Source organism: Blastococcus sp. SYSU DS1021, from assembly GCF_054050995.1.
The window spans coordinates 111420-169090 of sequence record NZ_JBJHAL010000008.1 but is presented as its reverse complement, the minus strand read 5'-3'; the positions used below and the strand labels follow the sequence as shown (position 1 = coordinate 169090).

The window sequence follows — 57671 nt, the reverse complement described above, 5'->3', positions numbered from 1 at the left end:
GCAGACCGACATCTTCAAGGAGTACATCGCGCAGAAGGAGTGGCTCTTCCCGCCGGAGCCGCACCTGCGCCTGATCGGCGACCTGATGGAGTACTGCGCCGAGAAGATCCCGGCGTACAAGCCGATCAGCGTCTCGGGCTACCACATCCGCGAGGCCGGCTCGACCGCCGCGCAGGAGCTGGCCTACACGCTGGCCGACGGCTTCGCCTACGTGGAGCTGGGCCTGTCCCGCGGCCTGGACATCGAGCAGTTCGCGCCCGGCCTCTCGTTCTTCTTCGACGCGCACATCGACTTCTTCGAGGAGATCGCGAAGTTCCGCGCCGCGCGCCGCATCTGGGCCCGCTGGCTGCGCGACGTCTACGGAGCGACGACGGAGAAGGCCCAGCAGCTGCGGTTCCACACCCAGACCGCCGGCGTCTCCCTGACCGCCCAGCAGCCGGACAACAACATCGTCCGGACGGCGGTCGAGGCGCTGTCGGCCGTGCTCGGCGGCACGCAGAGCCTGCACACCAACGCGCTCGACGAGGTGCTCGCCCTGCCCAGCGCCAAGGCAGCGCAGATCGCGCTGCGCACGCAGCAGGTCATCGCCGAGGAGACCGGCGTCATGAACGTCGCCGACCCGCTCGGCGGCTCCTGGTACGTCGAGGCGCTCACCGACGAGATCGAGCGGCAGGCCGAGGAGATCTTCGCCCGCATCCGCGACATGGGCACCGACGGCACGATGACCTCGGGCATCCTGCGGGGCATCGAGGACGGCTGGTTCACCGGGGAGATCGCCGAGGCGGCGTTCGTCTACCAGCGGGCGCTGGAGAAGGGCGACAAGAAGGTGGTCGGGGTCAACACCCTGGTCGGCTCGGTCGACGCCCACGACAAGCTGGAGATCCTCCGGGTCAGCCACGAGGTGGAGCGGGACCAGAAGGCCGAGCTCGCCGAGCGCCGGCGGCAGCGGGACGACGACGCCGCGCGGGCGGCCGTCGCCCGCATGGTGGAGGTGGCCCGGACCGAGCAGAACATGGTGCCGGCCATGCTCGACGCGGTCCGCGCCGAGGCCACCCTCGGCGAGATCTGCGACGCGCTCCGCACCGAGTGGGGCGGCTACACCGAGCCCGCGCGGTTCTGACGTACCCGCCCGGCACGATGCCGGGCATGACCGACCACGTGCACCACGCCATCGACTACGTCGAGCTGACCGTCACCGACCTGGAGCGGGCGAAGCGCTTCTACGCCGAGGCGTTCGGCTGGGACTTCACCGACTACGGGCCGGCCTACGCCGGGATCCGCGGCGCGGGCGGCCCGGAGGCCGGCGGCCTGCGGGTCGACGAGCAGCCGCCTCGGCCCGGCGGCCCGCTCGTCCTGCTCTTCTCGGCCGACCTCGACCGCACGGTCGCCGCCGTGGCGGCCGCCGGCGGTCGGGTGACCGAGGGCCCCTACCCGTTCCCCGGCGGTCGGCGGTTCCACTTCGCGGACCCGGACGGCAACGAGCTGGGTGTCTGGTCGGAGGCCTGACCGGGGCCGCTCGATGCGCCACGGGGGGCGCGGGTGGCACGAGCAGGGGCGGCCGGTAGGACCGGCGTGCGCGGGGTGGGATGATCGAGGTCATGCAGCCGACCCGTCCCGGACGCCCCGACCCGCGCGCGCAGGCACAGCAGGCCCAGATGGCCGCCGCCATGGCCGGCGCCGTCGACCTCGCCGCCGTCAAGGCCCGCTCGGAGGCCGCAGCACGCGCCCAGACCGCCCCGCCGCCCAGCGCCTCCGCGCCGGCGGGCGCGGCGGGCGGCGCCGTCGTCGACGTCACCGAGGCCACGTTCCAGGCCGAGGTGCTGGACCGTTCGTTCCAGGTGCCGGTGGTGCTCGACCTGTGGGCCGAGTGGTGCGGTCCGTGCAAGCAGCTCTCCCCGGTGCTCGAGCGGCTGGCCGTCGAGGGCGGCGGCTCCTGGGTGCTGGCGAAGGTCGACGTCGAGGCCAACCCGGCGCTGGCCCAGGGGCTGCGCGTCCAGGGCATCCCCGCCGTCAAGGCGGTGTGGCAGGGGCAGCTGGTCGCCGAGTTCACCGGGGCCATCCCCGAGGAGCAGGCCCGCCAGTTCGTCACCGAGCTGGTGCAGGCCACCACCGGCGGCGCGGTCCCCGGCGCCCAGCCCCAGGAGGTGGAGGATCCGCGGCTGGACGCCGCCGAGGCCGCGCTCGAGCGTGGTGACCTCGCCGCGGCCGAGGCCGCCTACGAGGCGATCCTCGCCGAGGAGCCCGACCACCCCGACGCGAGCATCGCCCTGCGCCAGGTGCGGCTGTTCCGCCGGGCGGAGGAGGCGGGGCCGGAGGCGCTGGCCGCCGCGGACGCCGCGCCCGACGACGTCGCCGCGCAGACACGGGCCGCGGACTTCCTGCTGGGCACCGGCGACATCGAGGCCGCCTTCGACCGGCTGCTCGACGTCGTCCGCCGCACCGGGGGCGAGGACCGCGACCAGGCGCGCAAGCACCTGGTGGAGCTCTTCTCGGTCGTCGGCGACCAGGACCCGCGCGTCGCCGCGGCCCGCCGTCAGCTCACCGCCGCGCTGTTCTGAGCCGGCCCCGCTCCTCTTCCCGCGCGCATGCGAGCGGGGAGAGGAGCGGGCCTTCACCGGATGTCGCAGGCCTCGCCGCCGTCGAGGAAGCCGCTGCGGAAGGCGCCGACCAGCTCGAAGCCCGAGGCGTCGGTGTCGGGGAACACCTGCTCGTCGACGCCGTAGCGCAGCAGGAACTGCACGGCCTCGTCGAGGTCGCCCGGGCTGATCTCGGCCTCGACCACGTCGACGAACTCGGCGTTGTACCACTGCGCCTGGTACCAGCCGGTGAGGCAGACCGCCGACCGGGTCGCCTCGCCGTCGTCCACCGACAGGCCGGCCTGGTCGCGCACCGCGAGCGCGTAGGGGAGGGCCATGGCCGTGGCCAGCGCGAAGTCGCCGATCTCGTCGTAGGCCGGTACCGCGAGGTCGGTCTCGTCGATGTAGACGGTCAGCTCGTCGGGGCAGTAGCCCAGGTCCCGGCCGTCGAGCCCGTCGCAGGCCGGGGCGCTGCCGTCGAACCCGGCGATCTCGGGTTCCTCGAACCGACCGCCGAAGGCGGCGGGGAAGACGTCGCCCCAGAAGGCGGGCAGGGTGGCGCCCACCCAGTCGACGATGTCGGCGAAGTAGGCGTTCCCCTGGTTGAGGTCGGTCGGAGTGAACTCCGCGGCGGTGAACAGCCGGTCCTCGCCGAACGCGTCGCGGCAGGTGCTCAGACCGCTCTCGAAGCCGTCGTAGAAGGCCGAGACGCGGTCGAAGTAGGAGCCGTGCGCCTCGACGTCGTCCGGGTCGCTGCCCACGTCGTCACGGAGCAGGAGGAACCCTCGGACGACGTCGTCGAGCTCCGGCTCGCGCAAGGACACGTGCGCGGCCTCCCCGTCGGCGACCCAGCGGGTCCAGGCGCCGGCGAGGCAGTCGGCCTGGGTCTCGTCCTGGATGCTGCGCCCGGACTCGGCGAAGCCGAACCGGCCCTGCATGGCGTGCCCGAACTCGTGCGCCATGATCACCGGCACGAGGAAGCGTCCGTAGTCGTCGGAGAGCTCCTCCAGCAGCGCCCGGTCGTAGGCGATGACGTCGCAGGCCGGGTCGTAGAACGCGTTGCCGGCCACGTCCTCCGGCGCGGTGGGGGAGCCCGCGCAGCCGATCCCGGTCTCGGGGTAGGCGTTCCCGTCCAGGTCCTCGGAGTCCACGGAGAAGTAGCCCTCCAGCGGGGTGTACTCCTCCCCGAAGTACTCGGGGTAGGCCTGTGTCCAGAAGGTCTCGAGGTCGGCCAGGGCGTTGCGGGCGAACTGGTCGATCGGCTCGTCGCTCACGCCGGTGATCGGGAACTGCTCGGCCGGCACATCGGTCGGCGCCCCGTCGGGGGGAGTGGCCTCCCCACGGACCGTGCCGGTGGCGCAGCCGGAGAGCACCAGTCCCGCGGCCACCAGGGGGGCCACCCGGCGCAGCAGCTCTCTCATCCGGTGGCTCCTCCAGGCGGTGCGGGGCGCGCGTCCGGGAGGTCGCGCGCCGCACAGCATGCCCGGTGGGGCAGGACCCGGCCACCACCCGGCAGCGCTGGAGCGGCGCGGCCGGGTGGTGGAACGCTGGATCAGCCCTCGTGCAGGAACCAGACGGTGCCCAGCGGCGGTGCCGAGATCGTCGCCGAGTACGGCTGGCCGTGCCAGGGCTCCGCCTCGGCCTCGATCCCGCCGTAGTTGCCGACGCCGGAGCCGCCGTAGCCCTCGGCGTCGGTGTTGAGCACCTCGCGCCAGTGCCCGGGGCGGGGCAGCCCGATGCGGTACTCGTGGTGCGGGGCGCCGGAGAAGTTGACGACGCAGGCCAGCGCGGAGCCCGCGACCGTCTCCTCGGCGGTGCCCTCTCCGGTGCCCTCTTCGCTGCCCTCCGCGGGGTCCGCGGCGGCTCCGGCTCCCTGCGGGGCCGCCCCGTAGCGCAGGAAGGACAGCACGTTGCCCGAGGCGTCGTTGGCGTCGATCCACTGGAAGCCGGCCGGGTCGACGTCCAACGACCAGAGGGCGTCGAGCTCCTTGTACCGGCCGTTGAGGTCGGTGACCAGCTGGAGGATGCCGCGGTGCGCGGGGTCGTCGAGGTGCCACCAGTCCAGCGAGCGGCTCTCCGCCCACTCGGAGTCCTGGGCGAACTCCGACCCCATGAACAGCAGCTGCTTGCCGGGGTGGGCCCACATGTAGGCCAGGTAGGCGCGCAGGTTGGCCAGCTGCTGCCACCGGTCCCCCGGCATCTTCCGCAGCATGGAGCCCTTGCCGTACACGACCTCGTCGTGGCTGATCGGCAGCACGTAGTTCTCGCTGTACGCGTAGTGCATCGAGAACGTCAGCTGGCCGTGGTGGTAGCTGCGGTAGACCGGCTCCCGCTCGACGTAGGCGAGCGAGTCGTGCATCCAGCCCATGTTCCACTTGAAGCCGAAACCCAGCCCGCCCAGGTGGGTCGGCCGGGTGACGCCGGGCCAGGCGGTCGACTCCTCGGCGATCGTCATGACGCCGGGGACCTCGCGGTAGACGGTCGCGTTGAACTCCTGGAGGAAGGCCACCGCCTCCAGGTTCTCCCGGCCGCCGTACTTGTTGGGCTCCCACTCGCTGCGGGAGTAGTCCAGGTAGAGCATCGAGGCGACCGCATCGACGCGGATGCCGTCGATGTGGAATTCCTTGCACCAGTACAGCGCGTTCGCGACGAGGAAGTTGCGGACCTCCGACCGGCCGAAGTCGAAGACGTAGGTGCCCCAGTCCAGCTGCTCGCCCCGGCGCGGGTCACCGTGCTCGTAGAGCGGCGTCCCGTCGAAGCGGGCCAGCGCCCACTCGTCCTTGGGGAAGTGGGCGGGCACCCAGTCGACGATGATCCCGATGCCGGCCTGGTGTGCCCGGTCGATCAGGTACCGCAGGTCGTCCGGGGTGCCGAAACGGGAGGTGGGCGCGTAGTAGGAGGTGACCTGGTAGCCCCAGGAGCCGCCGAAGGGGTGCTCGGCCAGCGGCATGAACTCGATGTGGGTGAAGCCGGCCTCCCGGACGTAGTCGACCAGTTCGTCGGCCATCTCGCGGTAGGACAGCCCCTCGCGCCACGAGCCGGCGTGGACCTCGTAGACGCTCATCGGGCGCTGGTGCCACCCGGCCTCGGCGCGCTCGGTCAGCCAGGCGTCGTCGCCCCACTCGTAGGTGGACTCCGTCACCACGGAGGCGTTCAGGGGCGGCACCTCGGTGGCGAACGCGAGCGGGTCGGACTTCTCGCGCCAGGTCCCGTCGGCACCCAGGACGTGGTAGCGGTAGCGGGTGCCGACCTGCACCCCGGGGATGAAGATCTCCCAGACACCGGAGGACCCGAGCACCCGCATCGGGTAGGCGCGGGCCTCCCAGTAGTCGAAGTCGCCGGTGACCTTCACGCCGCGCGCGCTGGGCGCCCAGACGGCGAAGGAGACGCCCTCGACCGTGCCGCGCGGCGTCTCGTACCGCCGGACGTGCGCGCCGAGCACCTCCCACAGCCGCTCGTGGCGCCCCTCGCGGATCAGGTGCTCGTCGACCGGTCCGAGCGTGGGCAGCCAGCGGAAGGGGTCGTCGACCGTGTGCGTGGTCGTGCCGCCCTGCCCGTCCCCGTAGACCACCTCGATCCGGTAGTCCCCGGGCTGGCGGGGGAGGCGCGCCTCGTGGATGCCCCCGTCGTGCAGGCGCTCGGCCTCGTACCGGCTGCCGTCCTCGTCGAGGACGGCGACGCTGACCGCATCGGGCCGCAACGTGCGCACGGCCCAGCCCTCGGCCGTGCGGTGCGCGCCGAGGATGCGGTGCGGGTCGTGCGACCAGCCTTCGACGATCGCCCGGAGTTCCTCCTCGCCGAACTCCTCGATCCCGCTGTCCTCGGCGGCGCCGGCGGTCGTACCGCCGGCGGGGGACGGAGCGCCGGCCGGCAGGACCGGCGCAGCCGGCTCCGCCGAGCCCCCGGTGGTCGCCCGGTCCTCGGTCGGCGCCTGCGGGGTGTCGGGCTGGGCCGGGTCGGGGTCGGGGGCTTCCGGCTGCCCGGCCGGGGCGCCGCTGGGGGAGCCGGGCTCGGCGACGGGGGCGGGGGCCACCACCGGGTTGGCGGTGATCTCGGTGTCCTCGCTGCCGGGCTCCGGCGTGGCCTCGGTGGCCGTGGGCGCGGCGGCGACCTTCTTCGCCGTCGCCCGCTTCGCTGCCGTCGCCTTCGTGGTGGGCGCCGCCGCGTCGGCGGCGGCCGCCTTCTTGGCCGGGGTCGCCTTCTTGGCCGGCGCCGCCTTCTTCGCGGCCGGGGCCTTCTTCGCGGGCGCCTTCTCGGCGGGCGTGGCCTTCTCGGCGGGCGCCTTCTTCGCCGCGGCGCGGCGGGTCGTCTTCTTCGCCGGTTCGGCGTTCACGACCGGGCCGCCGGCAGCTGCCTCGGCCTCGGCCACCTTCCGGTCCACGGCGCGCTGCAGATCGTCCTTGTCGGCCACGTGGCTCTCGCCTCGGTCGTCGGTCGTCATCGTCTCGCCGTCCTCGTCCGTTCTCGGTGCTCTGGTCCGTCGGTTCGGGAGCTCAGTCGCGGCCGGCGAGCCGGGCGATCGACTGGAGCGGGATCATCAGCCAGTGCGGACGGTTCCTCGCCTCGTAGACGCATTCGTAAACCGCCTTGTCTGCCTCGAACGCCCGAAGGAGTGGTGACTCCCCGCACGGGTCCAGGCCGCTGGCCTCGGAGTAGCCGGCGCAGAAGGCGGCCCGGTTCCGTGCCGCCCACTCCTGGGCGCGGTACTCGCGCTGCGGGTCCTCCGGCTGCTCGACGAGCAGGTGCCGGGCCGCGTAGTCGAAGCTGCGCAGCATGCCGGCGACGTCGCGCAGCGGGCTGTCGAGCTCCCGGCGGGACACGAGCGGGCGGGCCGGCTCACCCTCGAAGTCGAGGATGATCCAGCCGGTGGCGGTGCGCAGCACCTGGCCCAGGTGGAGGTCGCCGTGCACCCGCTGGCGGACGACCTGCTCGCCGCTCTCGGCGACGGCGGCGTAGACCTGGCGCAGCGCGTCCGCGTGCTCCTGCAGCTGCGGCACGATCTCGATCGCGGCGTCGAGCCGCTCGGACATCTGCCGGGCCACGGTCGGGTACCAGTCCGGCGCGGCCTCCTCCGTGGGGAGGACCGCAGCCATGTCGGCGTGCACCGAGGCGGTCGCCGCACCCAGCCGCTCGCTGTCGGCCGCGAAGTCCCCACCCACCTCGTCGGCGTGCAGGTCACCCTCGGCGTACAGGTCGCGGACGCTCGCGGTCGCCAGCCGCCAGCCGTCGCTGGCGTTGGGCACGAACGTCTGGAGCATGGCCACGGTGGCCGGTTCGCCGCCCGCCGGGTCGTCGATCTCCACGTGACCCAGCAGCGGGGCGATGTGCTCGTTGTCGGTCCGGCGCAGGGCGCCGTGGATCTCGACGTCGGGGTTGAGCCCGGGCTCCAGCCGCCGGAAGAGCTTGAGGATCGCCTCCTGGCCGTACACCAGCGAGGTGTTGCTCTGCTCGGTCGAGACGATGTCGCCCGGCAGGCCAGCGGGGATGTCGCCCTCGCCGGCGGGGGCAAAGTGCATCGGGCCCACCGAGGAGCCGTTGGCCAGGTGGATCAGCCACGGCGCGGTGGCCTCCCGATCGCGCATCGCGTCGTAGGCGTAGGTCTCCTGCCCCTCGCCCACGACCGCGCCGATGTAGGCCGCTCCCAGCTCCTCGGCCTGCTGGTCGCGCCAGGAGATCGGCACCAGGTAGGTGTCGCGGGCGCCGTCGGTGTACTCGATCCGCACCCGGTGCACCGACAGCACCGGGTTGCCGCGGTCGAGGAAGAAGCCGTCCTCGGTGACCCCGGCCCACTCGCGGCCCTTGCCGCCGAACCACCGCTGCTGCGGGATCCACTCGCGGAACAGGTCGATCAGTGCGCTCATCGGGCATCTCCGGACTCGTCGGACGGCTCGTCGGCGGCGCTCACCACGCCCGCGGCCAGCAGGGAGTCGGCCACGGCGCTGGAGGTGGCGCTGGCCCAGTCCTCGTGCTCGTCGGCGGCGGGCTCGGTCGGCTTGGAGAGCTCGAACCAGTAGAAGCCGTGGCCGGCGAGGGTGAGCATGTACGGCAGGACGCCGATCTGCGGGAACTCCACCCGCCCGGTGAGCTCGATCGGCGTGTAGCCCTCGAAGCGGCGCAGGTCCAGCTCGACCGGCTGCGGGAAGCGCGACAGGTTGTTGACGCAGAGCACGACGTCGTCGCCGAACTCGCGCACGAACGAGAGCACCGTGGGGTTGCGCGAGCCGATCTCGGCGTAGCTGCCCAGCCCGAAGGTGGGGTGCTGACCGCGGACCTGGATCATCCGCCGGACCCACTGCAGCAGCGAGTTGGTGTTGCGCAGCTGGGCCTCGACGTTGGTGACCTGGTAGCCGTACACCGGGTCGGCGTTGAGCGGCAGGTACATGCGCTGGGGGTCGGCGGTGGAGAACCCGCCGTTGCGGTCCGGGGTCCACTGCATCGGCGTCCGGACGCCGTCGCGGTCACCGAGCCAGATGTTGTCGCCCATGCCGATCTCGTCCCCGTAGTAGAGGACCGGGGAGCCCGGCAGGCTCAGCAGGAGCGCGTTGAACAGCTCGAGGGTGTTGATGTCGTTGTCCAGCAGCGGGGCCAGCCGCCGGCGGATGCCGATGTTGGCCTTCATGCGGGGGTCCTTGGCGTACTCGTCCCACATGTAGTCGCGTTCCTCGTCGGTGACCATCTCGAGGGTCAGCTCGTCGTGGTTGCGGAGGAAGACGCCCCACTGGCAGTTGTCCGGGATGTCCGGCGTCTGCGCCATGATCTCCGAGATGGGGAAGCGCTGCTCCCGGCGCACCGCCATGAACAGGCGCGGCATGACGGGGAAGTGGAACGCCATCTGGCACTCGTCGCCGTTCTCGCCGAAGTACTCGACGACGTCGGCCGGCCACTGGTTGGCCTCGCACAGCAGCACCGTGTCCGGGTAGTTGGCGTCGACGACCTTGCGCACCTCCTTGAGGAACTCGTGGGTGCGCGGGAGGTTCTCGCAGTTGGTGCCCTCCTCTTCGAAGAGGTAGGGCACGGCGTCGAGCCGGAAGCCGTCGATGCCGAGGTCCAGCCAGAAGCGCAGGGCGTCGATGATCGCCTCCTGCACCTTCGGGTTCTCGAAGTTCAGGTCGGGCTGGTGGGAGAAGAACCGGTGCCAGAAGTACTGCTTGCGCACCGGGTCGAACGTCCAGTTGGAGCTCTCGGTGTCGACGAAGATGATCCGGGCGTCGGAGTAGCCGGTGTCGTCGTCGGCCCAGACGTAGAAGTCGCCGTACGGGCCGTCGGGGTCGCTGCGGCTGGCCTGGAACCACGGGTGCTGGTCCGAGGTGTGGTTCATGACGAAGTCGATGATCACGCGCATGCCCCGGGCGTGGGCCTCGTCGAGGAACTCCTTGAAGTCCTCGATGGTGCCGAACTCGGGCAGCACCGCCGTGTAGTCGCTGACGTCGTAGCCGCCGTCGCGCAGCGGGGAGGCGAAGAACGGTGGCAGCCACAGGCAGTCGACGCCGAGCCACTGCAGGTAGTCCAGCTTGTCCTTCATGCCGCGCAGGTCGCCGACGCCGTCGGCGTTGCTGTCGGCGAAGCCGCGGACGAGCACCTCGTAGAAGACCGCGCGCTTGTACCACTCGGGGTCGGTGCCCGGCGGCGGGAGCGCGGACCGGTGCGAGGGGGAGTCGGGGACGGGAACGTTCATCGGGAGCGGGTGCCCCTCTCCTGTCGTGCCTGGGGTGGAAGTGCGCGGCCCGCCTGCCGGGGCCCGCCGCGAGCGCGCGAGCGGTGGGGGTGGGGGGCAGGCGGGTCCTCTTTCAGTCGACCGGCGGGGGGAACTGCACGGGCCGCGGGAAGGTGACCGCGAAGACGTGGGCGGGCTCCCGGTAGGGGTCGAGCTCCACGTAGTTGAACTGGCCCCAGTCGTAGCGGGCGCCGGTCAGCTCGTCGGTGACCCCGAATCGCTCGTGCCAGTCCAGGCCCAGCGCCGGCAGGTCCAGCGCCGTCGTCCCGATCTGGGTGTCGCGGCTGGACAGGTTCACGACGACGATGACGGCGTCGTCCGAGCCCGGGTCGGTCTTGGAGAAGCAGAGCAGGCTGGGGTTGTCGACCTGGTGGAAGCGCAGCGTGCGCAGCTGCTGCAGCGCCGGGTGGGCGCGCCGGACCTCGTTGAGCCGTCGCAGGTACGGGGCGAGGCTCCGGCCGGACGCCTCCGCGCCGGCCCAGTCGCGCGGGCGCAGCCGGTACTTCTCGCTGTCCAGGTACTCCTCGCTGCCCGGCTTCACCGCCACGTGCTCGAAGAGCTCGAACCCGGAGTAGACGCCCCAGGTGGGGCTCATCATCGCCGCGAGCACGGCGCGGATCTTGAACATCGGCGGGCCACCGAACTGCAGCGACTCGTGGAGGATGTCCGGGGTGTTCACGAAGAAGTTGGGCCGCATGTAGTGGCTGTTCGCGGCCAGCTCCCGGCCGTACTCCTCCAGCTCCTCGCGCCCGGTGCGCCACGTGAAGTACGTGTAGGACTGCGTGAAGCCGATGCGCGCCAGCTGGTGCATCATCGCCGGCCGGGTGAACGCCTCGGCGAGGAAGAGCACGTCGGGGTGGCTCTGCTTGACGTCCCAGATCAGCCAGTGCCAGAAGTTCAGCGGCTTCGTGTGCGGGTTGTCGACGCGGAAGATCGTCACCCCGGCGTCGATCCACACCTGGATCACCCGGCGGCACTCCGCGTAGATGCCCTCGGGGTCGTTGTCGAAGTTGATCGGGTAGATGTCCTGGTACTTCTTCGGTGGGTTCTCCGCGTAGGCGATCGTGCCGTCGGGCTTGGTCGTGAACCACTCCGGATGGGTCTCGACCCACGGGTGGTCCGGCGCGGCCTGCAGCGCGAAGTCGAGCGCGACCTCCATGCCCAGCTCCCGGGTGCGGGCGACGAAGGCCTTGAAGTCGTCCATGGTGCCCAGCTGCGGGTGGACGGCGTCGTGCCCGCCCTCGTCGCTGCCGATGGCCCACGGGGAGCCCACGTCGTCGGGGCCCACGTCGTGCGGGTTGCCGCCGGGGAACTGGCTGGAGTTCGGGCCCTTGCGGTTGACCTTGCCGATCGGGTGGATCGGGGGCAGGTAGACGACGTCGAAGCCCATGTCCGCGATCGCCGGCAGCCGGTCGGCGGCGGTGGTGAAGGTGCCGTGCGTCGGGACGCCGCCGACGACGGGCCCCTCCGACCGCGGGAAGAACTCGTACCAGGAGCCGTAGAGGGCCTCGCGACGGTCGACCCACACCTCGTACCGGGGGGAGCGGGTGACCAGCTCGCGCACCGGGTGCTCGTAGAGGTAGCGCTGGAGCCCGGCGGCCAGCGCCGGGGCGATGCGCACGGTCAGCTCCTGCGAGGTGTCGCGGAGCGCGGCGGCGGCGGCCTCCACCCGGCCGCGCCAGTCCTCCTCGGCGTCCGCGGCCACCCGGTCGAGCAGCCGGGCGCCCTCCTCCAGGTCGTTGGCCAGCTCGTCGGCGCCCTGGCCGGCCTCGACCTTGACCTCGACGGCGTGCCGCCAGGTGGCCAGGGGGTCGCTCCAGGCCTCGATGCGGAAGGACCAGGAGCCCTCGCGGTCGGGGACCACGGTGGTGAGCCAGCGGTCGGGCTCCTGCCCGTGCTTCGCCAGGCGGCGCAGCGGGCCGGGGTCGTCCTCGGCGCCGGGTGGGATCCACACGACGTTGGCCGCGACGGCGTCGTGGCCCTCGCGGAAGACGGTGGCGGTGATCGGCAGGTGTTCACCGACCACCGCGCGGGCCGAGAAGGACCCGCAGGACACGACGGGGGCGACATCGGTGATGCCGAGGCGGAGATCAGCGCGGCCAGTCATCGGCGACCACGCTACTGAGCTGCCGCCTCACCAGCATCTCGGCCGCTCGTCCGCAGCTCCCACCTCACCCGTCCGGGGTCGGTGGCCTGCTCCGGCGGGCTCCGCGGGGCACCGCGCGACGGACGCGACGGAGGGCCCGCGACTCGTTAGGCTCGCCGGGTGCGAGCTCTTCGTCGGTTCACCGTCCGCGCGGCTCTGCCGGAGCCGCTCCTGCCGCTCTCCCAGCTGGTGACGAACCTGCGCTGGTCCTGGCACGTCGAGACCCGCGATCTGTTCGAGGCCCTCGACCCCGATCTGTGGGGCCGCTGCGGCGGCGACCCGGTGCGCGTGCTGGGGGAGGTGTCGGCCGAACGCCTGGCCACCCTGGCCAAGGACCGGCGGTTCGTCCGCCGGCTGACCGACGCCGTCGACGACCTGGAGGAGTACCTCGCCACCCCGCGCTGGTACCAGTCGCTGGGCGACGAGGCGCCGCGGAGCATCGCCTACTTCTCCGCCGAGTTCGGCATCAGCGAGGTGCTCCCGCAGTACTCCGGCGGCCTGGGCATCCTCGCCGGCGACCACCTGAAGGCCGCCTCCGACCTCGGCGTACCGCTGATCGGCGTGGGCCTGCTGTACCGGGCCGGCTACTTCAGCCAGGGGCTGTCCGCCGACGGGTGGCAGCTCGAGCACTACCCCTCGCTGGACCCGCACGGCCTGCCGATCAAGCTGCTCCGCCAGGCCGACGGCTCGGCCGTGGTCATCACCGTGCCGCTGCCGGAGGGGCGGACCCTGCACGCGCACGTCTGGCGCGCGCAGGTCGGGCGGGTCTCGCTGCTGCTGCTGGACAGCGACATCGAGGAGAACGCCCCGGGCGAGCGGCTGGTCACCGACCGGCTCTACGGCGGCGACGAGGACCACCGCCTCCGGCAGGAGATGCTGCTGGGCATCGGCGGGGTGCGGGCGCTGCGCGCCTACTGCTCGCTGACCGGCACCCCGCAGCCGGAGGTGTTCCACGCCAACGAGGGCCACGCCGGCTTCCAGGGCGTCGAGCGCATCCGGGAGCTCACCGAGGCGCACGGTCTCACCTTCGCCGAGGCGCTCCAGGCCGTGCGCGCGGGCACCGTCTTCACCACCCACACCCCCGTGCCGGCCGGCATCGACCGGTTCCCGAAGGCGCTCATCGAGCGTTACTTCACCGGCTTCGGCGTGCCGATGGACCAGCTGCTCCCGCTGGGCGCCGAGGACGACCCGACGAAGTTCAACATGGCGCACATGGGCCTGCGCCTGGGCCAGCGGGCCAACGGGGTGAGCGCGCTGCACGGGCACGTCAGCCGGGGGATGTTCAACGACCTGTGGCCGGGCTTCGACGAGAGTGACGTGCCCATCAGCTCCATCACCAACGGCGTGCACGCCCCCACCTGGACCGCGCGCGAGCTGGTGGAGATGGGCACCCAGACCTCCAGCCAGGGTGATCCGGTCACGGTCGACGGGCCGGTGCACTTCGACGGCGTCGACAAGATCCCCGCCGACGTCCTGTGGGGCGTCCGCCGGGCGCTGCGGGGCCGCCTCGTCGAGGAGGTGCGCCGGCGGATCCGGGAGACCGCGCTGTCCCGCGGTGCCACCGAGACGGAGGTCGGGTGGACCGACACCGCCTTCGACCCCGACGTGCTCACCATCGGCTTCGCCCGCCGGGTGCCCTCGTACAAGCGGCTGACGCTGATGCTGCGCGACCCGGAGCGGCTCAAGGCCCTCCTCCTGGACCCCGAGCGACCCCTGCAGCTGGTCATCGCCGGGAAGAGCCACCCCGCGGACGACGGCGGCAAGCGGCTCATCCAGCAGATGGTGGAGTTCGCCGACGACCCGGAGATCCGCCACCGGATCGCGTTCCTGCCCGGCTACGACATCGGGATGGCGCGCTACCTCTACTGGGGCTGCGACGTCTGGCTGAACAACCCGCTGCGCCCGCTCGAGGCCTGTGGCACCTCGGGCATGAAGGCCGCGCTCAACGGCGGCCTGAACCTCTCCATCCGCGACGGCTGGTGGGACGAGTGGTTCGACGGGCAGAACGGCTGGGCGATCCCCACCGCCGACGGCGTCGCCGATTCCGACCGCCGCGACGAGGTGGAGGCCCGGGCGATCTACGACCTGCTGAGCACCCAGGTGCTGCCGCGCTTCTACGAGCGGGACAGCGACGGCGTGCCGGGCCGCTGGGTGGAGATGGTGCGGCACACCCTGCGCGAGACCGGCCCCAAGGTCCTGGCCACCCGGATGGTCCGCGACTACGTCCGCGGGCTGTACGTGCCGGCGGCCGGCTCGGCCCGTGCGATGGCCGCCGACGGCTACGCACCGGCGCGCACCGAGGCCTCGTGGCGGGCGCACCTGCTGTCCCAGTGGCACGACGTGCGCGTCGCCCACGTCGAGGCGACCGGCGCCGGCGACACCCCGGAGATCGGCTCGACCCTCGCGCTGCGGGCCGAGGTCGAGCTGCCGGGGCTGCAGCCCGGCGACGTCCAGGTGCAGGCCGCCTACGGCCGGGTCGACGACGCCGACGGGCTGCACGAGGTGACCACCGTGCCCATGGCCCACGAGCACGCGGACGGGACGCGCCACTGGTTCACCGCCACCGTGCCGCTGGAGCGGACGGGCGCCTTCGGCTACACGGTGCGCGTCCTCCCGCACTCGGAGCACCTCGCCGATCCGGCGGAGCTCGGCGTGGTGAGCACGGCGTAGCCGGGCTCAGCCGGCTCATCCACCACGTCGGCCCCAGCGACACCGTGTGACGTCGTGACGCCCCGGCGTGGCGTCGGCCCGCGCCCAGCCAGACCGCTCGCGGATCACTAGGCTGGACGCCATGCCCGACCGCTGTGAAGTCCTCCCCGGAGATGCCGTCGTCGCCCGCCGTGGCGGCGGCCTGCTGTGGGTCGACGCTCCCGGCTCGCCCGCCCTCGTGTCGGCCCTGCACGCCTGCTTGGGCGTGACGGGTCCCGGGGCCGACCGCGTCCTCGCCGCCGTCGCCGGTCAGCTGAGCTCCCTCGCCTCCGGCAGCGTGTCCTTCGCCCTCGTCGTCACCGCCGACGCCGGAACCGGTGTCGCGCTGTGGGCGGGCAAGGGGCAGCCGGCCGTCGACGGCGTCCCGGTCTCCGGGTCGTCGGTCGAGGGCGGCACGCTCGCGGCCGGCTTCTCGCTGGGGCAGTCGCTCTACGTGGGCCCGGGGCAGTCGGCGCCGCGCACCCCGCCGGGGGTGAGCTACGACCTGGTCGAGGGCACCGTGCCCGGCGGTGGCGCCACGCTGCACCTGGCCGGTGCGGCGCCGGTCGCCGCCGCGGCACCGGTGGCGGCGGCGCAGTCGTCGTTCTCTGCGGGCACGGACGCGGGCTTCGGCGCCGGCCGGGGCTCCTCGGCGGCGTCGGCCCGCCCCGACTCGGGCGAGCAGACCGCCTTCTGGCGGCCGGACCCCGCCGAGGCCACCCCGATCCTGCGGTTCGACGACGGCATGGTGGTCACCATCGACGAGGACCTCGTGCTCGGCCGGCGTCCCGACAACCACGAGATGGTCTCCAGCGGCTCGGCGCGTGCGGTGCCGATAGCCGACACCCAGAACGTGCTCTCCTCCGCCCACGCCGCGCTGACCCGCAACGGCCGCGAGGTCTCGCTGGTCGACCTCGGCTCGCTCAACGGCACCCACGTCGCCGGCCCCGAGGCCACCGAGTGGACCCAGCTGGAGCCGGGTGTGGCCCACCCGCTCTCCGACGGCGACCGCCTGCTGCTGGGCTGGACCGTCATCACCTTCGAGCAGCCGCAGGAGTAACTGCAGCGCGAACCACCGAGAGCCCCCGGCCACCAGGACCGGGGGCTCTCGTGCGTCGTGGGGGCCGCCCGACTGCGCAGTTGATGCAGCTCAGGACGGCGTGCCGCCGCGTGTCGGCGGCAACAACTGCGCAGTCGACGTCTCAGGGGCGGCGTTCGACGCGGAGCAGCCAGACGCAGCGGCCGGGCATCACCAGCGGCCCCGGGGCCACGAAGGTCGGCTCCGGCGGGGTGCCGCGGGCGTACTCGGTGGAGAGCACCAGCTCGTAGCCGTCGGCCCACGGCGGGCCGGGGAGCTCGACGGTCACCGGGTCGGGCCCGGCGTGCACCTGCACCAGGTAGGAGTCGTCGACCACCGGGTGGCCGTGCTCGTCGCGGTGCCGGATGCCGCGGCCGTCGAGGTACATGCCTACCGTCTGCAGCCCGGTGTCGAACCAGTGCCCGGTGGTGAGCTGACCTCCACCCGGGGCGAACCACGCCAGGTCGCGGGTGCCGCCGGTGCCGGCCAGCTCGTGCCCCTCGAAGAACGCCTCCTGCCGCAGCACCGGGGCGCCGCGCCGGAGCCGGACCAGCCGGGTGACGAAGGCGAGCAGGTCCTCGTCGGCGTTGTCCCAGTCCAGCCAGGAGATCTCGTTGTCCTGGCAGTAGGCGTTGTTGTTGCCCCCCTGGGTGCGGCCCAGCTCGTCACCGGCGGTGAGCATCGGCACCCCGGTGGACAGCAGCAGCGTGGCCAGGAGGTTGCGCACCTGGCGCGCGCGCAGGGCGAGCACCTCCGGGTCGTCGGTGGGCCCCTCGACGCCGCAGTTCCAGTTCCGGTTGTGGCTCTCGCCGTCCCGGTTCTCCTCGCCGTTGGCCTCGTTGCGCTTGTGCTCGTAGCTCACCAGGTCGGCGAGGGGGAAGCCGTCGTGCGCGGTGACGAAGTTGATGCTGGCGAACGGACGGCGGCCGTCGGAGCGGTAGAGGTCCGAGGAGCCGGTCAGCCGGTAGGCGAGGTCCCGCACTCCGACGTGGGCGCCCGCCCACACGTCCCGCACGGTGTCGCGGTACTTGCCGTTCCACTCCGTCCACGGGGGCGGGAAGTTGCCGACCTGGTAGCCGCCGGGGCCGATGTCCCACGGCTCGGCGATCAGCTTGACCTGGCTGACCACGGGGTCCTGGTGCACGACGTCGAAGAACGCCGACAGCCGGTCGACGTCGTGCATGGAGCGCGCAAGCGCGGAGGCGAGGTCGAAGCGGAAGCCGTCGACGTGCATCTCGGTCACCCAGTAGCGCAGCGAGTCCATGAGCAGCCCCAGGACCGCCGGCCGGCGCACGTCGAGGGTGTTCCCGCAGCCGGTGTAGTCGGTGTAACGGGCCGGGTTGCCGCCGTCGAGCCGGTAGTAGCCGGGGTTGTCGATGCCCTTGAACGACAGGGTCGGCCCGGTGTGGTCACCCTCGGCGGTGTGGTTGTAGACCACGTCGAGGATCACCTCGATACCGGCGGCGTGGAGCTCCTTCACCATCGTCTTGAACTCGGTCACCTGCCCGCCGCCGCTGCCGGAGGAGCTGTAGGCGGCGTGCGGTGCGAAGTAGCCGAGCGTGTTGTAACCCCAGTAGTTGGTCAGCCCGCGGCGCAGCAGGTGCGGCTCGCTGACGAACTGGTGCACCGGCAGCAGCTCCACCGCCGTCACGCCGAGGGCCAGCAGGTGCTCGACGAACGCCGGGTGGGCGAGCCCGGCGTACGTGCCGCGCAGGTGCGGCGGGACCCCGGGATGACGGGCGGTCGCGCCCTTGACGTGCACCTCGTAGATGACCGTGTCGGACCACGAGCGCCGCAGCGGGCGGTCCCCGTCCCAGGGGAACGGGTCGTGCACGACGACGCCGCGCGGCACGTACGGCGCGGAGTCCTGGTCGTCGGGGACGGCGGAGTCGGGGGCGCCGAACGGGTGGCCGAAGAGCGCGGTGTGCAGCCGGAGCTCGCCGTCGACGGCCCGCGCGTAGGGGTCGAGCAGCAGCTTGGCCGGGTTGAACCGCTGCCCCGAGAACGGGTCGTAGCCGCCGTGCACGCGGTAGCCGTAGCGCTGCCCGGGGCCGATGCCCGGGAGCCGGCCGTGCCAGACCTGGTGGGTGGTCTCCTCGAGGCGGTGCCGGTGCTCGGCGCCGTCGGGGTCGAACAGGCACAGGTCGACGGCGGAGGCGCCGGCCGACCACAGCGCGAAGTTCGTCCCGCGGCCGTCCCACACCGCGCCCAGGGGGGCGGGCGCGCCGGGCAGCACGTCGAGGAGCGGGTGGCCGGCGGCCGGGAGATCGGTCACCGGGCGATCGTGCCAAGTCCTCACCCGGAGCGGGCGCACCGACCGCCGCGCCGCTTGGTTGGATGGGGGCGTGGCGAACCCTGACGCCCCCGAGGGGGCGGTCGTACGGATGACCGGGGTCGACGTCGTCCGGGGCCAGAACCACCTGCTCCGCGGCATCGACTGGGTGGTGGAGGAGGACCAGCGCTGGGTGGTGCTCGGCCCCAACGGGGCGGGGAAGACGACGCTCCTGCAGCTGGCGGCCGCGCAGCTGCACCCGACCCGCGGAGAGGTGCGGCTGCTGGGCGAGACGCTCGGGGCCGTCGACGTGTTCGAGCTGCGGCCCCGCATCGGGCTGACCAGCGCCTCGCTCGCCCAGCGGATCGCCCCGTCGGAGAGGACCGGCGACATCGTCGTGTCGGCCGGCTACGCCGTCGTCGGCCGCTGGCGGGAGCGCTACGACGTCCACGACCTGACCCGGGCCGGGATGCTCATGCAGCAGTGGGGGGTGGCCCAGTACGCCCACCGGCCCTTCGGCACGCTCAGCGAAGGTGAGCGCAAGCGGACCCAGATCGCCCGCGCGCTGATGCCCGACCCCGAGCTGCTGCTGCTGGACGAGCCCGGCGCCGGCCTCGACCTCGGCGGGCGCGAGGACCTGGTGGCCCGGCTGACGGACCTCGCGAAGTACCACTACGCGCCCGCGCAGGTGCTGGTCACGCACCACGTCGAGGAGATCCCGCCGGGCTACACCCACGCGCTGCTGCTGCGGGAGGGCGAGGTGGTGGCCTCCGGTGCGGCCGACGACGTCCTCACCGCCGGGCACCTGTCGGACACCTTCGGGCTCCCGCTCGAGCTGACCCGCACCGGCGGCCGCTTCACCGCCCGCCGGGCTCGCTAGCAGAAGGACCCCCTCCTTCCCACCCCTCGCACGCTCGGGGCGGTCCCCTGGAGGGGCCACGGATAGGCTCCCCGCATGCCCGAATTCGTGACCCTGCAGGTGGCCGACGGTGTCGGCACGATTCGGCTCGACCGGCCGAAGATGAACGCGATCGACGAGCAGCTGCACCTGGAGGTGCGGGCCGCGGCGCTGGAGGCCGGGCAGCGCGACGACGTGCGTGCCGTGGTCATCTACGGCGGGGAGCGGGTCTTCGCCGCCGGCGCCGACATCAAGGCGATGTCGCAGCTCGACGCCACCGGCATGACCGCGTGGGGCAAGGAGCTGCAGGACTCGTTCCGCGCGGTGGCGCGGATCCCGCGCCCCGTCATCGCCGCCGTCACCGGCTACGCGCTCGGCGGCGGCTACGAGCTGGCGCTGTGCGCCGACTTCCGCGTGCTGGGGGCGGGGGCGAAGATCGGCCAGCCCGAGATCCTGCTCGGCGTCATCCCGGGCGCCGGCGGCACCCAGCGCCTGGCCCGGCTGGTCGGCCCGGCGCGGGCCAAGGACCTGGTGTTCACCGGCCGCCACGTCGGTGCGGAGGAGGCCCTGGAGATGGGGCTCGCCGACGCCGTCGTCCCCGACGCCGAGGTGTACGACACCGCACTCGCCATGGCCCGCAAGCTCGCCGCCGGCCCGCCGCTGGCCCTGGCGGCGGCCAAGCGGGCGATCGACGAGGGCCTCGAGCTGCCGATCGAGCAGGGGCTGGACCTGGAGAGCCGGCTGTTCGCCGAGCTGTTCGACACCGAGGACCAGAAGTCCGGGATGCGCTCCTTCCTGGAGAACGGTCCGGGCAAGGCCGAATTCACCGGCCGCTGACCCCCGTGGACGCCGTCGTCGACCGGTCCGACCCAGGCGGCCGGGCGTGGGTCGACCGCGCCGTCTCGGCCGTCGAGGCCGACGCGCGGCGCAGCGCGGACACCCACCTGCTGGTCTACCCGCTGCCGCCCGAGTGGGGGGTCGACCTCTACCTCAAGGACGAGTCCACCCACCCGACCGGCAGCCTCAAGCACCGGCTGGCCCGGTCGCTGTTCCTCTACGGGCTGTGCTCGGGGCAGATCACCGAGGGCAGCACGGTGGTGGAGGCCTCCAGCGGGTCGACGGCGGTGAGCGAGGCCTACTTCGCCCGGATGCTCGGCCTGCCCTTCATCGCGGTGATGCCGCGGTCCACCAGCCCGGAGAAGGTGGCGCTCATCGAGTTTCACGGAGGGCGGTGCCACTTCGTCGACCGGGCCCCGGAGATGTACGACGAGGCCCGCCGGCTCGCCGACGAGTGCGGGGGGCACTACCTCGACCAGTTCACCTACGCCGAACGCGCCACCGACTGGCGCGGCAACAACAACATCGCCGAGTCGATCTTCGAGCAGCTCGCCGCCGAGCGGCACCCGGTGCCGGAGTGGGTCGTGGTCGGGGCCGGCACCGGCGGGACCAGCGCCACCATCGGCCGGTACCTCCGGTTCCGGCGGCACCCGACCCGGCTGGCCGTGGTCGACCCGGAGAACTCCGCCTTCTTCCCCGGGTACGCGGCCGGCGAGCCGGGCTGGACGACGGGGACGCCGTCGCGCATCGAGGGCATCGGGCGGCCGCGCGTGGAGCCCTCGTTCGTGCCGACCATCGTCGACCGGATGATCGCGGTGCCCGACGCGGCGTCGCTGGCCGCGATGCGGCACCTGGAGCAGGTCACCGGACGCCGGGCGGGGGGTTCGACGGGCACCAACCTGTGGGGCGCCTTCGGGCTGGTCGCCGAGATGGTCGCCGCCGGGCGGCAGGGGAGCGTGGTGACCCTGCTGTGCGACGGCGGGGAGCGGTACGCGCGCACCTACTACTCCGACGACTGGGTCGCGGCGCAGGGGCTGGACCTCGCCCCGTACACCGAGATCCTCCGGCGGTTCGCCACGACGGGGGAGTGGCCACCGGCCTGAGCCGCTCGGTCGCGGAACGCTCGGGGCCCACGCACCGTTGGTCGGTCGCGGAGGCGTCGCCCGCCCCCACCGGCCCACGAAGAGAGACATGAGTACGAGTCACAGACGCCCGGCCGCGCCCCCCGGATCCGACGAGGGGGTTCGCGGCCGGTGACCGAGGTCCTCACCCTCCTGACCGGCGTGCTCGTCGTCTTCGGCATCACCGTCGTCACGGGGTACTTCGTGGCGCAGGAATTCGCCTACATGGCGGTCGACCGGTCGGAGCTCACCGCCCTGGCGGCGGACGGTGACTCCGCCGCCGAGCAGGCGCTGACCGTGACCCGTCGCACCTCCTTCATGCTCTCGGGCGCCCAGCTGGGCATCACCGTGACCGGGCTCCTCGTCGGCTACGTCGCCGAGCCCCTGATCGGGCGGTCCCTCGGCACGCTGCTCGGCGGCATCGGCATCCCCGCCGCGGTGTCGGTGGGCATCGGCGCGGTGCTCGCGCTGCTGTTCTCCACGGTCGTGCAGATGCTGTTCGGCGAGCTCTTCCCGAAGAACCTCGCCATCGCCCGGCCCCAGCCCGTCGCCCGGTGGCTGGCCCGGTCGACCGTCCTCTACCTGACCGTCTTCGGCTGGCTGATCCGGGTCTTCGACGCCGCATCGAACCTGCTGCTGAAGGCGCTGCGCATCGAGCCGGTGCACGACGTCGAGCAGGCCGCGACCGCGCGCGACCTCGAGCACATCGTGGAGGACTCACGGGAGAGCGGGGACCTGCCGGCGGAGCTGTCGATGATGCTCGACCGCATCCTCGACTTCCCCGGCCGGGACGCCGGGCACGCGATGACCCCCCGCCCGCGGGTGGACACGGTGACCGATGCCGACACCATCGGCCAGTTGCGCACGCTCATGGCGCAGGGGCATTCCCGGTACCCGGTGCTGGCGGGCGACACCTACGACGTCGTCGGCGTGGTGCACCTGGTCGACCTGCTGACCACCACGGCGTCCGACAGCGCGCCCGTCACCACGATCGCCCGGCCCCCGCTGACCGTCTCCACGTTCAGCCCGCTGCCCGACACGCTGCTCCTGCTCGGGCAGACCGACGACCGGCTGGCCTGCGTCATCGACGAGTACGGCGGCTTCGCCGGTGTCATCACCGTCGAGGACCTGGCCGAGGAGCTCGTCGGTGAGATCACCGACGAGCACGACGCCGAGCACTCGGGGTACGTCCCGGTCGAGGGCGACGGCGTGTGGGAGATGCCGGGCGACGTGCACGTCGACGAGGTGGAGCGGGCGCTGGGCGCCGACCTGCCGCGGGGCGACTTCGAGACGATCGCCGGCCTGGTCATCGCCGTCCACGGAGCCTTTCCCGAACCCGGCACCCGGCTGGAGGTCGAGCTGCCGCCCGACCTCGCCGATCTGGTCGCCGACGGCGCCCCCGCCCCCCGGCAGCTGCGCCTCGAGGTGCTGGCGGTCGAACGCCACGTCCCGTCGCGGGTACGCCTCGAGCTGCCCCGCCGGGTCGAGGCCCCCACCGCGACCGAGGAGGCCGGCCGGTGAGCGGCAGCCCCTGGGTCGTGCTGCCCGCGACGGTGGTCATCGTCGCGCTCAGCGCCTTCTTCGTGGCGGTCGAGTTCGCCGCCCTGGCGGCCAAGCGGCACCGCCTGGAGGACGCGGCCGCCGGCAGCCGCTCCGCCCGGGCCGCGCTGCGGAGCTCCTCGGAGCTGACGCTGCTGCTGGCCGGCTCGCAGCTGGGCATCACCGCCGCGACCCTCGCGCTCGGTGCGATCAGCAAGCCCGCCGTGCACCACTGGCTGACCCCGGTGTTCGAGGCCTGGGGACTGCCGCCTGTCGCCGCAGACGTCGTGGGCTTCGTCCTGACGCTGGTCGTGGTCACGTTCGTGCACCTGGTGGTGGGGGAGATGGCCCCGAAGTCGTGGGCGATCGCCCACCCGGAGCGCTCCGCGACCATGCTCGCGCTGCCCATGCGGGCGTTCATGGCGGTGTTCCGTCCGCTGCTGCGCGTCCTCAACTCGGCGGCGAACGTCCTGGTGCGCAGCGTCGGCGTCGAACCGGCGAACGGGGTCGCAGCCGGTCACGGCTCCGCAGCGTTGCGGCACCTGGTGGAGCACTCGGTGGACGTCGGCGCCCTCGACGCACGGTTCTCGGGCCAGCTCTCCAGCGCCCTGGAGCTCGAGCGCCTCACCGTCGGCGAGCTCGTCCGTCCCGGCGCCCCGCTGGTGGCCGTGGGGGTGCACGGGACCGCCGGTGAGGTGCGCGAAGCCACCCGGACGACCGGGCACCTGCGGATCCTGCTCGACGACGGAGCGGGGATCGCCGGCGTCGTGCACGTCCGCGACACCCTCTCGGCACCGGACGACGCTCCCGCCGAGCAGTTCGCGCGCCCCGTCTTCCGCCTCGACGCGGACACCACCGTCCACGCGGCGTTGACCGCGATGCGGGAGACCAGGAACCACCTCGCGCTGGTGACTCACGCCGGCGCCGTGATCGGCGTCATCACGCTGGCCGACGTGCTGCGCCGGTTGCTGCCGGAGCCGTCGGGGGCGGCGACCTGACCTGACCTTGCCTGCGTCCTGCCGGCCCGCGGGACGCGGGGGAGGTCGGCGTGACGTGCCTCACCGGCCCCTCGTGCCGCAGCAGCGTTACTGCGCAGTAGCCTCCATGATCGGAGCCAGGCGGGTCACCGTGCCCGCGTCTTGAACGCGTCCTGAGGAAGGTTCAGCGCGATGAACATCGTCGTTCTTGTCAAGCAGGTCCCGGACTCGGGAAGTGAGCGGAAGCTGGACCCGGCCGACAACACCGTCGCCCGGGCGTCCGCGGACAACGTGATCAACGAGATGGACGAGTACGCCATCGAGGAGGCGCTCACCATCAAGGAGGCGCAGGGCGGGGAGGTCACCGTCCTCACCGTCGGCCCCGACGACGCCACGGACGCCATCCGCAAGGCGCTGTCCATGGGCGCCGACAAGGCCGTCCACGTCAGCGACGAGGCGATCCACGGCTCGGACGCCTCGCAGATCAGCGCCGTCCTGGCCGCCGCCCTGCAGCAGCTCGAGTACGACCTGGTGATGTGCGGGGCCGAGGCCACCGACAGCCAGATGAGCGTCATGCCCGCCCTGCTGGCCGAGCGCCTGGGCATCCCGCAGCTCTCCGGGGCCCGCAAGGTCACCATCGACGGCGGCACCGCCAAGGTCGAGCGGCAGACCGACGGCGGCTACTGGGCCCTCGAGGCTCCGCTGCCGGCGATCATCTCCACCTGGGACACCATCAACGAGCCTCGCTACCCCTCGTTCAAGGGGATCATGGCCGCGAAGAAGAAGCCGGTCGAGACCAGGACCCTGGCCGACCTCGGCGTCGACCCCTCCACGGTGGGCCTGGCCAACGCCACCACCCAGGTGCTCGACTTCGCCGGCCGCCCGCCCAAGGGCGAGGGCGTCAAGGTTCCCGACGAGGGCGACGGCGCGCAGAAGTTCGTCGACTTCCTCGCCAGCCAGAAGATCGTCTGAGCCCGGCCCGGATCGAAGGAAGAGGAGAAAATCATGGCAGAGGTCCTGGTCCTGGCCGAGCTGAACCCGGCCGGCGGCGGCGTCCGCAAGACCACCCTGGAGGCCCTCACCGCGGCCCGCGCGCTCGGTGAGCCCTCGGCCGTCGTCCTCGGCGCCCCCGGCACCGCGGCCGGCGTGCGCGACCAGCTCGCCGAGTACGGCGCGGCCACCGTCTACGTGGCCGAGTCGGCCGACATCGACGACTACCTCGTGGCCCCCAAGGCCGAGGTGCTGGCCCAGCTGGTGGGCGAGAAGTCGCCGGCCGCCGTCGTCATCCCGTCCTCCCCGGAGGGCAAGGAGATCGCCGCGCGCCTGGCCGTCAAGACCGGCAGCGGCTTCCTGACCGACGTCACCGAGATCGCCGCCGACGGCACCGCGGCCCAGGCCGCGTTCGCCGGGGCGACGATCGTCCACTCGAAGGTCACCACCGGCACCCCGATCTACACGCTGCGCGGCAACTCGGTCACCCCCGAGCCGGCTCCGGCCGCCGGCGCCGAGCAGCCCGTGTCGGTGTCGATCAGCGACGCGGCCAAGCAGGTCCGGGTCGTCGAGCGCGTCGTCGAGCAGAAGAGCAACCGCCCCGAGCTCACCGAGGCCTCGATCGTCGTCTCCGGTGGTCGCGGTGTGGCCAGCGCCGAGAACTTCTCGATCATCGAGGCCCTGGCCGACTCGCTGGGCGGCGCCGTCGGCGCCTCCCGCGCCGCGGTGGACTCCGGCTTCTACCCGCACAGCTTCCAGGTGGGGCAGACCGGCAAGACCGTCTCGCCGCAGCTGTACGTGGCCGTCGGCATCTCGGGTGCGATCCAGCACCGCGCCGGCATGCAGACCTCGAAGACCATCGTGGCCATCAACAAGGACCCCGAGGCCCCGATCTTCGAGCTGGCCGACTTCGGTGTCATCGGCGACCTGAACACGGTCGTGCCGCAGGCCACCGAGCAGATCAACGCCCGCAAGTGAAGGACCCCGTCCTCCTCATGCCTCGCTCCGCTCGGCGTGAGCCTCTGGACGGGGCCGGCCGCGCGGACTGAACCCGCAAGGCTTGAACAACCGGTCGAGCGCCGATCCCTCCGGGGGTCGGCGCTCGACTCGTGTCGGGGGACGGGAAGCAGCCGGGGGCGCGCGTGGTTGGCCACGGCGTGGAGACCGGAGCGCCCCCGACGCTGTTCGACCGGGTGCACCGGCTGACCACCGCCGGGCTGCTGATGCTGGTCACCTTCGTCGCCTTCGAGGCGATGGCGGTGGCGACCGCGATGCCGACCGCGGTGCGGGAGCTCGACGGGCTCGCCTGGTACGCGTGGCCGTTCAGCGCCTTCCTCGTCGCCTCCGTCGTCGGGATGGTGCTCGGCGGTGACCTGGGTGACCGCCGCGGGTCCCGGGTCGCGCTGCTGACCGGTGTGGCGGTCTTCGCGGCGGGGCTGCTCGCCGCCGGCGTCTCGGGGCACATGGCGGTGTTCGTCGCGGCGCGGGCGCTGCAGGGCGTCGGCGGGGGCGTCATCGCCGTCTCGCTGTACGTGGTGGCCGGTCAGGCGTTCGCCCCCGGCCTGCGGCCCCGGCTGTTCGGCGCGTTCGCCGCGGCCTGGGTGCTGCCGGCGCTGATCGGCCCGGTCGTCGCCGGGCTGCTCACCACCCACCTCACCTGGCGGCTGGTCTTCCTCGGGCTGCTGCCGCTCATCCTCCTCGGCCTCGGGCTGGTGCTGCCCGCAGTCCGCGCGCTGCCCCGGCCGGCCGCGGCCGCCGCCCCCGCGTCCGCCCGCCGCTGGTGGGCGCTGCTGGCCGGCGTGGGCATCGGGGCGCTGCAGTACGCCGGGCAGCGCCTGGACCTCCTGGCGGCCGGGCTGGCCGTCGCCGGGCTGCTGGCCCTGGTCGTCGGCCTCCGCCCGCTGCTGCCCGCGGGCACCGCCGTCGCCCGACCGGGGCTGCCCGCGGTGGTCGCCGGGCGCGGCCTGCTGGCCGGCGCCTTCTTCGGCATGGACGCCCTGCTCCCGCTGGCCCTCACCGAGCTGCACGGGTACTCCGCCACCGCCGCGGGGATCCCGCTCACCGCCGGCGCCCTGGGCTGGGCCACCGCCTCGCAGCTGCAGGGGCGCAACGCGCACTGGTCGCGGGTGCGCCTGCTGCGGCTCGGGTTCGTGGTCCTGACCGCAGGGCTGCTGGCCACCGCGGCCATCGCCGTCCCGGGTATCGGCGGCTGGCCGGCGTACGCGAGCTGGGCGGTGGCGGGGCTCGGCATGGGGCTGGGCATGCCCAGCCTCAGCGTCCTGCTGCTGGACCGCTCGTCCGACGCCACCCGCGGCGCGGACTCCGCGGCCTTCCAGATCGCCGACGTCACCGGAGCCGCGCTCTGCGTCGGCGTGGTCGGGATCCTCGTCGCCGTTGCGGTCACCGGGGCGCTGACGCTGCCGCTGGCGGTCGTGGCCGGGGTGGTCGTGCTGTCGGCCGTCGCGGTCACCGGCGCGGTGCTCGCCCCGCGTGCGGGTGGTTCCCCGACGGCGACAGCGGCTGCGGCCGTTCCCGCGACTACCCTGAGCGCGTCATGACGTACTCCGAGCCGGTCTACCTCGACCACGCGGCGACCACGCCGATGCTGCCCGAGGTGCTCGCCGCGATGACCGAGCAGCTCGGCCGCGTGGGCAACGCCTCGTCGCTGCACGCGAGCGGCAGGGCCGCGCGCCGCGCCGCCGAGCAGGCCCGCGAGCGGCTGGCCGAGGCGCTGGGTGCCCGGCCCTCGGAGGTGCTGTTCACCGGCGGTGGCACGGAGAGCGACAACCTCGCGATCAAGGGACTGTTCTGGGCCCGGCGCGAGGCCGACTCCCGCCGTCGCCGGATCGTGGTCAGCCCGGCCGAGCACCACGCCGTCCTGGACAGCGTCGAGTGGCTGGCCAAGCACGAGGGCGCCGAGGTCACCTGGCTGCCGGTCGAGCCGACGGGCCGGGTCACCCCGCAGGCGCTCGCCGAGGCGCTCGGTGATGGCAGCGACGTCGCGGTCGCCAGCGTCATGTGGGCCAACAACGAGATCGGCACCGTCAGCGACGTCGCCGCGCTCGCGGCCACCGCGCACGACGTCGGCGTCCCCTTCCACACCGACGCGGTGCAGGCCGTCGGGCAGGTGCTGGTCGACTTCGGCGCCAGCGGCGTCGACGCGCTCACGATGACCGGGCACAAGCTGGGCGGGCCCATGGGCGCCGGCGCCCTCCTGCTGCGCCGCGACGCCGAGTGCACGCCGCTGCTGCACGGAGGAGGCCAGGAGCGCGACGTCCGCTCCGGCACCCTCGACGTCGCCGCCATCGTCGGGCTGGCGGTGGCCGCGCACACGGCGGTGCAGGGCCGCGTCGAGCGGGCCGCGGACCTGGCCCGGCTGCGCGACCGGCTGGTGGCCGGCGTCGCCGCGCAGGTGCCCGACGCGCAGCTCAACGGTGCCCCGCTCGACGACGTGGTGCGCTCCGGCCCCGGCAGGTTGCCCGGCAACGCCCACCTGTCGTTCCCCGGCGCCGAGGGCGACGCGCTCCTCATGCTGCTGGACGCCCGCGGCATCGAGTGCTCGACCGGGTCGGCGTGCAGCGCCGGGGTGGCCCGTCCGAGCCACGTCCTGCTGGCCGTGGGCGCCGACCCCGACCGGGCGCGCAGCTCGCTGCGGTTCAGCCTCGGGCACACCAGCACCGACGACGACGTCGACGCCCTGCTCGAGGTGATCGCCCCGGTGGTCGAGCGCGCCCGGCGGGCCGGGACGGGGCGCCGGTGAGGGTGCTCGCCGCGATGAGCGGGGGAGTGGACTCCGCCGTCGCCGCGGCGCTCGCCGTCGATGCCGGCCACGACGTCACCGGGGTGCACCTCGCGCTCTCCCCGGACCGGCAGACGCTGCGCAGCGGGGCGCGGGGGTGCTGCAGCGTCGAGGACTCCCACGACGCGCGGCGGGTCGCCGACGAGCTCGGCATCCCGTTCTACGTCTGGGACATGGCCGAGCGGTTCACCGAGGACGTGGTCGAGGACTTCGTGGCCGAGTACGCCGCCGGTCGCACGCCGAACCCCTGCCTGCGCTGCAACGAGAAGATCAAGTTCTCCGCCGTCCTGGACCGGGCGCGGGCGCTCGGTTTCGACGCCGTCGTCACCGGCCACCACGCGCGGCTGGCCGACGGCGAGCTGCGGCGGTCGGTCGACGCCGCGAAGGACCAGTCCTACGTGCTCGGGGTGCTGACCGCGGAGCAGCTGGCCGCGGCGATGTTCCCGCTGGGGGGCATGACGAAGGACCGCGTGCGGGAGATCGCGGCGGAGCGGGGCTTCGCCGTCGCCACCAAGGCGGACTCGCACGACATCTGCTTCATCCCGGACGGCGACACCCGCGGCTTCCTCGCCCGCCGGCTGGGCAGCCGCCCCGGCCCCGTCGTCGACGCCGCCACCGGCGCGACCGTCGGCGAGCACGACGGCACCTACGGCTTCACCGTCGGCCAGCGGCGCGGCCTCGGGGTGAGCGCCGGTGACTCGCGCCCCCGCTACGTGCTCGGGATCGAGCCGGTCACCCGGACGGTGACCATCGGCACCGCCGACCTCGCCGGCGTGGAACTGGTCGTCACCGGCGCTCCGACGTGGACCGGGGAGCCGCCGGTGCCGCCGTTCCGGGCGGAGGTGCAGCTGCGCGCGCACGGCACGCCCGTGCCCTGCACGGTGACCGCCGACGAGACCGGCGGGCTGCGGATCCTGCTCGACGCCGAGCAGCGCGGGGTGGCCGCCGGGCAGTCGGCGGTGCTCTACGAACCCGACGCCGAACGTGGTGACCGGGTCCTGGGACAGGCCGCGATCCGAACCGCCGGTGAACGAGGAGGGACGGTTCGTCACGGGGCCTTGGCATGAGCCGGGCCGCCCGCTAGCTTTCACGCGAACCGTCTCCCCGAGCGCGAGCGCGCAGCTCGACTCCGTGCACCGAACCCGCAGGCCGTCCCTCCCGGCGGTCTGGTCCCGCACGCCCTTCTGGAGGACCTCCCGTGCGCAGAACGCGCCTCTCCCTGACCGCCACCCTGGCGGCGTCGGCCGTGGTGGTGGGCCTGCCGGCCGTGGCCTCGGCCGCCCCCGTTCCGGACCGCTACGCCGACGTCCCGGTCCAGCTCCTCGCGATCAACGACTTCCACGGCCGGATCTCCGAGACCACGGGCAGCGACGCGACGCTGGTCACCGGTGAGGGCCCCGGCCCCGACGGCGTCGCCGGCACCGCCGACGACGGCACCGTCCTGGTCGGCGGCGCCGCGAGCCTGGCGAGCACCGTCGAGGAGACCCGGGCCGCGTTCGTGCAGTCCGGCGGGAACGCCGACTCGTCGCTCTTCGTCAGCACCGGCGACCTGATCGGCGCCTCGCCGTTCGACTCCAGCGTCTTCCAGGACGAGCCGACGATCGAGGTCTTCAACGCCCTGGGTCTGGACGTCTCGGTCGTGGGCAACCACGAGTTCGACCGCGGCACCGACGAGCTGCGCCGCATCTCGGCGGCCACCGACGGCACGTTCACCGACGACGTCGAGGCCTGCGAGGGCGTCGAGGTCGGGGTGACCGGTTGCTTCGAGGACAGCACCGGGAACGCGTTCCGTGGCGCCGACTTCCCCTACCTGGCGGCCAACGTCTACGCCAAGGGCACGGACCAGCCGATCCTGCCCCCGTACCAGGTCTTCGACGTGGCCGGCGGCAAGAAGATCGCCCTCATCGGTGTGGTCACCGACACCACCCCGACCATCGTCTCCCCGACCGGCATCGCCGACGTCGACTTCGGCGACGAGGCCGAGGCGGTCAACCGCTGGGTCCCCGAGCTGCGGGAGCAGGGCATCGAGGCCATCGGCGTGCTCCTGCACGAGGGCGGGGAGAACACCGGCGAGGACGCGGCCGACTTCAACGGCTGCGACGAGCTGACCGGCCCGGTCGTCGACATCAACGACCGGGTCTCCCCGGCCGTCGACCTGATCGTCAGCTCGCACAGCCACGCGAGCTACTCCTGCCTGGTGGCCGACCCCGCCGGCCAGCCGCGGCTGATCACCCAGGCCGGCTCCTACGGCCGCCTGGTCAGCGACATCCGGCTGACGCTGGACGGCCGCACCGGTGACGTGCAGCGAGGGTGCGACTACCGGGCGGCGAACGTCCCGGTGCTGCGCGACAACCCGGACGCCGAGATCGCGGGGATCGTGGAGTACTGGGACGAGCGGTCCGCCGAGGCGGGTGACCGCGTCGTCGGCACCGCCAGCGAGGACATCCGCCGCGCCGGCACCTGGACCACCGACCCGACGACGGGGCAGCAGGTGTTCCGCCCCGTCCGGGACGGCGAGTCCAGCCTGGGCAACCTGGTGGCGCAGATGCAGCTGGAGGCGCTGCAGGTCGACCCCGCCTACGGCGACCCCGTGCTGGCGTTCATGAACCCCGGTGGCCTCCGCGCCGACATCGAGGTCGGCGAGGTCACCTACGCCGAGCTGTTCACCGTGCAGCCGTTCGGGAACACGGTCAACGCGATCACCCTGACCGGCGCTGACATCCGCGCGGTGCTGGAGCAGCAGTTCCAGTCCGACCAGCCGCGTGCGAGCACCCTGCGGCTGGGCACCTCGGAGGGCTTCTCCTACCGCTTCGACACCGCCAACCCCTACGGGCAGCGGGTCGACCCGGCGTCGATCACCCTGGACCCCGACGGCTCGGGCCCGCTGCCGGCCGAGGTCGTCGACCCCGCGGCCAGCTACCGGGTGGCGGCGAACTCCTTCCTGATCGCCGGCGGCGACTCCTTCACCGCCTTCACCAACGGGACGGATCCCGCCACCGGTCCGGTCGACGTCGAGACCGCCGTCGCCTACTTCGAGGCGGCGTCCGGCCCGGTCGCCCCGCCGGCGGCCGACCACGGCCAGCCGGGCAGCTTCCCCCTCCCGCCGGTGGCCACCGGTCTCAGCGGCACCGACGCCCCGGCGCAGCCGCCGGCGGTCGCCGACGGCACCAGCGCCGTGGCCGGCCCGTGCGACGCCACGGCCACCCTCTCCACGGCCACCCCGGACCTCGGCGACGTGATCTCGGTGACCGTGGCGGACTTCGGCCCCCGCGAGAAGGTGACCGCGGTGCTGTCCGACGGGCGCCGCCTGGCCGAGGGCCGGACCGATGCGCAGGGCACCGCCACGATGCGCTTCCCGGTGCCCAAGCGGGCTCCGGCCGGCGAGTACACGGTGACGGTGACCGGCACCTCGGGTGAGTGGGCGACGACCACCTTCACGCTCGGCTGAGCCGCCGCGCCGACCGAGCACGCTGACCGGAGGCCGGTTCCCGCACCGCGGGGGCCGGCCTCCGGCGTCACCGACGGAGCCACCGGCGACCTGTGCGTTCCCGGGTGGCAGGTCCGCCGGGGGCGTGATCATCTTGGTGGTCCTGCCCGGCTCGACGAGGAGGTCCTGTGCTCCTGTCCCACCGCGTCGGAGCGCCGGCCGTCGCGCTCTCGCTGCTGCTCCTGACCGCCTGCCGGAGCACGGTCGCGCCGACGGCGGACGGCGAGCCCGCCGCGACGGAGAGGACCGCCACCCCGGTCACCGAGACCACGGTGCAGGTGCTCGCCCTCAACGACTTCCACGGCAGGCTGGACGTGCCGGCGGGCGTGGACGGTCTCCTCGACACCGGTGAGCCGGGGCCCGGGGCCGACGGGGTCCCGGACACGCCCGACGACGGCCCCTGGCCCGTCGGCGGGGCCGCGTACCTGGCCGCGACGCTCGCCGACCGGCGGGCGGACTTCGGCGGCGCCGAGCAGGACTCCCTCACCCTGGCCGCGGGTGACCTGGTGGGCGCTTCGACGCTCGCCTCCACGCTGTACCAGGACGAACCGGCCATCGAGGTCCTCGACGCCCTGGGTCTGGACTTCGCCGCGGTCGGCAACCACGAGTTCGACCGCGGCAAGGAGGAGCTGTTCCGGCTGTCCGGTGCGACCGACGGGCAGTTCTCCGACGACATCGGCGCCTGCGACGGCGTGGCGCGGCGGACGGAGGGCTGCTTCCGCGACAGCACCGGCGAGGAGTTCTCCGGCTCGGGGTTCGGCTACCTCGCCGCCAACGTCCGGGACACCGACACCGGCGAGCCGGCGCTCCCCCCGTACGCGGTGGTGCGCACCAGCGGAGGCACGCAGGTCGGGATCATCGGGGTCGTCACCCGCGAGACCCTCGACTACGTCCCCGGTTCGGCGCTCGCGGGGCTGACGATCGAGCCCCCGGCCGCAGGGGCGAACCGGTACGCCGCCGAGCTGCAGGAGCGCGGGGTGGAGGCGATCGTCCTGCTGGCGCACGAGGGTGGCGGCCAGCCGCCGGGCACGACGCCGGACACCTGCGTCGGGGAGCTCGCGGGCACCCCGGCGGGTGCGCTGAACGCCGAGGTGTCACCCGCTGTCGACGTGATCATCGGCGGGCACACGCACGCGCCGTACACCTGCTCGCTGGCCGACCCCGACGGCGCTCCGCGGCCGGTGACGCAGGCGGCCACCTACGGGCGGACGGTCACCGACCTGCGGCTGGTCGTCCGCGCCGACGGCGACGTGGACCGGGAGCGCACGACCGCCACGGCCGTGCCGGTCCTGCGCACCGCCGCGGACGCGGAGGTGGAGCGGATCGTCGGGCACTGGGTGGCCCGTGCCGAGCCCGAGGGCGACCGGGTGGTGGGCGAGGTGGCCGAGGACGTCCCGGCCGGGCCGGCGCCGGAGTCGCCCATGGGCGTGCTGGTGGCGGATGCGTTCCTCGCCGCCGTGCAGGACGAGCGGCACGGCCGTCCCGTCCTCGCCTTCACGACCGTGCCCATGCTGCGGGCCGGCCTGCTCCGGGACGACGGCGACCCGCCGGGCGCCGACGGCGTCGTGACCTACCGGGACGCATTCCGCGCCCTGCCGTTCGGGTTCCGCGTCGAGACCCTCACCGTCTCCGGTGCGGCGATCCGGGAGGCGCTGGAACACCAGTTCACCCACGCGGACGTCCTCGTGCTGAGCACCTCCAGCAGCCTGACCTACCGCTACGACCCGGCCCGGCCGCTGGGCGACCGCGTGGACCCCTGCTCCCTGGAGATCGACGGCGCGCGCGTCGAGCCGGAGGGGCGTTACCGGGTGGCTATGACGAGCTACCTGCGCGAGGGGGGCGAGGGGTACACCTCCTTCGCCGAGGGCGACGACGTCGTGCGCGGGCCCTCGGACCGCCGGGCCCTGGTGGCGTATGTCGGGTCGCGCTCCCCGGTGGGTCCGCCGGCGCTGGGGCTCGCCGTCCCGACCGACCAGCGGCTGGCCTGCTGAACCGGTGCTCCGGGCGACGGGCTACCGTCGCCGCCGTGGTCTCCCCGCTCGACCCCGCCCATCCCGCCCCGGGGGCTGCCGACGGCGCCCAGCCGGCCGGTCCGCCCTGGGGCCCCGCCACCGGTGTGGGATCCCTGCCGGGCAGCGACCCGGCCGAGGCGGCGCGCACGGTGGTGGGGGAGCTGCCGGGGTTCGCCCACCTCCCCGAGCTGCCCGGCCGGGGCCCCGGGGCCGACATGCTCGGGCGCACCGCGGCGCTGCTGGTCGGCCTCGCGGTCGACCTCACCCCCTCGGGCTGGCGGCTGGTGCCGCGGCCCGGGATGGACCAGCAGCGGGCCGAGGAGTTCCTCGCCCGGGACCTCGACGCGCTGCACGACGTGGCCGAGGACTGGACGGGGCCGTTCAAGGTGCAGGCCACCGGGCCGTGGACCCTCGCCGCGGGGCTGGAGCGCACCCGGGGGGACCGGGCGGTGGTCGATCCCGGGGCGCGGCGCGATCTGGGTCAGTCGCTGGCCGAGGGGCTCTCCGCGCACGTGGCGGCCGTGCAGAACCGGCTCCCCGGCGCGCGGATCGTGGTCCAGCTCGACGAGCCGTCGGTTCCCGCGGTGCTCCAGGGCGGGCTGCCGACGATCAGCGGTTTCGGGAAGCTGCCGGCGGTCGCCGCCGACGTCGTCGAGCAGGAGCTGGCCGCCGTCCTGCGGGCGCTGCCCGGCCCCGTGGTGGTGCACTGCTGCGCGCCGCGCATGCCGCTCACCCTGTTCCGCGCAGCCGGCGCGGCCGGACTCTCGTTCGACCTGGGCCTGGTCCAGGACCTCGACGCGGTGGGTGAGGCGGTCGACGCCGGGGTGCACCTGCTGCCGGGCGTCGTGCCGGGCACCGACACCGCACTGCCGGCTCCGAAGGCGACGGCGTCGCGGGTGCAGGCCTGGTGGAGCGAGCTGGGGTTCGCCGCCGAACGGCTGCCCGGGGCGGTGACGCTCACCCCCGCCTGTGGACTCGCGGGGGCGACGCCGTCCTACGCCCGCGCCGCGATGCGCCAGGTGCGCGAGGCCGCGAAGTACCTGCTGCCCGGGTAGCGCGAGGGACCTGCCGCCGGGAGCACCGCGCCACGAGCGGGTGAGCCCCGGTTGACCGTCGTACCCGCCGGATACCGTTCGCCCGTGAGCACCGACGCCGACCTCGTCGAACCGTCCGTCACCCCGGTGGCCGACCGGGAGGACCTCACCGAGGTCCCCGACGACGTCCGCACGCGCCACCGCGACCTCTCCGAGGAGCTGGACCGGTACGCCTTCGCGTACTACGTGCGCGACGAGCCGCTGATCAGCGACGGCCAGTACGACGAGCTGATGGCCGAGCTGAAGGCGATCGAGTCCGCGCACCCGGCCCTGGTCACCCCGGACTCGCCCAGCCAGAAGGTCAACGGTGGCTTCACCGCGACCTTCGCCCCCGTGCAGCACCTGGAGCGCATGCAGAGCCTGGACAACGCCTTCAGCAGCGACGAGCTGTCGGCCTGGGCGGCGCGCGCCGAGCGGGAGGGCGCGGCGGAGGCCAGCTACCTGTGCGAGCTGAAGGTCGACGGGGTGGCCGTCGACCTGGTCTACGAGCGGGGCCGCCTGGTCCGGGCCGCCACCCGGGGCGACGGGGTGACCGGCGAGGACGTCACCGCCAACGTGCGCACGATGGACGACGTCCCCCAGCAGCTCACCGGCGACGACGTCCCGGAGTTGCTGGAGGTCCGCGGCGAGATCTACTTCCCCGTCGCCGCGTTCGCCGACGTGAACGCCGCCATGGTGGAGCAGGGCAAGCCGCCGTTCGCCAACCCGCGCAACGCCGCGGCCGGCTCGCTGCGGCAGAAGGACCCGAAGGTCACCGCGTCCCGCCCGCTGCGGATGGTCGTCCACGGGCTGGGCGCCCGCACGGGCTTCGAGCCGGAGCGGCAGTCGGCGGCCTACGAGGGCCTGCGCGCGCTGAGGCTGCCGGTGAGCGACCGCTTCGAGGTCGTCCCCGATCTCGAGGGCGTGTGGGCCTACATCGAGCGCTACCGCGAGCAGCGCCACGCGGTGGAGCACGAGATCGACGGTGTCGTGGTGAAGGTGGACCAGGTCGCGCTGCAGCGTCGGCTGGGGTCGACCTCCCGGGCGCCGCGGTGGGCGATCGCGTTCAAGTACCCGCCGGAGGAGGCGACGACGAAGCTCCTGGACATCCGGGTCAACGTCGGGCGCACCGGCCGGGTGACGCCGTTCGCCTTCATGGAGCCGGTGAAGGTGGCCGGGTCGACGGTGCAGCTGGCCACCCTGCACAACGCCAGCGAGGTGAAGCGCAAGGGCGTGCTGATCGGCGACACGGTCGTCATCCGCAAGGCCGGTGACGTGATCCCCGAGGTGCTGGGCCCGGTCGTCGCGGCCCGGACCGGCGACGAGCGCGAGTTCGTCATGCCGACCCACTGCCCCGAGTGCGGCACGGAGCTGCGGCCGGAGAAGGAGGGGGACGCCGACATCCGCTGCCCCAACGCCCGGTCCTGCCCGGCGCAGCTGCGGGAACGGGTCTTCCACGTGGCGGGGCGTGGCGCCTTCGACATCGAGAACCTCGGCTACGAGGCGGCGGTCGCACTGCTGCAGAGCCGGCTGCTCACCGACGAGGGCGATCTGTTCTTCCTCGACGAGGAGCAGCTGCAGCGCTCGCCGTTCTTCACGCGGAAGAACGGCACCCTGTCGGCCAACGGCGCCAAGCTGCTGACCAACCTGCAGGTCCGCAAGGACGTGCCGCTGTGGCGGGTGCTCGTCGCGCTGTCGATCCGGCACGTGGGGCCCACCGCCGCGCAGGCGCTGGCCCGCGACTTCCGGTCGATGGACCGGATCATCGCCGCCACGGAGGATGAGCTGGCCGCCGCGGACGGCGTGGGTCCGACGATCGCGAGGTCGGTGCGCGACTGGTTCGCCGTCGACTGGCACCGCGACGTCGTGGAGAAGTGGCGGCAGGCCGGGGTGCGCATGGCCGACGCGGCCGAGGACGCACCCCCGGGACCGCTGACCGGCGTCACCGTGGTCGTCACCGGGTCGCTGCGCGACTTCAGCCGCGACCAGGCGATCGCGGCGATCCAGGAGCGGGGCGGCAAGGTGACCGGTTCGGTGTCGAAGAAGACCGGCTTCGTCGTCGTGGGCGCCGACCCGGGCAGCAAGTACGACAAGGCGGTGCAGGTGAAGGCACCGATCCTGGACGACGACGGCTTCCGGGTGCTGCTGGAGCAGGGGCCGGACGCCGCCCGCGAGGTCGCGACGATCGGCGACGGCAGCGAGTAGCCCCGCGGCCGGGTGCGCCAACGATCACCTGGGTCAGTAGGGCGGGGGAGTCGTGCTCGCCACCATGCCGGTCGGTGTGGTGACGGTGAGCGTGCCGTCGGGCGCCAGGTCGTAGGCCCAGCCGGGCGCCTGGTGCTTGCCCCGGTGGTGGCGGGTGCAGAAGCCGGTGAGGTTCTCCGCACTCGTCGGCCCCTCGGGGTAGGGGCGGTCGTGGTCGAGCTCCCCGCCCAGCGGGACGCGCCGGCGGCAGCCCGGGAAGCGGCAGCGGCGGTCGCGGGCGCGGATGTACCGGTCGAGCGCGGCCCCGGGTCGATACCCGTCGGTCGGGCCGGGCGGGTCGAGCCCCGGACGGCCGGTGAGGTCGTGCGTGCACCGGGTCGGCGCGCGGCGGCAGGCGGCGTCGCCGCAGTGGGCCAGGCGGCGGAGTTCGCGGCTGTCGGTGAGCGCGAGCAGCGCGCCGGTGAGTTCGTCGACCACCGCGATCCGCGGCCGGTCGACCAGCGTCCCGCCGCTGCTCGCATCGAGCAGCGCGGCGAGGGCTGCCCGGCGGGACTCCCCGGCGTCGGCGCAGGCGTCGAGATCGCTCGGCGCACGAGTGACCCGGCCGGCGGCGCTGCGCAGCCACGCGCTCTCGTCCTGGCGGTCGGCGCGCTGGGCGTCGGCCACCATCCTCCGGGCGCGACCGATCGCCCGGTCCAGGCCGAGCAGGGCGTCTGCGGCGGCCTGCAGCGACCCGTGCGCGTTGGCCCAGTGAGAGGAGCTGTCGCCGTCGTCTGTCCCTGGTTCCACCTCGGTGCCGGGCCCGGGGTCGGGTTCCGGGTCAGGGCCGGGGTCGTGTTGCGGTTCCAGCCCGGGATCGGGGGATCCTTCCGCTTCGGGGTCCGGCGCCGGCTCGGAGAACGCCCCGGCTGCTTCGAGCCAGGCCTCGAAGCGGGCCTCCTCGGCCCACCGCCGGAGGAGCTCGTCCTCCGGGGTGTACTCCGCGCCGCCCCATTCGCCCCGGAGAGCGCGGGCCTCGACCTCCGCCCACCACCGCTCGTCGGCCTCCCGCCACTCCGTGGCCCGGGTGTGCAGCGGCCAGGCAACGGTGGGGCAGACGTCGTCGGGCGAGGAGTCGGTGCCGTGGGCGTCCTCCGGCCGGCTGTCGGCCCGGCCATCTCCTGTCGGCGAGTGGCCGTCCGCGGCCGTCGTGGCGCCCTCGCCGCAGGGATCCGGCGCCGGCCCGGGCAGCAGGCCCAGGGCGCGGGCGAGCGCGCGGACGACCTCGGCCGGTACGGGTTCACCGCCGATCTCACCCGGCTGGTCGCCGCCGAGCAAGGTTCGCGCCCCCGCGACCACGGTCAGCTGCGCCTGCACGGCGGGCAGTTCGTTCTGCTCCGGCCGGAGCACCAGGTCGAGCAGGCAGTCGGCCATCTTCTGGCCGCGCGTCCTGCGGTCGTCCGGGTCGTCCAGATTGTCGGCGTAGCGCCCCAGCGCATCCAGCAGCCCCTGCGCTTCGGGCACCGTGAGCAGCGCGCCGAGGACCGCCATGCCCTCGCGGCGATCGGGCCGGACGGAGACGCCTCGCTCGCGGAGGGCCGCAGCCAGCCGGGCGGCTTCGTCGCGTGCGTCACGGGCCAGGCCGAGCCGGCGCGCCTTGGCGCCGAGCTGCGCAGGTGTGGTCACCCGGCCGGACATCCACCGGAGCAGCTCCCGTTCGACGGCGGCCCGCTTCGCCGCGTCGGCGATCGGCGCCACCCGCTCGAGCATCGGCCAGAGGTGTCCCGGGTGGAGATCCCCGCGTTCCAGTGCGGCCAGCGTTCCCGGGAGACGGTGCACCAGCGTCAGCGATCGCGTCAGCAGCTGCTCGGCCGCCTGGGTGGAGATCGACAGGGCCACCACCAGCTCCTGCGCTGCCCACTCGCTGACGTCGGCCAGCACCTCCGGCCGGGCGGCGCGGCGCTCCTCGCTCATGGCCCCCGGCTGGCCCGCCGGGCGATCGGCCGAGGCGGGACGGGTGGCGGCGAACTCGGCGACCGCCCGGGCGCGCAGCGCGGTCTGCCGGGCGATCTCCCGGTCCGCCGCCTGCACAGCACCCAGCGGACCGGTGGCCCAGCCGGCGGCGGGCGCCGAGGCAGCGGAGGCGCCCGATGCCGGACGACCCGACGCGGACGGAGGGAGCGTCGTCCCTGACGTCGTCCCGGTCATGCCTTCGATCATATGTTCGAAGGAGCGTCGGTGCAAGCGAAGCACGAAGAAGGCGCAGGTCAGGGGCTCAGCGATCAGGCCTCGAGGCGTCCGGAAGGGGGTTGACCGACCTGCTGCGGCTGCCTAGGTTCCTGCTCGGCTGATGCGGCCGGCCGCTCGCGCCCCCGGGGGTGTGGTGAACGCATCGTGACTTCACTGACCTGTCCACCGGTCCACCACGGCGAACCAGTCAGCAACGCGAGCACTGGCGTGCATCGACGGGTTCGCCGATCGGAGGATCCATGTCGGACGCCGAGTCGAGGCGCGATCCGGACAGCCGGTCCGCCAAGCAGATGGCCAGGCGGCTCCGCGCCGCGCTGCGCGAGCGGCAGGGGCTCGAGCTGACGCACGGCCAGTGCCTGGAGCTGGTGGCGCGCCAGTTGGGCGCGGCGGACTGGAACACCCTCAACGCCAGGCTCGCGCCGTCCCCGGTGCGGGTGCCGGGGGGTGGGTCGGGCACCACCATCCCGGTGTTGCGGATCTTCTCCGTCGACGTCGCGTTGCAGTTCTACGTCGACTTCCTCGGGTTCCGCCTGGATTTCGGGGGCCCGTCGGGCGGAGAGGGGACGCCCTTCTACGGGCAGGTCACCCAGGCGTCCACCACGTTGCACCTGACCGAGGTCGCCTACACGCCCGGCGCCGGAGCCACGGTGCTGGTCTGGATCGCGGGGTTGGACTCCCTCCGGGAGGAGCTGAACGCCCGCCGGGCGGAGGTGCCGGTATGGGGCCCGGCGGTCTGGGTGCCCGAGATCGAGGAGGCGCCGTGGGGAGCTCGCGTGCTGACCCTTGCCGACCCGTTCGGCAACCATCTCCACCTCAACGAGCCCACCGATGCGGAGGCCCGGCGCTTGCTGCCCGCGTGGGGAGCGGTGGGTTCCTCCGGTTGAGCGGCGAGCGGTCCTGGTGGCGCCCGAGCGGGGTGCCGGCCGCTGGTGGCGGTCGCCGAATGCCGGTCAGGGCGGCGGCAGGTGGGCGACCGTCGTCGCGATCCCGGTGAAGTGGGCCAGGCGGAGGAGCTCCGACCGGCGGAATGCCGGGCCGCCGGAGCGGCCGAGCACGATGGCCCGGCCGGCGCCGTAGGGCACGGCCATCATCTCGATGGCCATCTCCTGCCACCGCTCCGGCAGCCAGGGGTCGTCGCTGGGCAGCAGCCGCGGGCCGCTCAGCGGCAGCCACGGCAAGGTGAGGCCGGGAAAGGCCGGCGCCGCGTCCGAGGCCGCGAGCACCGCGCCCTCGGTCAGCGGGGCCGGTTGCCCCGAGTCGTCGAGGATCACCGCCCAGCCGCTGTGGAAGACCCGCGGCAACGACGCGGTCAGCAGCTCGGTCGGCGGGCGATCGCCGCGGGCGAGCGCATCCAGCAGGTCCAGTTCGCGGTGGGTGTCCAGCGGGCCGGCGAAGGGGCGCAGCGACTCCACCCGCACGCCGTCGACCGCCTGCGCCACCGTGATGAGGCTGTCGGGCAGCCGGTCGCCCGGCAGGTCCACGACGACGTCGTCGACCGCGATCCCGTTGCCCCGCTCGAGCACGTCCACCGAGACGATGTCGATGCCTGCGGTGCCCAGTGCGGTCGCCACCGCACCGAGGATGCCCGGGCGGTCGGGCAGCACCAGGCGCAGGAGATAGGACACGGTTCCTCCGGGTCATGGGCCCCATGGCCCCCTTCCGGGGCCCGCCGCGAGCCTGCGAGCGGTGGGGAGGAGGGGGGCCTCGTTCGATCTCCGTCGATCGCGATCGGGAGGAGCCTCTCACGCTGACCGGCGTCCGGAGGGCCCCACGTAGAGTGGCCCGGTCACGCCCCGGGCCGAGAGCGGGCCGCCGGGCACCGCCGAAGTGGAGTTCCGCCGCAGCATGAGCACCCCCTCCCCGAAGGGTCGACTGACCCGTGACGAGGTGGCCCACCTGGCACACCTGTCCCGGCTCGCCGTGAGCGACGAAGAGCTGGATCTCTTCGCCGGCCAGCTCGCCGCCGTGCTGGACGCCGTGGCGCAGGTCGGCAAGGCCGACGTCGCCGAGGTCGCCCCGACCACGCACGCCGTGCCCATGACCAACGTCATGCGCCCCGACGCCGCCCGCCCGAGCCTGCCCCGCGACGTCGTCCTCGCCGGCGCCCCGGCCGCGGAGGACGACCGCTTCCGGGTCCCGCGGATCCTCGGGGAGGAGGCGTGACCATCCCGACCACGAGCGCCGCCGCGCTCAGCGAGGCGCTGCAGGCCGGCGAGGTGAGCGCGGTCGAGGTGACGCGCGCGTACCTCGACCGGATCAGCGACCAGGACGCCGTCATCGGCGCCTACCTGCACGTCGACGCCGAGGCCGCGCTCCAGGCCGCCGGCGAGGTCGACGCCGCCCGCGCCGCCGGGGCCGAGCTCGGCCCGCTGGCCGGCGTTCCTCTCGCCCTCAAGGACGTCGTCGTCACCGAGGGCGTGCCCACCACCAGCGGCTCCAGGATCCTCGAGGGCTGGCGGCCGCCCTACGACGCGACCGTCGCCGCACGGCTGAAGGCCGCCGGCACGGTGCTGCTCGGCAAGACCAACATGGACGAGTTCGCGATGGGCTCGTCCACCGAGAACTCCGCCTACCAGGTCACCCGCAACCCCTGGGACACCGACCGCATCCCGGGTGGCTCCTCGGGTGGCTCCTCGGCCGCGGTCGCCGCGGGGCTGGCCCCGTGGGCCATCGGCACCGACACCGGCGGGTCCATCCGCCAGCCGGCCGCCGTCACCGGGCTGGTCGGCCACAAGCCCACCTACGGCTCGGTCTCCCGCTACGGGCTGATCGCCTTCTCCTCGAGCCTCGACCAGGCCGGCCCCATGACGCGGACGGTGCTGGACGCCGCACTGCTGCACGAGGCCATCGCCGGGCACGACCCGCTGGACTCCACGAGCATCGACGCGCCGGTGCCCGTGCTGGCCGAGGCCGCGCGCCGCGGCGCCCAGGGGGAGCTGGCCGGGCTGAAGGTCGGCGTCGTCCGCGAGCTGGGCGGGGAGGGGCACACCGACGGCTACGAGGACGGCGTCCTCGCTCGCTTCCGCGAGACGGTGGCCCTGCTGGAGAGCATGGGCGCGGAGGTCCGCGAGGTCTCCTGCCCGGCGTTCGACCTCGCCCTGCCGGCGTACTACCTGATCGCGCCCAGCGAGGCGTCGTCCAACCTGGCCCGCTTCGACGGCGTCCGGTACGGCCTGCGGGTCGGTGACGACGGCAGCCGCGACCTCGACGAGGTCATGGCGCTGACCCGCGAGCAGGGCTTCGGCCCGGAGGTGAAGCGCCGGATCATCCTCGGCACCTACGCGCTGTCGGCCGGCTACTACGACGCCTACTACGGGCAGGCGCAGAAGGTGCGCACCCTGATCACGCGGGACTTCACCACCGCGTGGGACGACGTCGACGTGCTGGTCAGCCCGACCAGCCCCACCGTCGCGTGGTCGCTGGGTGACCGCGTCGACGACCCGATCGCCATGTACGCCGCCGACCTGTGCACGCTGCCGGCCAGCCTCGCGGGCATCCCGGCCATCTCGGTGCCGTGCGGGCTCTCCGAGGGCCTGCCGGTCGGCTTCCAGGTCATGGCGCCTGCCCTGGCCGACGACCGCTGCTACCGCGTGGCGGCCGCGCTGGAGGCGGCGCAGGACGCGGCCCGCGGCTACGCGCTGCTGGACGCGATCGGCGGCGCGGCGTGAACGGCCCGCTCAAGGCCGCCTGGGCCCTCACCGCCTTCGTCGTCCTCGCCGGGATCGTCGGCTGGGCCGTCACCGGCCGGGCCGTCTTCGCCGTCTTCCTGGTCCTCGGCGTGCTGACCGCCGTCGGCGCCGTGGTGACCGGCCGCCAGCAGCAGGGCCCTGCCGCCCCGAAGGAGAACGACCCCTCATGAGCGACACCCTGGTCGGCCTCGACGAGGTCCTGACCCGCTACGAGCCGGTCATCGGTCTGGAGACGCACGTCGAGCTGGGCACCGCGTCGAAGATGTTCTGCGGCTGCTCCACCACGTTCGGCGCCGAGCCCAACACGCAGACCTGCCCGGTCTGCCTGGGGCTGCCCGGCTCCCTGCCGGTGGTGAACGCTGCCGCCATCGAGTCGACGATCCGCATCGGCCTGGCGCTGGGCTGCCGGATCGCGGGCTGGTCGCGCTTCGCCCGGAAGAACTACTTCTACCCGGACATCCCCAAGGGCTTCCAGACCAGCCAGTACGACGAGCCGCTGTGCACCGCCGGGCACCTGGACGTCGAGGTCGACGGCGAGACCTACCGCGTCGAGATCGAGCGGGTGCACATCGAGGAGGACACCGGCAAGAACCTGCACGTCGGTGGCGCCACCGGGCGCATCCACGGCGCCGACCACTCGCTGGTCGACTACAACCGCGCCGGCATCCCGCTGGTCGAGATCGTCACCCGCCCGATCCCGGGGACCGGCGCCAAGGCGCCCGAGGTGGCCCGGGCCTACGTCACCGAACTGCGCGAGATCCTGCTGACCCTCGGCGTCTCCGAGGTGCGCATGGAGCAGGGCAACCTGCGCTGCGACGTCAACACCTCGCTGGCGCCGATCGGTAGCCTCGAGTGGGGCACGCGCACCGAGACCAAGAACGTGAACTCGCTGCGCTCGGTCGAGCGGGCCGTCCGCTACGAGATGCGCCGCCAGGCCGCCGTCCTCGACGCCGGCGGGCGCATCGTGCAGGAGACCCGGCACTTCCACGAGGACACCGGGAGCACCTCGGAGGGCCGCAGCAAGGAGGAGGCCACCGACTACCGGTACTTCCCCGAGCCCGACCTCGTCCCGCTCGCCCCGGACGAGGAGTGGATCGAGGGCCTGCGTGCCGCGCTGCCCGAGCTCCCCGCCGCCCGCCGGACCCGGCTGCAGCAGGAGTGGGGCCTGTCGGCCACCGAGATGGCGTGGATCGCCAACGCGGGGGCCGTCGACCTGGTCGCCGAGACCGTCGCGGCCGGTGCCTCGCCCGCCGACGCCCGCAAGTGGTGGCTGGGCGAGCTGGCCCGCCGCGCCAACGACGCCGGCGTCGAGCTCACCGAGCTGCCGGTCACGCCGCGACAGGTCGCGGAGCTGGCGGGCCTGGTGCAGGCCGGGACGGTCAACGACCAGCTCGCCCGCCAGGCGCTCGACGGCGTGCTCGCCGGCGAGGGCGACCCGGCGGCGGTCGTGGAGTCCCGCGGCCTCGCGGTGCTGGGTGAGTCCGACGAGCTGGTCGCCGCGGTGGAGGCCGCCATCGAGGGCAACCCCGACGTCGCCGAGAAGGTGCGCGGCGGCAAGGTGCAGGCGATCGGGGCGCTGGTGGGTGCGGTCATGAAGACCACCCGCGGCAAGGCCGACGCCGCCACCGTCAAGCGGATGCTCGAGGAGCGGCTCGTCTCGTCCTAGCCTCTGCGGAGTGGAGCTGCCCGAGGTGGTGCTGCGGCCGCTGCGGCGGTCGGACCTCCCACTGCTGGCCCGATGGCTCGCCGAGCCTCTCGTGGCGCGGTGGTGGGACGACGACCCCGCAGCGGTGGAGGCGCAGTACGGGCCCAGCATCGACGGCACCGACGCCACCTCGGTGTACCTCGGCGTGCACGACGGCGAGCCGTTCGGGCTGGTGCAGGTCTACCGCTTCGACGGCGAGCCGGAGTCCCTCGCCGAGCTCAGCGCGGTGTGCCCCGTGCCGCCGGGGGCGCTGAGCATCGACTACCTGGTGGGGGAGCCGTCGGCCCGCGGCCGGGGGCTCGGTGCCGCGCTGATCGCGGCGGCCGTGGCGCGCGGCTTCGCCGACCACCCCGACGCACACGACGTCCTGGTGCCGGTGGTGGCGGCCAACGAGGCCTCCTGGCGGGCGCTGCGGCGGGCGGGCGCGACCTGGTACGCGGAGGGGGAGCTGACCCCGGACAACCCGATCGACTCCCGGCTGCACGTCGTCCACCGGTTCGTGCGCTGATCCCTACAGCGGCGAATTCGGCTGGCCGCCGGGGGGACGGATCCGCAGCACCTTGTCGTCGTCGTCGGCGGGGGTGCCGAGGCCGTCGCGGTTGGACGTCGTCACCCAGAGCGCGCCCTCGGGGTCGAGGACGACGGTGCGCAGCCGGCCGTAGCTGCCGACGAGCACCTCGTCGGCGGCCCCCTCGACCGGGACGCCGTTCTCGTCGAGCGTGATCACGTGCACCCGCTGCCCGTCGAGCGCGCCCAGGAACACCGTGCCGTTCGCCGCCGCGCAGCCGCCGAGACCGCCCTCCTCGGCCGGGATCGGCAGCAGGAGCGTGCCGACGCCCCCCTCCTGGACGACGTCGACCTCGTCGGGGCCCTGCCGTGACTCGTCGGTGGCGTAGAGCCGCTCGCCGTCCTGGCAGAGTGCCGTCACGTCGCGGTACCCCCGGCTGTGCACCGGGCTGCTCCCACCGACCGCGCGCCCGAAGACGTCGATGCGCAGCACCTTGCCGGCCAGCGAGTCCGGGTCGGCGGCGAGCGCCGGGTCCCCGGCGTCCCCGGTGCCGACGTAGAGGTGGCCGTCGGCTCCGGTGAGCAGGCCGCCGCCGTTGCCCGTCTCACCGCGCGGGATGCCGGTCAGCACCGGGTTCGGCGTCCCGCCGACGGGGAACCGCACGACGCGGTTGTCGGTCGCGGTGGTGACGTAGGCGAACAGCAGCCCGTCCTCCGCGAAGGTGGGGGAGAGGGCGAGGCCCAGGAGCCCGCCGTCACCACTGGTGTCCAGCTCCGGAACGGTCATGAGCTCCCGCGCCGGCGACCGGTCGGGGAAGACCTGCAGCAGGCGGCCGGTGTCCCGCTCGCCCACGATCGCCGACCCGTCGGGCAGCACGACCAGTCCCGTGGGCACGCTGAGCCCGGTGGCGACGACGTTGGGGTCGCCGACCTCCTCGCCCGAGCCCGGCTGGGCGGGGTCCGCCGGCGGCGGCAGGGTTGCCGGGGGCGGACCCACCTGGGGCGGGGGGGCTTCCGGCAGCGGCCGGAACGGGCCGGCGGGCTCGTAGCCGCCCCCGCCGCAGCCGGCCAGCAGCACTCCGGCGAGGAGTGCGGTGACCACCCGCGGCGCGCTCCGCGCCCTCCTCGGTCTCACCGGGCCCAGGGTACGTGCGGCGGATGCGCTGTCGGCGTGCGCGCGTGCGACCGGGGCTGGCTAGCGTGAGGCGGTGACGACGCTCGAGCTGACGGCCGACGAGACGCTGCACGTGCTGGTGCCCTCCCGGCGCCTGGCGGAGGTGGTGGAGGCGCTGTCGCCGCGGGTGCGGGCGCACCGGGTGACGCCGGCGGACGGCCCGCCCCGCGGCGAGCCCGCGCAGGCCCAGGTCTGGGTGGCCGGCGGTGGCTCCGCGCCGCCGCCGGACGGCTTCCTCGACGCGTTGCCGCGGCTGCGGCTGGTGCAGCTGACCAGCGCCGGGGCGGAGGGGTTCGCCGGGCGCATGCCCGAGGGCGTCGTGCTCTGCAACGCCCGGGGCGCGCACACCCCGGCGACCGCCGAATGGGTCGTGGCGGCGACTCTCGCTGCCCAGCGCGGGCTGCCGTTCTTCGTCCGTGAGCAGGAGGCCGGACGGTGGTCGTTCGCCACGCACCGGTCACTGGTCGGCGCGCGGGTGCTGGTCGTCGGCGCCGGCGACATCGCGCTCACGGTGGGCCGGATGCTCGCCGGCTTCGACGTGCGGCTGACCTACGTGGCCCGCCGCCCGCGCGAGGGCGTGCGCACGGTGGCCGAGCTGCCGGAGCTGCTGCCCGCAGCCGACGTCGTCGTGCTGCTCGTCCCCCTGACCCCGGAGACCACCGGGCTGGTCGACTCGCGCTTCCTGGCCGCCATGCCCGACGGTGCCCTGCTGGTGAACGCGGCGCGCGGGCCGGTCGTGGACACGGGGGCCCTGCTGGCCGAGCTCTCGTCCGGGCGACTGCGCGCGGCCCTCGACGTCACCGATCCCGAGCCGCTCCCGGCGGGCCACCCGCTGTGGGGTGCGGCGAACCTGCTGCTCACCCCGCACGTCGGCGGGGAGGTGCCGGCGACCCGTGAGCGGGCCACGGCGGCGGTCACCGAGCAGATCGGCCGGATCCTCGCGGGTCGGCCGCTGGCCAACGTCGTCGGCGACTACTGACCCACGGGGCGGGCGGAAGGATCGTCGAGGCGCCCGCCCGAGGCAGCGGCCAGGCGGGGCAGGTCACGCACCCGCAGCACCGGCAGCCGCACCTCGGTCGACCTCGTCGTCACCAGCCACAGCTCGCCCCGCCGGCCGAGACGGATGCCCGCCAGCTCGGGCCAGGGCACGGTCCGGGATCCCACGAGCGAGCGTGCGGTGATGCCGCGGTCGTCGACGTCGACGCCGGTCCGCAGGACCCAGGCGGCCACCGCCACCGGGACCAGCAGCAGCAGGAGGGTCCACGGGCTCACGAGGGCGGTGGGGAGGATGCCGAGGGCCAGCAGGATCACGGGCAGCAGCGCGCTCCGGTTCATCCGGAAGCGGGCAGGAGGGGTCACGGAGGGCGATCCTCCCACCCGCGCCCCCCGGTCGGTCCGGCGACGGGCCTACCATCGCCGCTCGTGACGATCGGCGAGGACCTCATCCCCGGAAACGAGCCAGCGAGCGCGACGCACAGCCCGCTCAAGCCCCGCAGCTACGAGGTGACCGACGGGCTGGCGAAGGCCCCGGCGCGCGCAATGCTGCGTGCGGTCGGGATGGGGGACGACGACTTCGCCAAGCCGCAGATCGGCGTCGCGTCCTCCTGGAACGAGATCACCCCGTGCAACCTGTCGCTGGACCGGCTGGCCAAGCGGGCCAAGGAGGGGGTGCACGCCGCCGGCGGCTTCCCGCTGGAGTTCGGCACCATCTCGGTCTCCGACGGCATCTCCATGGGCCACGAGGGCATGCGCGCCTCGCTGGTGTCCCGCGAGGTCATCGCCGACTCGGTCGAGACCGTCATGTTCGCCGAGCGGCTGGACGGCTCGGTGCTGCTGGCCGGCTGCGACAAGTCCCTGCCGGGCATGCTCATGGCCGCCGCGCGCCTGGACCTGGCCAGCGTCTTCCTCTACTCGGGCTCCACGATGCCGGGCAAGCTCGGTGACCGGGACCTGACGATCATCGACGTCTTCGAGGGCGTCGGGGCCTGCGCCCGCGGGCTGATCACCCAGGACGAGCTCGACGCGATCGAGCGGGCCGCCTGCCCCGGCCAGGGCTCGTGCGGGGGCATGTACACCGCCAACACGATGGCCAGCGTCGCCGAGGCCCTGGGCATGGCGCTGCCCGGCAGCGCCGCCCCGCCGGCCCCCGACAACCGGCGCGACGCATACGCGGTCGCCTCCGGTGAGGCGGTGGTCAACCTGCTGCGCAAGGGCATCACCGCGCGCCAGATCATGACGAAGAAGGCGTTCGAGAACGCGATCACCGTGGTCATGGCGCTCGGCGGCTCGACCAACGCCGTCCTGCACCTCATGGCGATCGCGCACGAGGCGCAGGTGGACCTCGAGCTCGAGGACTTCAACCGGATCGGCGACCGCACCCCGCTCCTGGCCGACGTCAAGCCCTTCGGCCGGTTCGTCATGACCGACGTCGACCGCGTCGGCGGGGTCCCGGTGGTCCTGCGCGCCCTCCTGGACGCCGGTCTGCTGCACGGCGACGTGCTCACCGTCACCGGGAAGACGATGGCCGAGAACCTGGCCGACATCGCCCCGCCGGACCCCGACGGCGCGATCATCCACGCGATGAACGACCCGATCCACGCGACCGGTGGGCTCTCGGTGCTCCGCGGTTCGCTGGCCCCCGAGGGCGCGGTCGTGAAGTCGGCCGGCTTCGACGCCGACGTGTTCGAGGGCACCGCCCGCGTGTTCGACGGCGAGCAGGGGGCCATGGACGCCGTCACCGAGGGCACGCTGCAGGCCGGCGACGTCGTCGTCATCCGCTACGAGGGCCCCCGGGGCGGCCCGGGCATGCGCGAGATGCTCGCGGTCACCGGCGCGATCAAGGGCGCCGGACTCGGCAAGGACGTCCTGCTGCTCACCGACGGCCGGTTCTCCGGCGGCACCACCGGCCTGTGCATCGGCCACGTCGCCCCGGAGGCGACCGACGGGGGCCCGATCGCCTTCGTGCGCGACGGCGACCGCATCCGGCTGGACCTGACGACCCGCACGCTGGACCTGCTGGTCGACGCCGACGAGCTGGCCCGCCGGGCCGAGGGCTGGGAGCCGCTGCCGCCGCGCTACACCACCGGCGTGCTCGGCAAGTACGCCAAGCTCGTCGGTTCGGCCGCCCAGGGCGCCATCTGCGGCTGACCCCCCCCCTTGGGGTGACCCCGGGACGGTGGCAGCTCCACCGCCCCGGGGTCCTTGCCGACCAGAGGGTCGTGGACTCCGACGCGCGGCGACGGGACGGCGGTGCGCCGTCGGTGCCCGAGCCGTTCGCGGCGCTCCCGTTCGCCGCGCCGCTGCGCACCTGCCCGATCGGCCTGCTGCCGTCGGCCGCGTCCGCGCGGGAGCGGCGGGAGTCGGTGTTCCTCTACGTCGCGCTCGCCGTGCTGGCGCTGTGCGGCGGTATCGCCCGGCCCGGCCTGGGTGCGGGCGCCGAACGCCTGCTGACCGTCCTCCTCGCGGGCGCAGCACTCGCCACCGCCCTCGTCGTCCGGAGGCACGCGGCCCGGCTGGACCCCGCCGCCCGCCGGCCGTGGCAGGCGGTGGCGGCGGCCGGCGTGCTGCTGGCCGCCGGCCGCCTCCTCGGCACCGTGGACGGCGCGCTGGTCCACGTCCCGCAGGTGCTCGCGCTGCCGCTCGGCCTCGCGGCCTGCCTCCTGCTGCTGCCGCGCCGGAGCGGGCGGGCCGGCGTGCGGGAGCTGCTCGACGGCGCCATCGTGCTGGTCGCGGTCGTGCTCCTCACCGGGCTCGTGCTCTCCCGGTCGGGCGTCCGCGGCGGCGGCGTCACCGGCGTGCTGCAGAACATGGGGTACCCCGCCGCGGGTGCGCTGCTGTGCGCGGTGGCGCTCGTGGTCGTCACCCGGGCGCCCGCGTCCCGCCGGCGCCCGGCGGTGTGGCTGCTGGTCGCGGCGGTGGGGACGGCGGTCCTCGGGGTCGCGCCCGCCTTGGCCCATGTGCTGGGGGAGCGGCCCGCGGACCTGCTGGTCAGCATCGCCTGGTCGGGGATGCTCGCCGCCGGCGTCCGCGCCGTGGACACCGACCCCGGGCGGCTCCCCGCGCAGGGCAGGGATGCCGACGGCCTGCCGCTGTTCGGCCTGGCCGTCAGCCACGCGTCGGCCTACGGGGTCGCCGGCGTGGTCATCGTGGTGCTGAGCGCCGGGCACGTGTTCACCCGGCTCGAGCAGGTGGCGATCGGGTTGCTCATGGTCTGCACCTCGATCCGCAGCCTGCTGTGGGTGGTCGACGGTGGGCGGCTCACCCGCCGGCTGCTGCAGACCGAGGCCTACTTCCGCGCGCTGGCCGCCAGCGCCGAGGACGTCACCGTGGTGCTGGACGGCGGCGGCCGGGTCCGCTGGGTCTCCGGCGCGGCCGACGGTCAGCTCGGGTGGCCCGAGCGGGAGCTCACCGGTCGCCTGCTGGCCGACCTGGTCGACCCCGACGACCACGTGGTGCTCGAGGACGTGCTCGGCGGACGGGTGCCGGCGGACCCCGCCGCACTGCCGCCGACCGTGCGGCTGCGCACCCGCGGCGGGGACCGGCGCGACGTCGAGCTCGCCGGTGCCGCGCGGGCCGGGGTGCCGGGGACCGGGCTGCGGGAGGGCCTGGTCCTCCACCTGCGCGACGTCACCGCTCGCCGGACCACCCAGCGGGAGCTGGAGCGCATGGCCTACACCGACTACCTGACCGGGCTGCCCAACCGCGCCCGGTTCCTCGCCGCCCTGGAGGACGCGCGGGTACGCGCCGCCGAGGGGCACGCGGGCTGCGTGCTGCTGGTCGACCTCGACGGCTTCAAGGCCGTCAACGACGTCGCCGGGCACGAGGCCGGCGACCAGCTGCTCGTCCAGGTGGCCGACCAGCTGCGCGACGGCGCCCGCGCGCAGGACCTCGTCGCCCGCCTCGGCGGGGACGAGTTCGCGCTGCTGGTGCCCGGGGGGCTCGGAGAGGCGACCGGGCTCGCCGAGCGGCTGGTCGTGGCGCTGGACCGACCGTTCCGTGCGCCGTCGGCCGACGGGCAGGGCAGCGGCCCGCGGTTCGCCGTCTCGGGGAGCATCGGCCTGGCCGAGCTCGATCCCGTCGCCGACGCGTCGGACACCGTCCGGCAGGCCGATCTCGCCCTGCGGGCGGCCAAGGCTGCGGGCAAGCGCTGCGTGCGCTCCTCGGGCGAGGCGATCGACGCGGCGCTGGTCCGCCGCACCCGGCTGGCCCGGGACCTGCCCACGGCGCTCGCCGAGGGCCAGCTGCGCGTGCTGTACCAGCCCGTCGTCGGGGTGCACGACCGCCGGGTGCTCGGGCTGGAGGCGCTCGTGCGCTGGGAGCACCCGCTCCTGGGCACCGTGCCGCCGGACGAGTTCATCCCGCTGGCCGAGGAGGACGGGCTGATCGTGCCGCTCCAGCGCTGGGTGCTCGGGGTGGCGACGGAGCACGCGGCCGTGCTCCTGGCCGACGGCTGGGACGTGCAGATGGGCGTGAACGTCTCGGTGCGCCACCTGCAGGCCGGCTGCCTGGCACCGGACGTGGCCGCCGCGCTCACCGCCGCCCAGCTGCCCGCCGGCAAGCTGGTCCTGGAGATCACCGAGTCCGTGCTGCTGGACGTGCACGAAGGGGTGCTCGGCGACCTCGAGACGCTCCGCGGCATGGGCGTCGTCCTCTCCCTGGACGACTTCGGGCGGGGGTGGTCCTCGCTGGCCTACCTGGCGCGGTTGCCGGTGCAGATCCTGAAGATGGACCGCGAGTTCGTGGCCGGCATCGAGACCGGTCCCCGGGGGCGCGTGCTCGTGGCCGCCGTCGTGGAGCTCGGCCGCACGCTCGGCATGGACGTCGTCGCGGAGGGCGTGGAGACCGAGGCGCAGATGGCCCACCTGCAGGCCATGGACTGCCGCTACCTGCAGGGCTACCTCTTCGGGCGGCCGATGCCGTTCGCGGAACTGCGGGCGCTGCTCGCCTCGTTCGACGACTCCATCCTCGACGCGGCCGAGCCGGGACCGCCGAATCTGGACGCCGGTGTCCACCTGGTGGGACGCGGCGGTTGACGCAGGGGCGTCGGCAGGCGCACAGTGTCCCCGTGCCTCGCACCCTCATGCTCGCCGACGCCCGCACCCTCGGCGTCCTCGTACTCGCCTAGCGCGTCCGGTCACCGACCGACGCGCTGACCCTTCGTGCCCGGGGCACGAGGGGTTTTTTGTTGGCCGTGATCCGCCGCACAGCGAGCACGCCGCCCGTCGCACCAGCCCGCACCACGCCGCAAGGCACAGGAGATCCGCGCGATGACCAGCACCCCGAACGAGGCCCCCCACTCCGAGGCCGCCACCCGCGAGGCCGCCGCCGCGCTGACCGGCGTCGAGACCACGGCCCGCTCCGTGGCCGAGGCCGCCGCCCAGCCGGCCACCGGCATCACCGGCGCGCAGAGCCTCGTCCGGTCCCTCGAGGCGGTCGGCGTCGACGTCGTCTTCGGCATCCCCGGCGGGGCGATCCTCCCGGCGTACGACCCGCTGTTCGACTCGCACGTCCACCACGTCCTCGTCCGGCACGAGCAGGGCGCCGGGCACGCGGCCACCGGGTACGCCCAGGCCACCGGCCGGGTCGGCGTCTGCATGGCCACCTCCGGCCCCGGCGCCACCAACCTGGTGACCCCGCTCGCCGACGCCTACATGGACTCGGTCCCGATCGTGGCGATCACCGGCCAGGTCCCGAGCGCGGCCATCGGCACCGACGCCTTCCAGGAGGCGGACATCCGCGGCATCACGATGCCGGTGACCAAGCACAACTTCCTGGTGACGACGGCGGAGGAGATCCCGCAGCGCATCGCCGAGGCGTTCCACCTCGCCTCCACCGGCCGCCCCGGCCCCGTCCTGGTCGACATCCCCAAGGACGTCCTGCAGGCGACCACCGACTTCACCTGGCCGCCCCGGCTCGACCTCCCGGGCTACAAGCCGACGACGCGCCCGCACGGCAAGCAGGTCCGCGAGGCGGCCGGCCTGATCGCCGGCGCCCGTCGCCCGGTCCTCTACGTCGGCGGCGGGGTGCTCAAGGCGCAGGCGACCGCGGAGCTGGCCGAGCTCGCCGAGCTGACCGGCGCCCCCGTCGTCACCACCCTGATGGCCCGGGGGGCGTTCCCCGACAGCAGCCCCCAGCACCTGGGCATGCCGGGCATGCACGGCACGGTCGCGGCGGTGACCGCCCTGCAGAAGTCCGACGTGATCGTGGCGCTCGGGGCGCGGTTCGACGACCGGGTGACCGGCGAGCTCTCCAGCTTCGCGCCCGGCGCCCTGGTCGTCCACGCAGACATCGACCCCGCCGAGATCGGCAAGAACCGCAAGGCCGACGTGCCGATCGTGGGCGACGCCAAGGAGACCATCGCGCAGCTGGTCGAGGCCCTGCGCGCCGAGCACGCGGCCGGCCGCACGCCGGACCTGGCGGCGTGGTGGGCGCAGCTCGACGACTGGCGCGAGCGCTACCCGCTCGGCTACGACTGGCCCGAGGACGGCGCGCTGTCGCCGCAGTACGTCATCGAGCGGCTGGGTGCGATCGCCGGTCCGGACGCGATCTACACCTCCGGCGTCGGCCAGCACCAGATGTGGGCGGCCCAGTTCATCAGCTACGAGAAGCCGGGCACGTGGCTCAACAGCGGCGGCCTCGGGACCATGGGCTACGCCGTCCCGGCGGCGATGGGCGCCAAGTACGGCTGCCCCGACACGACCGTGTGGGCCATCGACGGCGACGGCTGCTTCCAGATGACCAACCAGGAGCTCGCCACCTGCGCCATCGAGGGCATCCCGGTGAAGGTCGCCGTCATCAACAACGGCAACCTCGGCATGGTCCGGCAGTGGCAGACCCTGTTCTACGAGGGTCGCTACTCCAACACGAGGCTGCACGCGCGCAACCCCGACGGCACCCCCAAGCCGGTGCGCATCCCCGACTTCGTCGCCCTGGCGGAGGCGCTGGGCTGCGTCGGGCTGCGGTGCGAGAGCAAGGACGACGTCGACGCCGTCATCGAGAAGGCCATGGCCATCAACGACGCGCCGGTGGTCATCGACTTCGTCGTCGGGGCCGACGCCCAGGTGTGGCCGATGGTCGCCGCCGGCGCCAGCAACGACGCGATCCTGGCCGCGCGCGACCTGCGCCCGGTCTTCGGCGACGGCCAGGTCTGAGGAGCGCACCCATGTCCCGTCACACACTGTCGGTCCTCGTCGAGAACAAGTCGGGTGTGCTGGCCCGCGTCTCGGCGCTGTTCAGCCGTCGCGGCTTCAACATCGAGTCCCTCGCCGTCGGGCCGACCGAGAACCCCGACCTGTCCCGCATGACGATCGTCGTGGACGCGGAGAGCCAGCCGCTCGAGCAGATCACCAAGCAGCTGAACAAGCTGATCGAGATCATCAAGATCGTCGAGCTGGACGGCGAGGCCGCCGTGCAGCGCGAGCTGCTGCTCGTGAAGGTGCGCGCGCCGATGGCCGAGCGCACCCAGGTGCTGCAGACCGCCGAGCTGTTCCGCGCCCGCGTCGTCGACGTCAACCCCGACACGGTGACCCTCGAGGCCACCGGGACGCCCGACAAGCTCCAGGCCCTGCTGGCCGTGCTCGCCCCCCTCGGGATCAAGGAGATGGCCCAGTCGGGGACCGTCGCCCTGGGCCGGGGGCCGCGGGCGATGTCCGGCGCCGGTACCTTGCGCCCGGTCGAGCGCACCGCCTGAGCAAGGACCCCGTCGCCCCCCACGACGCGCTCCGCACGCCGCGGGCCCCTGCGACGGGGCCGTTCCAGCACGTCACCTACCGAAGGGAACAACCACCAGCATGGCCGCCGAGATCTTCTACGACGACGACGCCGACCTCTCGATCATCCAGGGGCGGACCGTCGCCGTCCTGGGCTACGGCAGCCAGGGGCACGCCCACGCGCTGTCGCTGCGCGACTCCGGCGTCGACGTCCGCGTCGGCCTGCCCGAGGGGTCCAAGAGCCGGGCGAAGGCCGAGGCCGAGGGGCTGCGGGTGGTCACGCCCGCCGAGGCGGCCGCCGAGGCCGACCTGATCATGATCCTGGCGCCGGACCACGTGCAGCGGCACCTCTACGCCGAGTCGGTGGAGCCCAACCTGCAGGACGGCGACGCGCTGTTCTTCGGCCACGGCTTCAACATCCGGTTCGGGTACATCAAGCCCCCGGCCGGTGTCGACGTCGCGATGGTCGCCCCGAAGGGCCCCGGCCACCTGGTGCGCCGCGAGTTCGAGAACGGCAAGGGCGTGCCCTGCCTGATCGCCGTGGAACAGGACGCCAGCGGCAGCGCGCAGGCGCTCGCGCTCTCGTACGCGAAGGGGATCGGGGGCACCCGCGCCGGCGTCATCAAGACCACCTTCGCCGAGGAGACCGAGACCGACCTGTTCGGTGAGCAGGCCGTCCTGTGCGGTGGCGCCAGCGCGCTGATCACCGCCGGGTTCGAGACGCTGACCGAGGCCGGCTACCAGCCGGAGGTCGCCTACTTCGAGTGCCTGCACGAGCTGAAGCTGATCGTCGACCTCATGTACGAGGGCGGCATCGCCAAGCAGCGCTGGTCGGTGTCCGACACCGCCGAGTACGGCGACTACACCTCCGGGCCCAAGGTCATCGACGCCCGGGTCAAGGAGTCGATGAAGGAGGTCCTCGGCGCGATCAAGGACGGCTCCTGGGCCGCGGCCTTCATCGCCGACCAGGACGCCGGCGCGCCCGACTTCAAGGCCAAGCGGGCCGCCGCCGAGGCGCACCCGATCGAGGAGACCGGGCGCAAGCTGCGTGGGCTGATGAGCTGGGTCTCGGCGTCCGACGACTACACCGGTACGGCCGCCCGCAACTGATCCGGGCCGCACGACGACCACGGCCCCCGCTGCGCACGCAGCGGGGGCCGTCTCGCGTGGGGTGGGGACTCAGACGGACTGGCCCCGGGCCGCGAAGTACTGCTGGGACTGGCCGCTGCGCAGCAGCACGACGATGAGGACCGGCAGCACGAAGCCGAGCAGCCCGGTGAAGATGAAGCCCTCCTCCTGCACCAGGCTCCAGAGCAGGTACAGCAGCTGCAGGCCGATCGACGCGTAGCTGCCGAGGAGGAGCAGCTTCGGGTCCTGGCCACGCAGCACCTGGATGCCGCCGATCAGCAGGACGACGGCGGCCGCGAACGACAGCAGCGCCAGGATGCCCAGCAGGGCGTCGACCTCGAAGACCGCACCGATCGCGAAGAGGGTCAGCAGTCCGCCGAGGGTCCCGAGCCCGCCGATGACCACCCCGATGACGGCGGCCGCCGTCACCTGACCCGGGCGCTGGCCGGCGGGCGCCTGCCCGTAGCCGGCCGGGGCGGCGGGGTAGCCACCGGGCTGCTGGCCGTACCCCTGGCCGTACCCCTGGCCGTAGCCCTGGCCCTGACCGTAGCCCTGGCCGGGCTGCTGGCCGGGCGGCGGGCCCCAGCCGGGCTGCCCCTGCGGCGACCCTCCCTGCGGGTGGTCGGGATCGGAACCGGGCGTGGGGCCGGACATCGCAGCTACCTCCTGCTCGAGGGATCCGTCGGGGCCGACGGACGCGGGTTGTAGCAATCCTCACACCTGCAGGGGGGCCCGGCAGACCGGAACGGGCCGTTCCGGCCGGAAGCACCCGGTTCAGTGACCGGTACGCCGGTAGCGGTGCGCGGCGAAGAACTGCGTGGCCGGCTTCATGGCCAGCAGGACGACGATCGCCAGGGCAGCCAGGAAGAAGATCAGGTTCACCACGACATCGCCGGCGGTGCCGTCGGCCAGGGTGCCGAGCAGGCCGATGGTGGTGAAGGCCAGGGCGATCGAACCGCCGACCAGCAGCGGCACCCGGCTGCGACCGGTGAGGGCCCAGACCGCCCCCCAGATCATGACGACGGTCCAGGCCAGGGCCAGCACACCGAAGCCGATCAGCACGCCCCCGACGGCACCGGTCACCGCCCCGAAGCCGGGGATCTCCTCGTCCAGCCCGCC

42 protein-coding genes and 1 pseudogene (2 of these 43 cut by a window edge) are annotated in these 57671 nt (G+C 73.9%); 31 read left to right on the top strand and 12 right to left on the bottom strand.

The genetic code is table 11. The features are described from left to right. The 3 genes from ACI8AP_RS08465 to ACI8AP_RS08455 form a co-directional block, all read left to right on the top strand. Positions 1-1120: the 3' portion of an acyl-CoA mutase large subunit family protein gene (locus ACI8AP_RS08465; protein ID WP_456588895.1), read on the top strand. It extends 560 nt beyond the left edge of the window; only the last 1120 of its 1680 coding nucleotides appear in the window; its start codon lies off the left edge, out of view; its stop codon occupies positions 1118-1120. 26 nt (positions 1121-1146) lie between these two features. After that, positions 1147-1506, top strand: coding sequence for a VOC family protein (locus ACI8AP_RS08460; protein WP_456588894.1), 360 nt, complete (start codon positions 1147-1149; stop codon positions 1504-1506). Between the two features lie 92 nt (positions 1507-1598). Further along, on the top strand, positions 1599-2558 hold the full coding sequence (locus tag ACI8AP_RS08455) for a tetratricopeptide repeat protein (RefSeq protein WP_456588893.1): 960 nt from the start codon (positions 1599-1601) through the stop codon (positions 2556-2558). 53 nt (positions 2559-2611) lie between these two features. Here ACI8AP_RS08455 and ACI8AP_RS08450 read toward each other — a convergent pair whose 3' ends face one another. From ACI8AP_RS08450 to ACI8AP_RS08430, 5 genes are all read right to left on the bottom strand, one after another. Then, a complete protein-coding gene (locus tag ACI8AP_RS08450; RefSeq protein ID WP_456588892.1) occupies positions 2612-3997 on the bottom strand; it encodes a neutral zinc metallopeptidase in 1386 nt (461 codons plus the stop codon). A 131-nt stretch (positions 3998-4128) separates the two neighbouring features. Further along, positions 4129-7017 (bottom strand): 1,4-alpha-glucan branching protein GlgB, encoded by a 2889-nt coding sequence (gene glgB / locus ACI8AP_RS08445; RefSeq protein WP_456588891.1) that lies wholly within the window; start codon positions 7015-7017, stop codon positions 4129-4131. Positions 7018-7069: 52 nt separating this feature from the next. Further along, entirely contained in the window at positions 7070-8437 is a 1368-nt protein-coding gene (locus tag ACI8AP_RS08440) for a maltokinase N-terminal cap-like domain-containing protein (RefSeq protein ID WP_456588890.1), read from the bottom strand. After that, complete coding sequence (gene treS, locus ACI8AP_RS08435) at positions 8434-10251, bottom strand: maltose alpha-D-glucosyltransferase (protein WP_456588889.1); 1818 nt, start codon at positions 10249-10251, stop codon at positions 8434-8436. The genes ACI8AP_RS08440 and treS overlap by 4 nt, the downstream gene beginning before the upstream one ends. Before the next feature lie 112 nt (positions 10252-10363). Continuing rightward, positions 10364-12397: an alpha-1,4-glucan--maltose-1-phosphate maltosyltransferase gene (locus ACI8AP_RS08430; RefSeq protein WP_456588888.1), complete on the bottom strand. Its 2034-nt coding sequence runs from the start codon at positions 12395-12397 to the stop codon at positions 10364-10366. Between the two features lie 159 nt (positions 12398-12556). Between ACI8AP_RS08430 and glgP the strand changes: the two genes are divergently transcribed. Next, entirely contained in the window at positions 12557-15106 is a 2550-nt protein-coding gene (glgP, locus tag ACI8AP_RS08425) for an alpha-glucan family phosphorylase (RefSeq protein ID WP_456588887.1), read from the top strand. Positions 15107-15227: 121 nt separating this feature from the next. Continuing rightward, positions 15228-16184 carry an FHA domain-containing protein gene (locus ACI8AP_RS08420; RefSeq protein WP_456588886.1) on the top strand — a complete coding sequence of 319 codons (957 nt, stop codon included), beginning with the start codon at positions 15228-15230 and terminating at the stop codon, positions 16182-16184. A 142-nt stretch (positions 16185-16326) separates the two neighbouring features. On the opposite strand, the gene glgX is transcribed toward ACI8AP_RS08420, so the two are convergent. Continuing rightward, a complete protein-coding gene (glgX, locus tag ACI8AP_RS08415) occupies positions 16327-18477 on the bottom strand; it encodes a glycogen debranching protein GlgX (RefSeq protein ID WP_456588885.1) in 2151 nt (716 codons plus the stop codon). A gap of 70 nt (positions 18478-18547) precedes the next feature. Here glgX and ACI8AP_RS08410 point away from each other — a divergent pair, with 70 nt between their 5' ends. The 14 genes from ACI8AP_RS08410 to ligA all read left to right on the top strand — a co-directional run bounded on the left by ACI8AP_RS08410 (position 18548) and on the right by ligA (position 37412). After that, complete coding sequence (locus ACI8AP_RS08410; protein WP_456588884.1) at positions 18548-19354, top strand: ABC transporter ATP-binding protein; 807 nt, start codon at positions 18548-18550, stop codon at positions 19352-19354. 75 nt (positions 19355-19429) lie between these two features. After that, the gene (locus ACI8AP_RS08405) at positions 19430-20209 is read left to right on the top strand and encodes an enoyl-CoA hydratase/isomerase family protein (RefSeq protein ID WP_456588883.1); all 780 of its coding nucleotides are present in this window, start codon (positions 19430-19432) and stop codon (positions 20207-20209) included. A 5-nt stretch (positions 20210-20214) separates the two neighbouring features. Beyond that, positions 20215-21312, top strand: a complete 1098-nt coding sequence (gene cds1, locus ACI8AP_RS08400; RefSeq protein ID WP_456588882.1) for an L-cysteine desulfhydrase Cds1 — start codon at positions 20215-20217, stop codon at positions 21310-21312. A gap of 150 nt (positions 21313-21462) precedes the next feature. Further along, positions 21463-22851, top strand: a complete 1389-nt coding sequence (locus ACI8AP_RS08395; RefSeq protein WP_456588881.1) for a hemolysin family protein — start codon at positions 21463-21465, stop codon at positions 22849-22851. Continuing rightward, entirely contained in the window at positions 22848-23867 is a 1020-nt protein-coding gene (locus ACI8AP_RS08390) for a CNNM domain-containing protein (RefSeq protein WP_456588880.1), read from the top strand. The genes ACI8AP_RS08395 and ACI8AP_RS08390 overlap by 4 nt, the downstream gene beginning before the upstream one ends. Before the next feature lie 171 nt (positions 23868-24038). After that, on the top strand, positions 24039-24818 hold the full coding sequence (locus ACI8AP_RS08385; RefSeq protein WP_456588879.1) for an electron transfer flavoprotein subunit beta/FixA family protein: 780 nt from the start codon (positions 24039-24041) through the stop codon (positions 24816-24818). Positions 24819-24851: 33 nt separating this feature from the next. Further along, positions 24852-25814, top strand: a complete 963-nt coding sequence (locus ACI8AP_RS08380) for an electron transfer flavoprotein subunit alpha/FixB family protein (RefSeq protein ID WP_456588878.1) — start codon at positions 24852-24854, stop codon at positions 25812-25814. Between the two features lie 179 nt (positions 25815-25993). After that, positions 25994-27394, top strand: coding sequence for an MFS transporter (locus ACI8AP_RS08375; protein ID WP_456588877.1), 1401 nt, complete (start codon positions 25994-25996; stop codon positions 27392-27394). Continuing rightward, complete coding sequence (locus ACI8AP_RS08370; protein ID WP_456588876.1) at positions 27391-28596, top strand: cysteine desulfurase family protein; 1206 nt, start codon at positions 27391-27393, stop codon at positions 28594-28596. Before ACI8AP_RS08375 ends, ACI8AP_RS08370 begins: the two co-directional genes overlap by 4 nt. Then, complete coding sequence (mnmA, locus tag ACI8AP_RS08365; protein WP_456588875.1) at positions 28593-29702, top strand: tRNA 2-thiouridine(34) synthase MnmA; 1110 nt, start codon at positions 28593-28595, stop codon at positions 29700-29702. The genes ACI8AP_RS08370 and mnmA overlap by 4 nt, the downstream gene beginning before the upstream one ends. Before the next feature lie 131 nt (positions 29703-29833). Next, a complete protein-coding gene (locus ACI8AP_RS08360) occupies positions 29834-32083 on the top strand; it encodes a 5'-nucleotidase C-terminal domain-containing protein (RefSeq protein WP_456588874.1) in 2250 nt (749 codons plus the stop codon). 167 nt (positions 32084-32250) lie between these two features. Next, the gene (locus tag ACI8AP_RS08355; protein ID WP_456588873.1) at positions 32251-34113 is read left to right on the top strand and encodes a bifunctional metallophosphatase/5'-nucleotidase; all 1863 of its coding nucleotides are present in this window, start codon (positions 32251-32253) and stop codon (positions 34111-34113) included. Positions 34114-34148: 35 nt separating this feature from the next. Further along, positions 34149-35189: a methionine synthase gene (locus ACI8AP_RS08350; RefSeq protein ID WP_456588872.1), complete on the top strand. Its 1041-nt coding sequence runs from the start codon at positions 34149-34151 to the stop codon at positions 35187-35189. Positions 35190-35273: 84 nt separating this feature from the next. Then, entirely contained in the window at positions 35274-37412 is a 2139-nt protein-coding gene (gene ligA / locus ACI8AP_RS08345) for an NAD-dependent DNA ligase LigA (RefSeq protein WP_456588871.1), read from the top strand. A 33-nt stretch (positions 37413-37445) separates the two neighbouring features. On the opposite strand, the gene ACI8AP_RS08340 is transcribed toward ligA, so the two are convergent. Next, positions 37446-39482: a DUF222 domain-containing protein gene (locus ACI8AP_RS08340; protein ID WP_456588870.1), complete on the bottom strand. Its 2037-nt coding sequence runs from the start codon at positions 39480-39482 to the stop codon at positions 37446-37448. Positions 39483-39880: 398 nt separating this feature from the next. Here ACI8AP_RS08340 and ACI8AP_RS08335 point away from each other — a divergent pair, with 398 nt between their 5' ends. Next, a complete protein-coding gene (locus ACI8AP_RS08335) occupies positions 39881-40525 on the top strand; it encodes a glyoxalase superfamily protein (RefSeq protein WP_456588869.1) in 645 nt (214 codons plus the stop codon). 66 nt (positions 40526-40591) lie between these two features. Here ACI8AP_RS08335 and ACI8AP_RS08330 read toward each other — a convergent pair whose 3' ends face one another. Next, a complete protein-coding gene (locus tag ACI8AP_RS08330) occupies positions 40592-41266 on the bottom strand; it encodes an ACT domain-containing protein (protein WP_456588868.1) in 675 nt (224 codons plus the stop codon). A gap of 220 nt (positions 41267-41486) precedes the next feature. Here ACI8AP_RS08330 and gatC point away from each other — a divergent pair, with 220 nt between their 5' ends. From gatC to ACI8AP_RS08305, 5 genes are read left to right on the top strand one after another with little or no spacing between them, the layout of a single operon-like run. Beyond that, entirely contained in the window at positions 41487-41804 is a 318-nt protein-coding gene (gatC, locus tag ACI8AP_RS08325; RefSeq protein ID WP_456588867.1) for an Asp-tRNA(Asn)/Glu-tRNA(Gln) amidotransferase subunit GatC, read from the top strand. After that, entirely contained in the window at positions 41801-43309 is a 1509-nt protein-coding gene (gatA, locus tag ACI8AP_RS08320) for an Asp-tRNA(Asn)/Glu-tRNA(Gln) amidotransferase subunit GatA (protein WP_456588866.1), read from the top strand. The genes gatC and gatA overlap by 4 nt, the downstream gene beginning before the upstream one ends. Beyond that, positions 43306-43500, top strand: coding sequence for a hypothetical protein (locus ACI8AP_RS08315; RefSeq protein WP_456588865.1), 195 nt, complete (start codon positions 43306-43308; stop codon positions 43498-43500). Before gatA ends, ACI8AP_RS08315 begins: the two co-directional genes overlap by 4 nt. Beyond that, positions 43497-44996 carry an Asp-tRNA(Asn)/Glu-tRNA(Gln) amidotransferase subunit GatB gene (gatB, locus tag ACI8AP_RS08310; RefSeq protein ID WP_456588864.1) on the top strand — a complete coding sequence of 500 codons (1500 nt, stop codon included), beginning with the start codon at positions 43497-43499 and terminating at the stop codon, positions 44994-44996. The genes ACI8AP_RS08315 and gatB overlap by 4 nt, the downstream gene beginning before the upstream one ends. 10 nt (positions 44997-45006) lie before the next feature. Next, positions 45007-45543 carry a GNAT family N-acetyltransferase gene (locus ACI8AP_RS08305; RefSeq protein ID WP_456588863.1) on the top strand — a complete coding sequence of 179 codons (537 nt, stop codon included), beginning with the start codon at positions 45007-45009 and terminating at the stop codon, positions 45541-45543. Between the two features lie 3 nt (positions 45544-45546). Here ACI8AP_RS08305 and ACI8AP_RS08300 read toward each other — a convergent pair whose 3' ends face one another. Beyond that, positions 45547-46677: a PQQ-dependent sugar dehydrogenase gene (locus ACI8AP_RS08300; RefSeq protein WP_456588862.1), complete on the bottom strand. Its 1131-nt coding sequence runs from the start codon at positions 46675-46677 to the stop codon at positions 45547-45549. Positions 46678-46750: 73 nt separating this feature from the next. Here ACI8AP_RS08300 and ACI8AP_RS08295 point away from each other — a divergent pair, with 73 nt between their 5' ends. Next, positions 46751-47695: a 2-hydroxyacid dehydrogenase gene (locus tag ACI8AP_RS08295; protein WP_456588861.1), complete on the top strand. Its 945-nt coding sequence runs from the start codon at positions 46751-46753 to the stop codon at positions 47693-47695. Here ACI8AP_RS08295 and ACI8AP_RS08290 read toward each other — a convergent pair. Next, positions 47689-48075, bottom strand: a complete 387-nt coding sequence (locus ACI8AP_RS08290) for a PH domain-containing protein (protein ID WP_456588860.1) — start codon at positions 48073-48075, stop codon at positions 47689-47691. The two genes, ACI8AP_RS08295 and ACI8AP_RS08290, sit on opposite strands and share 7 nt — an antisense overlap. Positions 48076-48138: 63 nt before the next feature. Here ACI8AP_RS08290 and ilvD point away from each other — a divergent pair, with 63 nt between their 5' ends. The 5 genes and pseudogenes from ilvD to ilvC form a co-directional block, all read left to right on the top strand. Further along, on the top strand, positions 48139-49863 hold the full coding sequence (gene ilvD, locus ACI8AP_RS08285; RefSeq protein ID WP_456588859.1) for a dihydroxy-acid dehydratase: 1725 nt from the start codon (positions 48139-48141) through the stop codon (positions 49861-49863). A gap of 71 nt (positions 49864-49934) precedes the next feature. Next, the gene (locus ACI8AP_RS08280; RefSeq protein WP_456588858.1) at positions 49935-52748 is read left to right on the top strand and encodes a putative bifunctional diguanylate cyclase/phosphodiesterase; all 2814 of its coding nucleotides are present in this window, start codon (positions 49935-49937) and stop codon (positions 52746-52748) included. A gap of 234 nt (positions 52749-52982) precedes the next feature. Further along, positions 52983-54866, top strand: coding sequence for an acetolactate synthase large subunit (locus tag ACI8AP_RS08275; RefSeq protein WP_456588857.1), 1884 nt, complete (start codon positions 52983-52985; stop codon positions 54864-54866). A gap of 11 nt (positions 54867-54877) precedes the next feature. Continuing rightward, the gene (gene ilvN, locus ACI8AP_RS08270) at positions 54878-55405 is read left to right on the top strand and encodes an acetolactate synthase small subunit (RefSeq protein WP_091933248.1); all 528 of its coding nucleotides are present in this window, start codon (positions 54878-54880) and stop codon (positions 55403-55405) included. 82 nt (positions 55406-55487) lie between these two features. Next, positions 55488-56534, top strand: a pseudogene (gene ilvC / locus ACI8AP_RS08265) (ketol-acid reductoisomerase); the annotation flags it as partial. Between the two features lie 69 nt (positions 56535-56603). On the opposite strand, the gene ACI8AP_RS08260 reads toward ilvC, so the two are convergent. Further along, on the bottom strand, positions 56604-57206 hold the full coding sequence (locus ACI8AP_RS08260) for a hypothetical protein (protein ID WP_456588856.1): 603 nt from the start codon (positions 57204-57206) through the stop codon (positions 56604-56606). Positions 57207-57326: 120 nt separating this feature from the next. Continuing rightward, on the bottom strand, positions 57327-57671 hold the 3' end of the coding sequence (locus ACI8AP_RS08255) for a hypothetical protein (protein WP_456588855.1). Its footprint extends 477 nt past the window's final position; 345 of the gene's 822 nt are visible here — the last part of the coding sequence; its start codon lies beyond the right edge, outside the window — the gene reads right to left on this strand; it ends in the stop codon at positions 57327-57329.

Excerpts from the sequence above, each read along its gene's own strand:
- ACI8AP_RS08430 (WP_456588888.1), bottom strand. The coding sequence starts at position 12,397 with ATGACTGGCCGCGCTGATCTCCGCCTCGGCATCACCGATGTCGCCCCC.
- ACI8AP_RS08405 (WP_456588883.1), top strand. The coding sequence starts at position 19,430 with ATGCCCGAATTCGTGACCCTGCAGGTGGCCGACGGTGTCGGCACGATT.
- ACI8AP_RS08385 (WP_456588879.1), top strand. The coding sequence starts at position 24,039 with ATGAACATCGTCGTTCTTGTCAAGCAGGTCCCGGACTCGGGAAGTGAG.
- ACI8AP_RS08335 (WP_456588869.1), top strand. The coding sequence starts at position 39,881 with ATGTCGGACGCCGAGTCGAGGCGCGATCCGGACAGCCGGTCCGCCAAG.
- treS (WP_456588889.1), bottom strand. The coding sequence starts at position 10,251 with ATGAACGTTCCCGTCCCCGACTCCCCCTCGCACCGGTCCGCGCTCCCG.
- ACI8AP_RS08420 (WP_456588886.1), top strand. The coding sequence starts at position 15,228 with ATGCCCGACCGCTGTGAAGTCCTCCCCGGAGATGCCGTCGTCGCCCGC.
- ACI8AP_RS08455 (WP_456588893.1), top strand. The coding sequence starts at position 1,599 with ATGCAGCCGACCCGTCCCGGACGCCCCGACCCGCGCGCGCAGGCACAG.
- ACI8AP_RS08440 (WP_456588890.1), bottom strand. The coding sequence starts at position 8,437 with ATGAGCGCACTGATCGACCTGTTCCGCGAGTGGATCCCGCAGCAGCGG.
- ilvN (WP_091933248.1), top strand. The coding sequence starts at position 54,878 with ATGTCCCGTCACACACTGTCGGTCCTCGTCGAGAACAAGTCGGGTGTG.
- gatB (WP_456588864.1), top strand. The coding sequence starts at position 43,497 with ATGAGCGACACCCTGGTCGGCCTCGACGAGGTCCTGACCCGCTACGAG.
- ACI8AP_RS08450 (WP_456588892.1), bottom strand. The coding sequence starts at position 3,997 with ATGAGAGAGCTGCTGCGCCGGGTGGCCCCCCTGGTGGCCGCGGGACTG.
- gatC (WP_456588867.1), top strand. The coding sequence starts at position 41,487 with ATGAGCACCCCCTCCCCGAAGGGTCGACTGACCCGTGACGAGGTGGCC.
- ACI8AP_RS08260 (WP_456588856.1), bottom strand. The coding sequence starts at position 57,206 with ATGTCCGGCCCCACGCCCGGTTCCGATCCCGACCACCCGCAGGGAGGG.
- glgB (WP_456588891.1), bottom strand. The coding sequence starts at position 7,017 with ATGACGACCGACGACCGAGGCGAGAGCCACGTGGCCGACAAGGACGAT.
- ACI8AP_RS08380 (WP_456588878.1), top strand. The coding sequence starts at position 24,852 with ATGGCAGAGGTCCTGGTCCTGGCCGAGCTGAACCCGGCCGGCGGCGGC.
- ACI8AP_RS08460 (WP_456588894.1), top strand. The coding sequence starts at position 1,147 with ATGACCGACCACGTGCACCACGCCATCGACTACGTCGAGCTGACCGTC.
- ACI8AP_RS08370 (WP_456588876.1), top strand. The coding sequence starts at position 27,391 with ATGACGTACTCCGAGCCGGTCTACCTCGACCACGCGGCGACCACGCCG.
- ACI8AP_RS08275 (WP_456588857.1), top strand. The coding sequence starts at position 52,983 with ATGACCAGCACCCCGAACGAGGCCCCCCACTCCGAGGCCGCCACCCGC.